Raw genomic sequence first — 56967 nt, forward strand, 5'->3', positions numbered from 1 at the left:
GAGACTTAGGCCCCATCGGTGCATCGGCCGTCGTGGTCCGCTCGCGCCATTTGGCCACCGTCTTCGAGTTCAGGCCGTAGCGGGCGGCAAGGGACCGGGTACTTTCTTGCGACGCTTGGAGTTCGGCTCGAAGACGCGGCGTCGTGCGGGCGCTGCCGTGAAGAATACTTCCCATAATGCATCCTCTTCCTGACGACTCAGGTTCAATGATGCACCATCACACTCAGGGACTACACACCTAGCGCCAGAACTCCGGAATAGTCTCGGCAAGCCGGGGACCGAGACGCAGCGGAGCGATCTTTTCAGCCAGGCCGGTCGCATCGGAGATCTCAACGCCGACACCGCAGATGGTGGCAGGGCCGGTCGCTGCTTCCATGCGGCCCTTCGGCATCTTGGAGATGAACCGGTTCAGCGGCTCCTCCTTATCCATGCCGAGCGAGGAGTCGTAGTCGCCGCACATGCCGGCATCCGACATGTAGGCGGTACCACCGTTCAGGATCTGGTGGTCGGCGGTCGGCACATGTGTGTGGGTGCCGACGACGAAGCTGGCGCGGCCGTCGACGAAATGACCGAAGCACTGCTTCTCGCTTGTCGCTTCGGCATGGAAGTCGAAGATGATCGCATCGGCCTGTTCCTTGAGCGGGCAGGCATCGAGGATCGCTTCTGCAGACTTGAAGGGATCGTCGAGTTCGGGATGCATGAAGACGCGACCCATGACATTTGCGACCAGCACGCGTGCACCGTTGCGGGCGTAGAACAGCCCCGAGCCGCGGCCTGGCGTGCCCTGCGGATAGTTGGCCGGTCGCAGGAACTGGTCGTGACGCCCGGCAAATGCGACCGCTTCCTTCTGATCCCAGACGTGGTTGCCCGTCGTGACGACATCGGCGCCGGCGTTTATCGTCTCGAGGAAGATATCCTCGGTGATGCCAAAACCGCCGGCGGCGTTCTCGCCGTTGACGACGACGAAATCGAGCTTCAGGTCAGAAATGAGGCCGGGGAGGCGGTTCCAGACGGCGGTGCGTCCGGTCTTACCCACCATGTCACCCAGAAAAAGCAGTCGCATTGCTATCCAATCCAAGAGGCAAAAAAGCGCAGCCCGCTTTCCGTCAGAAGGGCGTCCAGGCTGACATCGTGCGGCTCGTCGGGCACATGTGCCACTTCCTGGCAGTCGAATGCAATGCCGATCAGCTTGGGATGCAGGCCTTTTTGCCGCAAACGGTCGATGGCGCGGTCATAATAGCCGGCACCGTAACCGATGCGGTGGCCGCGATTGTCGAAAGCGGAGAGGGGAACCAGCATGATTTCGGGATCGAGCACGGCGGCGTCCGCCGGCGGTCCCGAGGTGCCGAAGCCTGTGGTGACCAAAGGGACACCGCGCACGAGTTCGCGAAACACGATTGTCTGCTTGTCGAGGATGGCGGGCACGCAAAGCCGTGCTCCGCGCGCCTGGAACCGCGCCAGAAGCGGCCGGATGTCGGCCTCCGAGCGGATCGGCAGGAAGCCGGAAACAACGGTGCCGGGATCGAACGCGACGGCCTCGCCGGCATGCTCGGCCATGGCCAGGCTCATCTCGATGCGGGTGGCTTCCGGGATGGCGTCGCGCAGAGCGAGCCGGCCGGCACGCATTTCGGCTTTCAGTTCTTTCGGGGTCATACGGTCCATCGCGCTGTTTTCAGCAGACGATAAAGGTCTTGCTGATCATTTCAACGGGACAATGCGACCTTTGACCACCCACCGGAGCCAACCAGGTCAAATCGTGATGCTGGCCGGTACGGTTGAGGCGTCGGCCTGTGCCTCAAACGCATAGGCGTTCGCGCCTGGTGCCTGCTGACCAGTCCTTGCGCGCAGTTCGCGCATGGCCTTGTCCATCAACTGCCGGACCTCCTGCAGGACGGCCTTGAACTCTTCCATCGTCTTGCGATCCTCGGCGGAGATGCCTACGGACGCCTGCTGTCCGTCTTCGACGATGCTCTTGTAGGCGTTGCGCGCAGCCGTTGCGCCGTCGGGTTCGTCTGCCTCGGTTGCGCTCGTGTCGGTGCTATCCGAAGACGTCGTTGCATCTGCGGCGGATGCGTGAGCTGTGGCGTCTGCCGAGGCTGCTCCGGTATCTTCAGTTGCGACAGAGGCATCGGCTGTGGAAGCAATGTTTGTGGCGCTGGCCGCAACAGCCGAGGCAAATTCCGCAGCAGCGGCGCTGATCTTGTGAGCGAGTTCGGCAGCAAGCCGGGCGACGACCTCCGGCGGGTAGCCGCCGCTCTTCAGCATTTCGAGTTGCTGCTTGGCTTCCTCAAGCTTGCGCGCCGCTCTGGCCTTCGCCGCTTCGGCCGAGGTGGCCATGCTCTCGCGCAGGCTTTCCTGTGCCTTTGCCGCATTCTGCAATATCTTCAGGCGCGCGCTGGTGCTGTCGGCCGATATATTGAGATTGTCGGCGGAATAGGTGTTGCGCAGGATGTTGAGCGCTGATGCGGAACCGACTTGCATACTATCCTCCGGATTGCACTATCCGGTGCAGTCTGCAACTTCAGGCTTGAGTGGGCCTGTGCCACCTATGCAAGCGTAGCGAGCGCATGGATCGTTTCATTGAACAGCGGCATGCCGCCCGGCGACCAACCGAGAGCACGGATCTTCGCCGTGTCCATCGGCGTAAGCTGCGCCTTGTCGGCGGGAAGCGGGAGCCTGTTCACGCAATCGCGCTCCCAGCGAATGTGTTCCAGGATGTCCCAGGTATCCAGCGTGACATCGGAGACGTTGAAGGTCTCGCCGGAGATACGCGCGGCGTCCGCTTCCAGCATGAGCCGTACGGCCTTGCCGACGTCTCTTCCGTGGACCTCGGTTCCGGCGCGTGATGGCAGGTGGCGGCCGGCTAGGTAATCTTCGATCAGTCTGTCCCATTTGTTCGGTCGGAGGTCGCCATAGACGCCGGTCAATCGGAGGCTGGCCGTTGTGAAGACGGGCGCCGCGAGGTGTGCGAGACTGCGCTCGGCATCAAGCTTGACCTGGCCGTAGAGGGTCTCGGGCTTGTCGGGCATGCCCTCTTTCAGTGTGGTTCCCGGTGCGTGCTCGCCGTAGGCGGCGCGGCTGGAAATGAAAACGCAGCGGCGCGTGCCGGCGCGTTTGGCTGCTTCGAAAAGCCGGACGCTGCCGTCGAGGTTGAAGCGCTTGAACGTCTCCGGGTCGTCGCCCTCGCCGCCGCGGTATTTGCCGGGCAGGTGGTGGAAGGCGGCGTGCACGAAGAAATAGGCGTCCTCGAAGGCTTCGATATGATCGTGCGCCGGATCGAGCGAGAGCGGGGCGAACTCGACCGGTCTCGAAAAGAAGCGGGGCAGGGGAGCGTGGCGGCCGCCGATGATCACGGTATAGCCGGCGGCGAGCAGTTCTTCGACGATATAGCGCCCGACGAGACCTGTTCCCCCCGATACCAATACCTTCATGCTGCCTCTTCCGGGTTCGCCATGGTCGATAGATCCGGCAGGTCATCGCCGGCATAGAATGCATGCCAAAGGTCGATCAGCGGCCGCAGTTTATCGACCTTCGGATGATTCGTCTCCCACGGCTTCTCATACTGGTAGTGCAGGACGGAAATGCTGTGCCAATCCCAAAGCTGGGGCATGGTAAACCAGACATATTGGAGCATGTTGAAATAGATCGGCAGGCCGTGCCAATCCGGGAAAAATTCCTGCAGGAAGGTCTGGTCCGTCCGCTTCCAGAACACTCCCGGCTGATCCAGTCGCTCCAGCATGCGTTGGAATGTGTCTTCAGACGGTTGCGCGACGAAGACGCCGGAGTTCAGCCGCTGGAAGTCCTCGAGGGATTCATAGACGTTCGGGGCGGCCGAAAACTCGGGATAGCGGAAGAGCTTGTCGATGTTGTGCAACACGATCGCATCGGCATCGATGAAGACGCAACTGGTGTATTCGGTCAGCTGCCAGAGGCGCAGCTTGCAGAAATTGTCGAGCGGCGAGTGAAACGCCGGCTTGCGTCCTTTCTTGAAGGGAGCCGCGGCGTGCAGATTGGATCGAGCATGACGCTCATTGAACTCGGCTGACAGCGGCAGATGCTCGACCGGCACCAGGCGGCAGTCGAGCTTTAGGAGTGGGTCGAGGCTGGCTTGGTCAACGCCCGCGGTATGGAGGACGACGATGACCGCTGGGGTAGCGGTTCGGCGCAAGGATGTTGCAAGCGCCTTGGCACCCTTGGCGTAATCGTCGTTGGTGACGAGAGTGACATAGGCGTGCCGGGGCTCACTCATGAAACGGACTTCAGCCTCTTGCCTTCCGGATCATGGTTAATCGTGGCGGCAATGTCCTTCGTCCAAGCGGAAACGGCAGGCACGCGCGACCGGTCAACGCGATAGGCAAATTTCTTGGCGACATCGACGATCTCGCTCAGAAGACCTGCCTGGAGGGTGATCGGATCGAGGCCGAGATGGCGAAATTTCTCGTTCTTGACGATGAGTTCGTTTTCCGGTGCTTCCTTGCGCGGGTTCGGTAGCCAGGCAATTTCGGCGCCGCTCATCTTTGCGATCATTTCCGCGAGATCGCGCACGCGATGCGTTTCGGTCATCTGGTTGAAGATTTCGACACGGGCTCCGCGGGCAGGCGGGTTGTTCAAGGCAAGCTCGATGCAGCGTACCGAGTCCTGGATATGGATGAAGGCGCGGGTTTGGCCACCGGTGCCATGGACGGTCAGGGGATAGCCGATCGCCGCCTGGATGAGGAAGCGGTTCAGCACGGTGCCGTAGTCGCCGTCATAGTCGAAGCGATTGACGAGTTGAGGGTGCCGGCGTGTCTGCTCGGCATGCGTTCCCCAAACGATTCCCTGGTGCAGGTCGGTTATGCGCAGGCGGTCGTTCTTGGCGTAGAAATGGAAAAGCAACTGATCCAGGCATTTGGTCATGTGATAGATCGAGCCGGGATTGGACGGATAGAGGATTTCCTGGCAGACGGTCTCGCCGCTCGCCGTCTCGATGCCAACGGGCAGATACCCCTCGGGGATCGCCGCCCCGACCGTCGAATAGCCGTAGACGCCCATCGTGCCGAGGTGGATGAGATGTGCGTCGAGCTGGAGTTCGACAAGCGCATTCAGGAGGTTATGGGTGGCGTTAACGTTGTTGTTGACGGTGTAGTTCTTGTGGCGGTCGCTCTTCATCGAGTAGGGGGCGGCACGCTGCTCGGCAAAGTGAATGACGGCATCCGGACGGTTCTCGGCGAGCCACTTCTTCAGGAGCTCGTAGTCCTTGGCGAGGTCGATCAGGTTGAAATGAATGCGCCGGCCAGTTTCGGCGTGCCAGATGCGCGTGCGCTCCTGGATCGAGTCCATCGGGGTCAGCGACTGGACCCCGAGTTCGGTGTCGATCCACCGCCGCGAAAGATTGTCGAGGATATGGATCTCATGCCCCGCGTCCGAAAGATGCAATGATGTCGGCCAGCCGATGAATCCGTCCCCGCCCATCACTGCAATCTTCATCGCGGTGTCTCCTGCTTGAATGTCTCTGTCAAAAATTACTTAGGAAGCGTGACAATTGTTCAATGCTTGCAAGGCGGAAAGTCTTCCGCCAAAGAGGGCGCGTGGCTTTGGAGAAAATTATGGCGGACAACGGTTTTTCGATTTCGGGTGAACTCACGGAAACGGGTCACCGGCTCCTGCAGCGGGTTTATTACGAGGACACGGATTTTTCCGGCCTCGTCTACCATGCCCGCTACCTGCACTTCCTCGAGCGCGGCCGCACAGATTACCTCCGGTGCCTCGGCGTCGAGCAACGAGAGCTTATCAATGCGGACGAGGAGGGGCTTGTCTTCGTCGTCCATCGCATGGAGATCGACTTCAAGCAGCCGGCACGGATGGATGACATCCTGACGGTGATGACCCACACCGAAAGAGCAGGCGGCGCCAAGATGGTCCTCAATCAGGAAATCCGGCGCGGCGAAACGCTGCTGATCGCCGCCAAGGTGATCATCGCCGTCATTAACGCCAATGCGAGGCCCCGAAGACTGCCGGAGACACTTGCCGAGAAGTTTCTCGAAGGCAGCAAGCCGCTCCGCGGGCCGTGAGCCGTTGCCGCGCGCAGTGCGATCAACATCCTTTGCGTGCAGCGATTCGCCCGGGTTGATCGCGAACGCTGAAAAGACACGGGATTCCGGCCTTGCATAAACATGAGTTTTGTGTGAAGGAATTCGCGCGCTGGAAGATATGCGCTGTTGTGGTCATCGAGCTAGATCTGACCAAGTAATCCAAGGGATAAATCTTTCGCCGATAGTTTCGCTGTCATGATCCGGCGCTAACGAACTGTTAACCATAATAGTGTCTTACTCGGATTGTCAGAGTTTGTGCGGTGCACGCCTTCCTTTGACCAAATTTGACGGCAAGGAAGGCGGATAAGAGCTTGGAAGCTTGACCAGGGCTTTGGGCGGCGGCCGCCAGACACTTCTTGCGAGATCACTTTGTGCCGCCCGGTCAAGTGCCGGGCGTTTGGATTCGGGGATTTTGGATCAATGGAACAAGTAGGATTGGCAGCAGCAACGGCCGACGTCAGCCTCTGGTCGCTGTTTATGCAGGCAGGTCTCGTCGTAAAGCTGGTCATGCTCGGGCTCATCGCAGCCTCGGTCTGGACCTGGGCGATCGTCATCGACAAGTATCTGGCGTATGGTCGCGCACGGCGCCAGTTCGAGAAGTTCGAGCAGGTGTTCTGGTCGGGCCAGTCGCTGGAAGAGCTCTATCGCACGCTATCGGAGCGCAACAACACCGGCCTTGCCGCGATCTTCGTTGCGGCGATGCGCGAATGGAAGAAGTCGTTTGAGCGCGGTGCGCGCTCCCCGATCGGTCTGCAGATGCGTATCGACCGCGCCATGGACGTTACGCTGGCGCGTGAATCCGAATTTCTCTCCGCCCGTCTCGGCTCGCTGGCAACGATCGGTTCGGCCGGCCCGTTCATCGGCCTCTTCGGTACGGTCGTCGGTATCATGACCTCGTTCCAGGCAATCGCCGGCTCGAAGTCGACGAACCTCGCGGTCGTTGCTCCCGGTATCGCCGAAGCGCTGCTTGCAACCGCAATTGGCCTTGTTGCCGCTATCCCGGCCGTTATCGCCTACAACAAGTTCACTGCCGACGCCGGCAAGCTTTCGGGCCGTATGGAAGGCTTCGCGGATGAATTCTCCGCCATCCTTTCGCGCCAGATCGACGAAAAACTGCAGCCGCGCCAGGCCGCGCAGTAATCGACGGGAACGGAGTCAACGATATGGGTATGGGTGCTCCAAGCGGTGGCGGTAGCGGCGGTGGTCGCGGTGGTCGTCGTCGCGGTGGCCACAGAGGTGGTGCCATCTCCGAAATCAACGTGACGCCGCTCGTCGACGTCATGCTGGTGCTTTTGATCATCTTCATGGTGGCAGCACCGATGATGACGGTCGGCGTGCCCGTCGACTTGCCGGAAACACAGGCCAAGGCGCTGAATTCCGAAACGCAGCCGATCACGATCTCGGTGAAGAACGACGGCCAGGTGTTCCTGCAGGAAACACCGATCCCGGTCGAAGAGATTGCCGCGAAGCTCGAGGCGATCGCAACGACGGGCTACAATGAACGCATCTTCGTTCGCGGCGACGCGACCGCGCCCTATGGCGTGATCGCCGACGTCATGGCTCGCATCCAGGGTGCTGGCTACAAGAACATCGGCCTCGTGACGCAGCAGAAGAAGGACCAATAGCGAACGCTATGAAGGCCAGTATCGTCACATCTGCGGCTCTGCACTGTGCACTGCTTGCCTGGGCGCTGATCTCGATCGGCTCCCCGGAGCAGTTCAAGGTCGAGGATTTCGAGGCGATGCCCGTCGACCTCGTGCCCGTCGAAGAAATGACGCAGATGCAGCAGGGCGACAAGACGGCCAAGCCGAGTGAAAAGCCGGCGCCGAAGCCGACGGCCAAGCCGACCAATGTCGAAAACGCCGAGAACATGGGCGAGAACAAGGTCGACCTCAAGGCGCCGCCGGTCCCGAACGCCAAGCCCAGCAATAACGAGAGCGCTGCTGCCCCTAAGGCCGTCGAAAAGCCTCTTCCTCAGAATGATCCCGTCCCCAACGAGGTGAAGGAGATAATGAAGGAGGAGACGGACGTCGAGCCGAAGCAGGTCGCGTCCATTACGCCGCCGAAGCCGGAAATCACCCCGCCGACGCCGCCAAAGCCAGAGGAAACGCCACAGGAACAGCCGGAGCCACCGAAGCCGGACGCCGAGGCGCTGCCGGACAAGGTTCCGACTCCGGTCGTGAAGCCGCAAGCCAAGCCGCCGGAACAGAAGCCGGCCGAAAAGCCCCCGGAGAAAAAGACCGAGGATCAGGCGAAGGCGGACGAAAAGCCGACGGACAAGAAGAAGGCCGACAAGAAGCAGGAGAAAGCGAAGTCCGCCTCCTCTAAGCAGAGCGACTTCAACGCCGACGATATCGCGGCGCTGCTGAACAAGCAGGACCCGTCGAATGGCGGAGCCAAAAGTTCGACCGAGGTTGCTTCGCTCGGTGCCAAGAAGGCCACCGGTGGCTCCAAGCTCTCGATGAGCGAGATGGATGCGCTGCGTAGTGCGATCGCCGGCAACTGGTCGGTTATCCCGGGGATGGAAGGTGCTAGCGACGTTCGCATCAAGGTCCACATGAAGCTGGACCCTGACGGTAACATCATCGGCTCACCCGAGGTCGAAGCGGTTGGCGGCACCAACGAGGCGACGCGCATGGCGTTGGCAAGCGGTGCCAAGCGTGCCGTGATGAAGTCGTCGCCCTTCACCAATCTCCCGAAAGACAAATATGACGCCTGGGGCGAAGTTATCGTCAACTTCGATCCCAGCGATCTAGCACTTTAAAATGCTGAAAGGCTTGTCCTCCATGACCAAGTGTTCCCTCATTCGCGCCTTGATGGTCGCCGTCGGCATGATAACCACTGCGGTTGTCGCCACGCCGGCCAACGCGCTTGTCGAAATCAACATCAACAAGGGCAATGTCGAGCCACTGCCGATCGCGATCACCGATTTCCTGCAAGGCGACATGGGCGCCCAGGTGTCGCAAGTGGTTGCCGCCGACCTTCAGCGCTCCGGCCTCTTTGCGCCGATCAACAAGAACGCCTTCATCGAGAAGATCTCCAACCCGGATGCCGCTCCGCGCTTCGAAGATTGGAAGGTCATCAATGCGCAGGCCCTCGTTACCGGTCGCGTGACGCAGGAAAGCGACGGGCGCCTGCGCGCCGAGTTCCGCCTTTGGGATACATTTGCCGGCACGCAGATGACGGGCCAGCAGTTCTACACCCAGCCTGAGAACTGGCGTCGCGTTGCCCATATTATCGCCGATGCGATCTACAAGCAGATCACCGGCGAAGAGGGCTACTTCGATACGCGCGTCGTCTTCGTATCCGAGTCCGGCACGAAGCAGGAGCGCAAGCGCCAGCTCGCCATCATGGACCAGGACGGCTACAACGTGCGCATGCTGACGAACGGCAGCGATCTCGTGCTGACGCCGCGCTTCTCGCCGAACCGCCAGGAAGTCACCTACATGTCCTTCGCCAACCAGCAGCCGCGGGTTTACCTGCTGCAACTGGAAACTGGACAGCGCGAAGTGGTCGGCAACTTTCCGGGCATGACCTTCTCGCCGCGCTTCTCGCCTGACGGACAGAAAGTCGTCATGAGCCTTCAGCAGGAAGGCAACGCAAACATCTACACGATGGACCTGCGTTCGCGCACCACGACGCGCCTGACGTCCACTGCTGCGATCGATACCTCGCCGTCCTATTCGCCTGATGGCAACCGCATCGTCTTCGAAAGCGACCGTGGCGGCCACCAGCAGATCTACGTGATGAATGCCGATGGCTCCGGCCAAACCCGTATCTCCTTCGGAGACGGCAACTACTCGACGCCGGTCTGGTCTCCGCGCGGCGATCTGATCGCCTTCACCAAGCAGTCGGGCGGCAAGTTCTCGATCGGCGTCATGAAGCCTGATGGTTCGGGTGAACGCATCCTGACGACGGGCTTCCACAACGAGGGCCCGACCTGGGCGCCGAACGGCCGCGTTATCATGTTCTTCCGCCAGGCAGCTGGTGCCGGCGGTCCGCAGCTCTACTCGATCGATCTGACGGGCTACAACGAGCAGCTCATCAAGACGCCGAACTTCGCTTCGGACCCGGCCTGGTCGCCGCTTCTCGAGTAGGAAAGCCTGTGGATGTGCCTTTTTGTCGCCGCAAAAATCCCTGATTGGGGCGACTGAGGGACAAATCAACCATCTGTTAACCATAATTCTTGAATGCCGATTAACCCAACGAGGTTACAGTCCGGCAACCTTAATCAAGTCGCAAGGAGACCGGCCATGAGCCGAATTCACACCCCGGCAATGAGCCGCATGCAGAATTTCGCCCGTAACCCCGTCATGATCGCGCTTGTCGCCGGTCTTGCCTTGGCCGGTTGCGCCAACAAGAAGAACATGGCGAACAGCGCTGGTGACCTGGGCCTCGGTGCCGGCGCCGCAACGCCCGGTTCTGCACAGGACTTCACCGTCAACGTCGGCGATCGTATCTTCTTCGACACCGACTCCACCTCGATCCGCGCGGACGCTTCCCAGACCCTCGACCGCCAGGCTCAGTGGCTTGCCCGCTATCCGAAGTACGCGATCACCATCGAAGGCCACGCCGACGAACGCGGCACGCGCGAATACAACCTTGCTCTCGGCGCTCGCCGTGCAGCGGCCACCAAGGATTACCTTGCTTCGCGCGGCGTTCCGGCACAGCGCATGAAGACGATCTCCTACGGCAAGGAACGCCCGGTTGCCGTCTGCGACGATATTTCCTGCTGGTCGCAGAACCGCCGGGCCGTTACAGTTCTCGGTGGCGCCGGCATGTAATTGCTGGGAAATATTACAATTTCGAAAGGCGGCTCCAACGCGGGCCGCCTTTTCTTTTTGAACACACTTTGGCCAGTTTCCGTTGCTTTTTGAAAGCAATTGGAAAAATCTCCTGTTCGTGCCAATGGGTGCGAAGAATCACAGGGACAGGACAAACCATATGAAGAAATTTGTCGTTGCGGGCATGCTGTGCCTCGCGGCCGTGGCCGGGGCGGGCCAATCGGCGAATGCGACGTCGCTTTTCGGGTGGCAGATCGGCGGCAAGGCTGCCAATCGGCAACCGCAGGCACCGGTTGTAAACGTGCAGGCGGGCGGCCCTGAGGTTCGCATCCAGCAGCTGGAAGAACAGCTGCGCCAGCTGAACGGCCGCATCGAAGAGATGAGCTTCCAGCTCCTGCAGATGCAGGAAACGATCCGCAAGGCGCAGGAAGACAACGAATTCCGCTTCCAGGAGCTGGAAAAGGGCGGCGGCAGTAGTGCCGGCAGCAGCTCCAAGACGATGAAAAAGAGCGAAGCCGATGTGCCTCCTCCGGCGCAGGGCCGGAGCGGTGGTGACGATGTCGCCCGCGTAATCCAAGCACCGCAGGGAGCCGAAACGGCTCCCTCGACCGACGTTCCGGCAAATGATGGTCTCGGCCAGCCGCCGAAGCAGCTCGGTTCGATGCAGTTCGACCAGAGCGGCAATCCGGTCGGAGGCTCGGTCAACGAGAATGCCACGGTCGGATCCGGCCCGGTTCCTGGCGTCGATTCCGGCCGTTCGTCGCAGACGGCCTCGCTCGGCAGCGAAGCCGACCAGTACAAGGCCGCCTACGGCCACGTGCTTTCCGGGGACTATTCGACGGCCGAGCAGGAGTTCACCCAGTACATCGCTCAATACCCGAGCAGCGCACGCGCGGCGGATGCCAATTTCTGGCTTGGCGAAGCGCTCTACTCGCAGGGCAAGTACAATGAGGCCGCCAAGACGTTCCTCGATGCTCACAAGAAGTATGGCAGCTCCGAAAAGGCGCCGGAAATGCTTCTCAAGCTGGGCATGTCGCTTGCGGCGCTCGACAATACGGAAACCGCATGCGCCACGCTGCGGGAAGTCTCGAAGCGTTACCCCAAGGCTTCGCGTGCCGTGATAACCAAGGTTGCCAGCGAGCAAAAGCGTCTCGCCTGCTAGGGCCTTCCGGTTTTGCGCCCGGATGGCCCCCTTCTACCTGAGACGGCAGCGCGCCGTTTCCTTGACTCGCTGATCGGGCCCTCGCGCATCCTTGTTGCGACTTCGGGCGGAAGCGATTCAACAGGCCTGCTTTTGGCTCTTGTCGAAGCGAGCAAGGCTGTACCCAACTCGAAAATCTCTCTTTGCGCTGTTACAGTGGATCATGCACTGCGGACAGAATCGGCCGAAGAGGCGCGCCAGGTTGCTGCCCTCTGCGGGTCGCTCGATATCCCGCACGTCGTTAAAGTCTGGCAGGGCGAAAAGCCCAAGGCCGGCCTCATGGCGGCTGCGCGCGACGCCCGCTACGCGCTGCTTGCCGAAGCCGCCGAGAACTTCAACGCCGACATCGTTGTAACCGCGCATACGGCAGACGATCAGCGCGAGACGCTCGCCATGCGGTGGGAGCGCTCAGAACAGCCAAGCACCGGCATCGCCGATCTCGTGCTCTTTGATCGCCGTATTTGGGTTGCCCGACCGCTGCTTAGCTGTCGGCGAGAGGCGATCCGCGAATATCTTCGCACAAGACATGTCGGCTGGATCGACGACCCAAGCAATGATGACCCGAACTATGAACGTGTGCGGATGCGATCCCGCCTCGCCGAAGAGGCGGATGCCGTCCCGGATGCGGGCGAGGCCGGTGACTTGCGCACGAGCGTCGCCGCTTCGGCGGCTAGATGGCTGGATCAGCATTTCGTTCTGCATTCTCCCTTGGTCGGCCAGGTACTCCCGGCCGGACTCACCGCGGAGAGGGGCATTCTTGATTATGCCATTGCGCGCCTTGCTGCGGTTTTCGGCGGGCAGGCGTTCCCGCTCGGACGCAAGCAGACGGACGATGTTCTGGCGCTTATCAAAAGCGATCAGCCAAATCGGATGACCGCGGGCAGGGTAGTGTTTGACCTTCGGCGCGACGGGCTTTTTCTCGTTCGTGAAAACCGTGGGATCCTGCCGTTGACGCTTGCGCCGGGCGCGCGCGGCGTCTGGGACAGGCGGTTCCTCGTTGAAAATGCAGCCCCGACGGATATCGGCGTCGTTGCCGGCGGAGCTGAGATGCAGAGCGACCGGCTACCGAGGGGCGTGCTCAGGCAGGCCCGGTCAGCGGCGCCATGCGTCGTCGACGCTGCTGGGTCCGAAGTTCCCTCTCGTGTTGCCGAGAAAGTCAGGATCAGTCCCTATTTCTCGCCGTTCGACCGTTTTTTGACACGATTTGACTTCATCTTTGCCGACAGGCTTGCGGCTGCCTTTGGAACGCGCCCCTATCCAAAACCGCCATTAGGTCTTATTGACGGAAAATCTATCTAACAGTCCAGTTTTCCTTGGCATTCACCCAAGGCAATCCTATGTTAGAGACCAAATAAGACGGTCGCCATGAGGTGGCTGTTCCAGTGCTGGGGAGTTCGATGAACCCTAACTTACGTAATTTCGCCTTGTGGGCAATCATTGCGCTTCTGCTGATTGCCCTGTTCAGCATGTTCCAGACGTCGCCGGCGCAGACCAGCTCCCGCGAGATCCCTTACTCGCAGTTCCTGCGGGAAGTGGATGCGGGCCGCGTCAAGGAAGTCGTCGTCACGGGCAACCGCGTCACCGGCACCTATGTTGAAAACGGCACCACCTTCCAGACCTATACGCCTGTTGTTGACGGCAGCCTGCTCGATCGCCTCCAGCAGAAGAACGTCCTCGTTTCGGCGCGCCCGGAGACCGATGGCTCTTCGGGCTTCCTGAGCTATATCGGTACGCTGTTGCCGATGCTGTTGATACTGGGCGTCTGGCTCTTCTTCATGCGGCAGATGCAGGGGGGCTCACGCGGTGCGATGGGCTTCGGCAAATCCAAGGCAAAGCTTCTGACCGAAGCGCATGGCCGGGTGACCTTCGATGACGTCGCAGGCGTCGACGAGGCCAAGCAAGACCTTGAGGAAATTGTCGAATTCCTGCGTGATCCGCAGAAATTCCAGCGCCTCGGCGGCAAGATTCCGCGTGGCGTTCTGTTGGTTGGCCCTCCGGGCACCGGCAAGACGCTGCTCGCCCGCTCTGTTGCAGGCGAGGCCAATGTGCCGTTCTTCACGATCTCGGGCTCCGACTTCGTCGAAATGTTCGTCGGCGTCGGCGCAAGCCGTGTCCGCGACATGTTCGAACAGGCCAAGAAGAATGCGCCCTGCATCATCTTCATCGACGAAATCGACGCTGTCGGTCGCCATCGCGGCGCCGGTCTCGGCGGCGGTAACGATGAACGTGAGCAGACGCTGAACCAGTTGCTGGTCGAGATGGATGGCTTCGAAGCAAACGAGGGCATCATCCTGATCGCGGCGACGAACCGCCCTGATGTTCTCGATCCCGCACTTCTGCGTCCGGGCCGCTTCGACCGCCAAGTGGTCGTGCCGAACCCCGACATCGTCGGTCGCGAGCGTATCCTGAAGGTTCATGCCCGCAACGTTCCGCTGGCACCGAACGTCGATCTCAAGGTTCTGGCTCGCGGTACGCCCGGCTTCTCCGGCGCGGATCTGATGAACCTCGTTAACGAAGCTGCCTTGATGGCTGCGCGCCGCAACAAGCGCGTCGTGACCATGCAGGAATTCGAGGACGCCAAGGACAAGATCATGATGGGCGCCGAGCGCCGCTCTTCGGCGATGACCGAGGCTGAAAAGAAGCTCACGGCCTATCACGAAGCCGGTCATGCGATCACCGCACTCAATGTGGCGGTCGCCGATCCGCTGCACAAGGCAACCATCATCCCCCGCGGCCGTGCGCTTGGCATGGTCATGCAGCTCCCCGAGGGCGACCGCTACTCGATGAGCTACAAGTGGATGGTCTCGCGCCTCTGCATCATGATGGGCGGCCGCGTTGCTGAGGAACTGACTTTCGGCAAGGAGAACATCACATCGGGTGCATCCTCAGACATCGAGCAAGCCACCAAGCTTGCTCGTGCGATGGTCACCCAATGGGGCTTCTCCGACGAGCTCGGCCAGGTGGCCTACGGCGAGAACCAGCAGGAGGTCTTCCTCGGCCACTCTGTTTCGCAGTCGAAGAACGTCTCCGAGGCCACCGCCCAGAAGATCGACAACGAAGTTCGCCGCCTGATCGACGAGGCCTATACCCAGGCCCGCGATATCCTCACCGACAAGCATGACGAGTTCGTCGCGCTGGCCGAAGGATTGCTCGAATACGAGACGTTGACGGGCGAGGAAATCAAGGCGCTGATTCGCGGCGAAAAGCCTTCGCGCGATCTCGGCGACGACGCGCCGCCCAGCCGCGGCTCGGCCGTTCCGAAGACCGGTAGCCGACCGGTGGCTAAGGGTGACGAGCCTGAAGCCGGCCTAGAGCCGCAGCCGCATTGATTTATCTTGAGAATGCCTGAAAGGCCGGGGTCCAGTCTGGACTCCGGCCTTTCGCGTCGGTAACGCGATGTAATGGGTTTTCTCGCGAATTTACGTGATGGTGACAGCGATTTATGTCATGCCGGTGACATAGGGAGGCTTCACTCGAAGCTCTTGTAACGACATTCGCCCGTGGCGACGTGATTTTTGCAAGTAATAATGCGCAGCCAGAAGGCGCGCTAAGGCACAGGGGTGCATATGAAAAGACGCTATTTCGGTACAGACGGTATTCGCGGTCAATCCAATGTGTTCCCAATGACACCCGACCTTGCGATGCGGGTCGGGATTGCAGTCGGAACGATCTTTCGCCGAGGCAACCACCGTCATCGCGTTGTCATAGGCAAGGACACCCGCCTTTCTGGTTATATGCTCGAAAACGCGATGGTCGCAGGCTTCACTGCTGCGGGCGTCGATGCCTTTGTTCTCGGTCCTATCCCGACGCCAGCCGTGGCGATGCTGACGCGGTCCTTGCGCGCCGACATCGGCGTCATGATCTCGGCGTCCCACAATCCCTACCAGGACAACGGCATCAAGCTATTCGGGCCAGATGGCTATAAGCTGTCGGACGATCTGGAATCGCAGATCGAGGATCTGCTTGAAAAGGATCTCTCGACGCAGCTTGCCAAAGCCGACGACATCGGCCGCGCCAAGCGTGTTGACGGCGTGCACGACCGCTATATCGAGCATGCCAAGCGCACGCTGCCGCGTGACGTCACGCTACAAGGCTTAAGGATCGCGATCGACTGCGCAAACGGAGCCGCCTACAAGGTGGCGCCCGCTGTTCTCTGGGAACTCGGCGCCGACGTCGTGACCATCGGCAACGAGCCGAACGGCACGAACATCAATCTCAATTGCGGCTCGACCAGCCCGGTTGCTCTGCAGAAGAAGGTCGATGAAGTCCGTGCCGATATCGGCATTGCGCTCGACGGCGACGCCGATCGCGTGATCATCATCGATGAGAACGGCGCTGTTGTCGACGGCGACCAGCTGATGGCTGTCATTGCCGAGAGCTTTGCCGAAAGCCAGCAGCTTCGCGGCGGCGGTATCGTTGCGACGGTGATGTCGAATCTCGGGCTGGAGCGCTTCCTCGAGGATAAGGGCCTCGGCCTCGTACGCACGATGGTCGGTGACCGCTATGTCGTCGAGCACATGCGCCAGCACAGCTACAACGTCGGTGGCGAGCAGTCCGGTCACATCGTGCTGTCGGACTACGGTACGACGGGCGACGGTCTAGTGGCCGCATTGCAGATCCTTGCTGCGGTCAAGCGGACCGGCAAGACGGTGAGCGAAGTTTGCCGCCGCTTCGAGCCAGTGCCGCAGCTCCTTCGCAATGTGCGCATTTCCGGCGGCAAGCCGCTTGAAGACGCCCGTGTGCGGAAGGCAATCGCCGATGCAGAAGCCGAGCTCGGTCATAGCGGCCGCCTTGTTATCCGCCCGTCCGGCACCGAACCGCTGATCCGGGTCATGGCTGAAGGCGATGACCGCGGCCAGATCGAACGCATCGTCAATGATCTGGTTGGTATAATCGGTGGTGCGCGCGACGCCGCGTGACGTCCGTATTTGTGAACATGGCGGGCATTGTTTCGGCGTCCGGCCATGTGCGCAAGATCATGCTAAAGATTTTCTGAATTTAATCTGACATTAACTCTAATTTGTAAGACTCTGGGATGAATAAAAGCCGGGCGTGGTCGAATGACGCACGCCCGGGCATCGATTGTTTCTGGAGCATACTATGAAGAGATTTTTGATTGCCCTGGCTGCGGCGTTGACGGCAGGTGGCCCGGTTCTCGCTGCCGATCTTTATGTCGATCCGGCTCCTCCGCCCCCTCCCGCCTTCGGCGGATGGTACCTGCGCGGGGACTTGGGCATGACTAACCAGCGTCTTGGCAGTATGCAGCACGAATTGTTTGACGACGTGGAACTCCACGAATTTCCGGATGAGGGCTCATTTGACAGTGGCCTGCTCGGTGGGTTGGGCGTCGGTTATCAATTTAACCAGTGGCTCCGCGGCGATGCGATCGTTCAGTATCGCGGCAAGACCGATTTTTCCGCGCTCGATCGTTACGGTCATACCGATGCGACGGGACCCGTCTGGGATGGTACGAATGACTACGATGCTGCCAAATCGGAATGGCTGTTGATGGCGAATGCCTATGTCGACATCGGCACATGGGAAGGCATTACGCCTTATGTCGGCGCCGGCATCGGTGCCTCACGCAACACGATCTCTCGGTTCAGGGATGTCAACGTCCCGACCCAAGGCGTTGCTTATGGTGACAGTGAATCCACTTGGAACTTTGCTTGGGCGCTCCATGCCGGCATCGGCTATCAAGTGACAGATCGCCTCACCGTCGATTTTGGCTATAGCTACGTCGATCTTGGCGACGCAAAAACCGGCCCGCTCCGTTCCTACGACAACACGGTGAACACCGGCCCGATGCACTTCGACAACATTACCTCGCACGATTTCAAACTCGGCCTGCGCTATTCGCTGCAATAGCCGACACCCCATTGTTGCGAGCGCTTCGACTTCAAGGCCGCCGTCAGGGCCGCCTTTTTCGTTTCTCCCCGTCCCCGATCGAAGTTAACAAGCATAGTTAACCGCGCGTTAGCATCTGGTTGGAATAATGCCCGGATGGTCAGTCATGCGGGCATTTCTCTGCCCGGTCGGGAATTGCAATGAAATCGTCCACCATCATCCGCGCCACGGCGGCAAGCTTCGCTCTGTTCGGCGGTCCGGCGATGGCGGAGGAACCCCCGATTACGCAGGCACCCGAGGTCACCATTGCCGGCGATGCATCGGCAAGGGGCTGGTATCTTCGCGGTGATCTTGGCTATGCGCCGTGGACAGGAAACGAAGCGCCGGCCTACCGCTTTACTGACGCCGGGGGCGCCACTGCTGGCGGCGAATTCGATCCGGCACGTTTTTCCAGGCCGATCTCAGGCGGTGCCGGTATCGGCTATCAATTCACCGACATCTGGCGCGCCGACTTCACGGGCGACTTTTTCAAAAGCAAGTTCACCGGCACAGCCGGCACCGATTTGCCTTGTGCTGCATCCGCAGCCGTCGGAACCGGCTGCGCCTTCGGTGCGCGCGGCGATCTTCGGGCCTATGGCGTGATGGCGAACGGCTATGCCGACCTCGCGACGATTGCCGGTTTCACCCCTTATGTCGGTGCCGGGATCGGGGCGACCAACGTAAAATGGGGGAACGTGCATGCGCAACCCGCGTGCACGGATGGTGCTTCGACCTGCTCGGGAGCGGCGTTCTCCCAGCAAGAACTCAATGGCGAAAGCAGCTGGCGCTTCACTTATGCGCTGATGGCCGGCCTCAGCTATGAGGTCACGGATACCATCAAGATCGATGTCGGCTACCGCTTCTCCGACATTGCCGGCGGCAGCATGTTTACGGGTCCTTCGGGATCAAGCGGTCGCGACGACGGACTGACGCGATACGAAATCCGTGTCGGCTTGCGGATCGCTGGCTGGTAAGTCCGCGGCGCAATGACGCGCATACGCTAAAAATCTCTCTCCTAGCGACAGCGGCTGCTTGACTTCGATCCCACCGCCCTATAACGACGGCGGCGGGACACTCCTCCCCAACGAGGAGCTATCTATCTGGAAGGATAGCACATGGCGAAGACCGCAAAGCCGGACGTACGTCCGAACAATACTCATTTTTCCTCTGGCCCTTGCTCGAAGCGCCCCGGTTGGTCGCTCGAAGCCCTTTCCGATGCGGCTCTTGGCCGTTCGCACCGCGCGAAGATCGGAAAGACGAAGCTCAAGCAGGCCATTGATCTCACCCGTGACGTTCTGGAAGTGCCGGCGGATTATCGCATCGGTATCGTTCCTGCTTCCGACACTGGCGCCGTCGAAATGGCCCTCTGGTCGTTGCTCGGTGAGCGCGGCGTCGACATGGTCGCCTGGGAAAGCTTCGGCGCTGGTTGGGTTACCGACGTCGTCAAGCAGCTGAAGCTGAAAGACGTCCGCAAGATCGAAGCTGGCTACGGCGAGCTGCCGGATCTTTCCACCATCGATTTCGACCGCGACGTGGTCTTCACCTGGAACGGCACCACCTCCGGTGTTCGCGTTCCGAACGCCGATTTCATTCCGGCTGATCGCAAGGGTCTGACGATCTGCGACGCCACCTCGGCCGCTTTCGCACAGAATCTCGACTTCGCCAAGCTCGATGTAGTCACCTTCTCCTGGCAGAAGGTTCTGGGCGGTGAGGGCGCACATGGCGTCATCATCCTGTCTCCGCGCGCTGTCGAGCGTCTGCTCACCTACGCGCCGGCCTGGCCACTGCCGAAGATCTTCCGCATGACTTCGGGTGGCAAGCTGATCGAAGGCATCTTCAGCGGCGAGACCATCAACACGCCGTCCATGCTCTGCGTCGAGGACTATATCGATGCACTGCTCTGGTCGAAGGAAGTCGGCGGTCTCAAGGCCCTGATGGCCCGCGCCGATGCCAACGCCAAGGTAATCGCGGACTTCGTTGCTGCCAACGACTGGATCGCCAACCTGGCGGTGAAGCCGGAGACGGCATCCAACACGTCCGTCTGCCTGAAGATCGTCGACAAGGACGTTCTGGCGCTCGACGCCGATGGTCAGGCGAACTTCGCCAAGGGCGTCGTCAGCCTGCTCGACAAGGAAGGTGTCGCCTATGACATCGGCCACTATCGCGATGCACCGTCGGGCCTGCGCATCTGGGCAGGTGCCACGATCGAGACTGCCGACATGCAGAAGCTGATGCCGTGGCTCTCCTGGGCGTTCGCGACCCAGAAGGCGACGCTTTCCCAGGCTGCTGCCTGAGCTGATAGCATCCGGCTCCGCCGAACGGGCGGAGCCTCGTATCCCTGATTTCATCCATCGCTGAACTTTTTGAAGGAAGCCCCGCAATGGCACCTCGCGTTCTCGTATCCGACGAACTGTCGGAAACCGCTGTCCAGATCTTCCGTGATCGTGGCGTCGAAGTCGATTTCCAGCCGCAGCTCGGCAAGGACAAGGACAAGCTCGCCGAAATCATCGGCAACTACGATGGTCTCGCCATCCGCTCCGCCACCAAGGCGACGGAAAAGCTGATCGCCGCTGCGACCAATCTCAAGGTCATCGGTCGCGCCGGCATCGGCGTCGATAACGTCGATATCCCGGCCGCCTCCAAGCGAGGCATCATCGTCATGAACACGCCGTTCGGCAACTCGATCACCACGGCCGAGCATGCCATTGCGCTGATGTTCGCCGTTGCCCGCCAACTGCCCCAGGCCGATGCCTCGACGCAGGCCGGCAAGTGGGAAAAGTCGAAGTTCATGGGTGTCGAAATCACCGGCAAGATGCTCGGCGTCATCGGCGCCGGAAACATCGGCGGCATCGTCTGCAAGAAGGCTATCGGCCTCGGCATGCATGTTCTGGCCTACGATCCCTTCCTGTCGGCCGAGCGCGCGCAGGAAATGGGCGTCACCAAGGTTGAGCTCGACGAGCTGCTGGCCAAGGCCGACTTCATCACGCTGCACGTTCCGATGACCGACAAGACCCGCGGTATCCTCGGCAAGGAAAACCTCGCCAAGACGAAGCCCGGCGTTCGCATCATCAACTGCGCCCGTGGTGGCCTGGTTGACGAAGCAGCGCTCGCAGAAGCCATCAAGTCCGGCCACGTCGCCGGCGCCGGCTTCGACGTCTTCGAGGTCGAGCCCGCCAAGGAGAGCCCGCTGTTCGGCCTGCCGAACGTCGTCTGCACGCCGCACCTGGGTGCGTCGACCACGGAAGCACAGGAAAACGTCGCCCTTCAGGTCGCCGAGCAGATGTCGGATTACCTCGTCAAGGGTGCGGTCTCCAACGCCATCAACATGCCGTCGATCACTGCTGAAGAAGCACCGATCCTGAAGCCGTTTATCCGGCTTGCCGACGTTCTCGGTGCTTTTGTCGGCCAGGTGTCGGAAGATCCGATCAAGGAAATCGAGATCCTGTACGATGGCGCGACGGCCACGATGAACACCAAGGCGCTGACCTCGGCTTTGCTCGCCGGCCTCATTCGCAACCAGGTCGCCGACGTCAACATGGTTTCGGCGCCGATCATGATCAAGGAAAAGGGCATCGTGCTCTCCGAGGTCAAGCGTGACAAAACCGGCGTCTACGACGGCTACATCAAGCTTACCGTCAAGACCGACACGATGACACGTTCGATCGCCGGCACGGTCTTCTCTGACGGCAAGCCGCGCTTCATCCAGATCAAGGGCATCAACCTTGATGCCGATGTCGGTTCGCACATGGTCTACATCGCCAACACCGACGTACCCGGCATGATCGGCTTCATCGGTACGACGCTAGGCGCCGCTGGCGTCAACATTGCGAACTTCCAGCTCGGCCGCGACAAGCAGGGGGGCGATGCTATCGCGCTGCTTTACGTCGATGGTCCGATTGGCGATGAGGTTCTGGCCAAGCTGACAGCACACTCTGCGATCCGCCAGGCAAAGCCGCTGGTGTTCTCAGTCGATTGAGTTTTGCTCCCAAGGCAATGAGAAAACCCGGCGTGGGAACCTGCGCCGGGTTTTCTCGTTTTGTCTTTCGGTCGACCACGTTGATCACTGCCAGGGCGACCATCGGTCTCTTTCTACGGTTGTTGAACAACCAATTTGGGAGCTTTCATGACAAAGTCAGTCGTCGCTATCGGCCTTGCGCTCGCATCACTCATCAGCCTGTCAGCTTGCGCAAACACGGCGAACGGTCTTGCCAAGGACGGCAGGGAAGCGGGCAATGCGCTGGATGTCAGCACGCATCGCATCCTCAAGGCCGGCGCGAACTAAGTCGAGCGGCCGGCCTTGCAGGTTAAACCCGCCTGAGCAAGGGGTCTCGCGACTACTGCGGGTTCGCTGGAGCCGGAGCGGCTGGCGCCGGGGCGGCTGGCGCCGGGGCGGCCGGAGTCTCGGTAGCCGGGGCAGCAGGAGCTGGAGCGGCAGGAGTCTCAGCTGCTGGCGGTGTCGCGGGTGCAGTCGATGCAGGTGGCGGTGACGCCGGCTCGGAAGTGGTCGGAGCCGGTGCGTTCGGTGCCGTCGCGGTCGAACCGGTTTGTGTTCTCGGCCAATAAGTGGCTGCTAATGCTACGATAACGACAATGGCTGCCAAAACAATCCATAGCGTCCTGCTCTTGGACGCCGAGGTATTCGTTGGGTTTGGTCTGTTGAAGTCATTCGTCATGTTACTCCTCCTCTCAACGTTAACGCCCCAGCGAGCGAAATGTTCCCACTGCGTGCAAATTGCGCAGCGAGACTAACGCAGAGGTTTTGTACCTGACCCGGTGCCTTTGATAATCGTAGGCGTATGAAGGGCGGCGAAGCGCAAATTTTACCGTAACGTACTTCTAATTTGCGTTCTTTCGTGGCTCGCTTCGGACCGCTGCCCAGGCCGTTGCCCAGGACTAGGCAGCCTTGGCGCGCGGTTCTTTTCGGAGTTGGAGGCTGGTGAGAACGGGTATCGTGGCAGTCTCCGTTGCAGCGTTTGCGACTGGCATACGTGGGTGGGTGCGCACTGCGGGCCGCCATATCCGGGGCGCGCTTATCGCTTTTTCGGCCTTCAGTGGAACTGCAGTCGGCTGCGCCTATGTCTATGGGCAGGTTCCGCAGCAGACCGACAGGCAAGATTTCCCTCAGCGCGAACTTGTTATCGGCACCAAGCAGGCACCGCCATTTGCGATGAAGGATGCCGATGGCAATTGGAGCGGCATTTCCATTGAGCTCTGGCGCGAGGTCGCGCAGAAGCTAGGGCTGCAGTTTCGCCTCGCCGAAGAGCCCGATGTTCAAAAACTCATCGAAGCAACATCGCGGGGCGACTACGATGTTTCCGTCGCAGCGATCACCATCACGGCCGACCGCGAACGCCGCGTGGATTTCAGTCAGCCCTTCTACGATACCGGCCTGGGGATCGCTGTGTCGGTCAACAGCGTGTCGGTGTGGCGCGAAATCACCCGGACAATGATCTCAGCGGGATTCCTGCAGGCGGCGGGAGCGCTGATCGGTATCTCCCTGCTGGTCGGCGCACTGGTGTGGCTGTTCGAGCGGCGCCACAACGACGACTTCGGCGGACCGGTCGGACGCGGTTTGGGAGCGAGCATTTGGTGGTCCGCGGAGGCCATGACGCAGGCAAGCACCGGGCATCGCGGGCCGATCACCGTTGCGGGGAGGGCGCTTGCGATCATCTGGATGGTGGTATCGATCATCACGATCGCCGTGTTCACCGCCAGCGTCACTTCCGCACTGACGACGAGGCAGATGCGCGGGCTGGTCAATGGCGTGGAGGATCTGCCGGGCGTGCGCGTTGGCACGCTTGCCAATTCGGCGACCATCGGCTTCCTGGACGGCGAGCGCATCAAGCACCGCACATTTGCCCAGGTTGCCGACGGGCTGAAGGCGCTCGAAACAGGATCGATCGATGCCTTCGTCTACGACAAGCCGCTTTTAGCGTGGACTGTGGAGCAGCATTTCTCCAGCAGCGTGCAAGTCCTAGATGTCGATTTCGAGCCCCAAAGCTACGGGCTCGCCATGCCGCTCGGCAGACCGTATCGAAAGGCAATCGACGTAGCCGTCCTTCAGGCGATTCACGATCCGCGTTGGAAACGAACGATCTTTCAGTACCTCGGAGAAAAACGATGAGCGAAAGAGCGGTGCCTGCTTAACCCCTTACCTGGCCGGCTTCAGCAGTCTCAGCGCATTGATGGTGACCAGCACCGTTGCGCCGGTATCGGCCAGGATCGCCGGCCAGAGGCCAGTGATGCCTGCGATGGTGGTCACGAGAAATGCCGCCTTCAGGCCGAGCGCGATGGTGATGTTTTGGACGATGTTGCGCATGGTGCGCTTGGAGAGCGCGATCATCGCCGCAACGTCGCTGACGCGACCATGCAGGATCGCGGCATCGGCAGTTTCGAGCGCCACATCGGTGCCGCCGCCCATGGCGATACCGACATCGGCGGTCGCAAGGGCAGGGGCGTCGTTGATGCCGTCGCCAACCTTGGCAACGATCAGGCCGCCGCGCTTCAGCTCGGTCACGATGCGTTGCTTGTCCTCCGGCATCAGTTCGGCGCGTACCTCGATGCCGAGCTGTGTGCCAATTGCTTTTGCGGTACGGTGATTGTCACCCGTTAGCATGACAGTCTTGATGCCTGCCTCGGTTAATCTCTCAAGGCCGGGCTCGGCGTCATCGCGCGGTTCGTCACGCATGGCGATGGCTCCTGCCAGCGTGTCGCCGACGATTAGTACCGAAACTGTTTTTCCATCGTCGTTGAGCGCCGTGATGCGCGCGACCTGATCCGATGAAAGAGGGATTTGTTCGCTGGCGGCTTTGGGAGACCCGAAGAATACGGGTTGGCCCTCGACGGTCCCGGTGATGCCTTTTCCTCCCAGAGCCTTGGCGTTGCTTGCTGCGGGGAGGGTGATCTCGGCGGCGGTTGCTCGCGCCAGAATTGCAAGCGCCAGCGGATGGCTGGATCCTGTCTCAAGGGCAGCGGCATATTTCAGGACTTCGCCTTCGTCCTTTCCAAACGCGATCACATCGGTCACCTGCGGCTTGCCTTCCGTCAGCGTGCCTGTTTTGTCGAATGCTACGGCAGTGACTTTGCCGAGGGTCTCGAGAACCGCGCCGCCTTTCAGCAGCAGACCGCGGCGCGCTCCAGAAGAAAGCGAGGCGGCAATCGCGGCCGGGGTCGAGATCACGAGGGCACAGGGGCAGCCGATCAGCAATATGGCGAGGCCCTTGTAGATCCATTCGTTCCAGGCGCTGCCGCCAAGAAGCGGCGGCAGGATCGCGACAAGGGCGGCAACCACGACGACGCCGGGCGTATAGTAACGAGAGAAACGGTCGATGAAGCGCTCCGTCGGCGCCTTTGATTCCTGCGCCGCTTCGACCAGCCGGACGACACGCGCAATCGTGTTGTCCGCCGCCGCTGCCGTCACCTTGACCCGAAGAGCCGCGTCGCCGTTGACGGTACCTGCAAAAACGGTGTCGCCCACGCCTTTTTGCACGGGCGTACTTTCGCCGGTGACCGGCGCTTCGTCGATTGCACTTTCGCCGGACAGGATGGTGCCATCCGCTGCGATGCGGTCGCCCGGACGAACCAGAATCGTCGAACCGACGGCGAGGCTCTCGGCGGGCACTTCCCGGGTCTTGCCATCCTCTTCGAGGAAGGCGCGTTTCGGGACCAGGGTCGCCAGCGACTGGATGCTTGCGCGTGCCTTGCCGGCGGCGATGCCTTCCAGCAGTTCGCCAACCAGAAACAGGAAGACCACGGCGGCGGCTTCCTCGCTGGCCTGGATGATCACCGCGCCAACCGCCGCGATCGTCATCAGCATCTCGATCGAAAAGGGCGTGCCAGCGAAGGCAGCGACGATTGCGCGTCGGGCGATTGGAACAAGGCCGACGAGCACTGCCATGATGAACGCGTAGGGCGCAATTGCCGGCACGAGGTGGCCGATGACGTAAGCTATAACGAGGGCTGCGCCGGCAAAGATTGTCAGCCGGCCCTTCTTGCTGTGCCACCAAGGTCCGGCCATAGGGGCCTCGTGACCGTGGAGCCCTTCCAGCGCGTCAGGCACTCTTTCCGCTACATGCTCATGACCTGCGTGATTATGCCCCGCGTGGTCGTGATTACTGTGGTCATGGTCATGGTGGGAATGGTCTGCCGGCTGTGTATCCACTGGCATCCTTCCGGTCACCTGCGAGACGGAATAGCCAAGGCTCGTCACTTTCTTTTCGATGGCGACAAGATCGCTGCTGCCGTCGTGGCGTACAGTCATCGTCCCCGCAGTCACGGAGATAGAAACGTCTTCGACACCTGGGATGCGTCGGACGGCGGTGTCAATCTTGGCTGCGCAGCTGGCGCAATCCATGCCGCCAACCCTGTAACGTTTCTCGACCGTTTCACCCATGATCCGCTTCCTTGTCAGACAGAAGCATCCTCCCTACATCCTCTAGCGACTAGAGGTGCAAGAGGAAAATCATGAAAACGATCACGATCGGCGAAGCCTCCCGGAAAAGCGGCGTCAAAGTGCCGACGATCCGCTACTACGAGAGCATCGGCCTCCTGCCGGAGCCGAACCGGAGCGAAGGCAACCAACGTTCCTACGAGCCGGCGGATCTGCGCAGGCTCGCCTTCATCCGTCATGCCCGCGAGCTTGGCTTCGAAGTGGAGGCGATCCGCACCCTCCTGACCCTGCAGGACGACCCGCACCAGTCATGCGCCTCTGCAGACGCGATCGCCAAGGCCCGCCTAATCGAAGTCGAGCAGAGGATCCGAAGCCTGATGGCGCTGAAAGCGGAGCTGGAGCTGATGGTGGAAGGCTGCGGTCACGGCCGTGTCGATCAGTGCCGTGTCATCGAGGTGCTGGCGGATCACGGCCAGTGCAGCCATGCCCATCACTGATGGGGAGGGGAGGCAGAAATACCGCAATGCACAATCCAAAGGCGTTGCGCCTAAAGTTTGTGCGAATTATGATTCTGTTTTTGTTTAGCTTTTCGACCTATAACCCGTCGATCCGCTGCCATTACTTCTTGTGATCTAGTATGACCGGTTTCCAGAAAGCATTTGCTCCGATCGATGCGCCGAACGATGATTTTCAGTCGCTGTTTGCAACCCATCCGTCGCCGATGTGGGTCTACGAACCCGGCAGCCTTCGCTTCCTGATCGTCAACAATGCTGCCGTCGATCTCTACGGCTATTCGCGCCAGGACTACGCGCGCATGACGGTCCTCGACATCAGGCCGGAGCAAGAGCGCAAGCGAATGCGCGATGCCGTGCAGGCCCGTACGGATATGGAGCGTGCGGAGCGCTGGACGCATTTGAAGGCCAATGGCGAAACCCTGGAAGTGCTCACCTACGGACGGGCGGTTCGCTTCGACGGACGGGATGCGATCCTCGCGATCGTGCAGGACCGGACCGAGGTCAACGCAGCCCAAAGGCAGGTGAGCGATACACGCTCAATGCTGGACAGTATCGTCGACAACCTGCCCGTAGGCGTCTTCGTGAAGGACATGGAAGAAGACGGACGCTACATCCTTTTCAACGAAGCGTGTGGGGTCATCGTCGGCCACGATCCAGAAGGTATCATCGGTCAGAGCGACTCCATCATTTTCGAGGAGAAGCAAACGGCGATCTTTCGCGAGCAGGATTCCCGAGCTCTCGGGGCAGGTACAACCATCAGCTTCGAAGAGACGATGCAGCGCGCCGATGGGACGCCGCGGATTCTGCGGACGATCAAGCGGGCTCTGCCCGCACCGGACGGCGGCGTGCCGCGCTATGTCCTGGGCATTTCCCAGGACGTGACCGAGGAGCGATCGGTCGAGGCTCGTCTCGCTTACATGGCAATGCACGATGCGCTGACGGGCCTGCCGAACCGCGCCTCTTTCGCCGATCATATCCAGCGGGAGGCACCGGTCGCCACGACGGAAAACCCGCTGGCGCTGCTTTACCTCGATGTCGACCACTTCAAGCATATCAATGACAGCAAAGGGCATGCCGCGGGCGATGCGCTGCTATGCCAGGTCGCAGGGCGCCTGATGCAGCTTGTCGCCGATGGCGACCTCGTCGCGCGTCTCGGCGGCGACGAGTTTGCGCTGCTGCTCCGACTGGAGCGACGTGAGAACATTGAACGCTTTGCCGAACGGCTGCTCCGATCGTTATCGGCCCCATTTGATCTTGATGGCGTCGACGAGCACGTCACCTGCAGCATCGGCATTGCGCTTGCGCCGGAGCACGCCGAGGACGACGATGTCCTGATGCGAAACGCGGACCTTGCGCTCTACGCAGCGAAGGAAAGTGGTCGCTCGACCTATCGCTTTTATCTTCCTGAAATGCGCCTCGAAGCCGAGCGCAGGCACATGCTCACGGCCGAGCTTCACGAGGCGCTGCTAAAGGGCCAGTTTGAACTGCACTACCAGCCAATCGTGCAACTTGACGACGATGGTCTGGCGGGCTTCGAGGCCTTGATCCGCTGGCGCCATCCCGTACGAGGGCTGGTCCCGCCGATGGAATTCATACCCCTCGCCGAGGAGACGGGCCTTATCATTCAGGTCGGCGAGTGGGTGCTGCGCGAAGCCTGTCGGGCGGCGGCGGCCTGGCCCGATCACCTCAAGATCGCCGTCAATCTCTCCGTGTGCCAGTTTCGCCACAACAGCCTGCTTGCGACCGTTGTTGCGGTACTGGATGAGACCGGTCTCCGTCCTGAACGCCTTGAGATCGAGATCACCGAGTCAGTCTTCCTCGCCGACGTTGAGCAGAGCCTGCCGCTCTTGCGGGCGTTGAAGGAACTCGGCATCCGCATCGCCATTGACGATTTCGGCACCGGTTATTCCTCCTTCAGTTATCTGCGCGCCTTTGCCTTCGACAAGATCAAGCTCGACCGCAGCTTTGTCTCCGGCATCGAAACGGATCCGGGTAACTTGGCGATCGTGCGGGCGGTCGTCGGCATCGGCTCTGGTTTCAACGCGACAACGCTTGCGGAAGGGATCGAGACCGAAGAGCAGTTACGGAAATTGCGCGCCGAAGGCTTCAGCGAAGTACAAGGCTTCCTGCTTGGCACGCCTATGCAACAGGCCGAGGCGGAGGCCCTGATTTACGGCGGAGCCTCTCCCTTGCTTGCCGCGACCGGCTCCTGAAATCATTACCTCGAAGGTGTCAGCTTTGCTGCGTGGATCGCTGACGGGGCAAGCTCCTGATTTATAAAGCAGTTCTAAGCCGCCTTTTCAACGGAAGCAGCGAAAGGCCGGCGAGCGAGGCAAAGGCTGCGCCGGCGAGAAAGGTTATCTGGTGTCCGCCCCAATCCCAGAGGGCGCCGGCGAGCACGCTCGCGGCGAGAAGAGCGACACCCGCAATCAGGTTGAAGATGCCGAAGGCGGTTCCGCGCAGTTCGGCGGGTGCGGCATCCGCAACAAGGGTCGCCAGCAGGCCCTGTGTAAAGCCCATGTGGAACCCCCACAGCAGTACTCCAATCCCGAGGCCTGCCAGCCCGGGAAGAAACGCAAGGCTGAGGTCGGCGAGAACGAGAAGCGCCAGCCCGACCATCAGCAGGGTTATCCTGTCGACACGATCCGCCATGACGCCTACCGGATAAGCCGAGATTCCATAGGCAATGTTCATGACGATCAGGACGATCGGAACGAACATGACGGGAAGTCCCATCTGTTGAGCATCAAGGATGAGGAAGGCCTCGCTGAACCGTGCAAGGGTGAAGACAGCAGAGACGGCAACGACCAGCCAGTAGATCACAGGCAGTCGAACGAGTTCCGAGGCTCGGAGCGGCACCCGAGCGCGCCCTTGGTCGGCATGCGGCGGTTCCTTGACGACAAAGAGGATGATCGCGACCGAGCAGAACGCCGGTATGACGGCGATCCAGAAGACCGTCGCATAGTGGTCGGCGGTCCACCACATCAGACCCAAGGCCAGTGCCGGCCCAAGGAAGGCGCCGACCGTGTCCAGCGACTGACGCAGACCGAAACTTGCGCCGCGGATTTCCTTCGGGCTGATGTCGGCTATCAAGGCGTCGCGCGGTGCGCCCCTGATGCCCTTTCCAACGCGGTCCACGAAACGCGCGGTCACGAGCCAGCCCAGCGACGGTGCCAGGGGAAACACTGGCTTTGTCAGCGCGGCCATTCCGTAGCCCAGGGCCACGAGCAGCTTTCGCTTGCCAAGCCAATCGCTGAGCGCTCCGGAAAACACTTTGGTGATGGCGGCGGTCGCCTCGGCAATGCCTTCGATCACGCCGACTGCAAATGCCGAAGTGCCGAGGATGGCAACCATGTAGACCGGAAGCAGCGCGTGGATCATCTCGGAGGAGATGTCCATGAACAGCGAAACGAAGCCGAGAGCCCAGACGCCTTTCGGGATCGCCCGCAGGGCTGCGGGTCGCGAGCCGGCAACGTCGACCATATCGAACTACCTTTCACAAACGAACCCGCCAGGGTCTTCTGCTTTTGAAATCTGACGGCGACCTGAAAAAGCGTCCGAAGCCTAGCGTGATATCGTCCTCCTCGTGCGCTCGGACACTTCAGTCTAGCCGCCGCTGCGGGATCAATCGTTACATCTCAATTGTTTGCCGGCAGCGCAAGCAGGCGGAAAATGTTGACATAGCCGATTCACGCGTGGATCATATGGTCCATGGGGTCGCGATCACCCCACGAGGCGCCAGCCGAAGAGTCGCGTCCAACGAAGCCGCTAAAACGGAGGACGCGCGATGCCGTCATTCACCGAAATCTCAGCCGACAAACTGAACCGCCTCATCGGCACGCCGGGTGCGCCTGTCTTGATCGATGTGCGCAATGACGAGGACTTTTCCGCAGATTCTCGTCTCATTCCCGGATCGATCCGCAAGCCATTCAAGGATGTGGAGGAGTGGGGTGCCGAAATCCACGGTCCGGCCGTCATTGTCTGCCACCACGGCGCCAAGCTTAGCCACGGCGTTGCCGCGCATCTTCGCGTCATGGGTACGCAGGCCGAAACACTGGAAGGCGGGTTCGAGGCATGGCTCAAGGCAGGCGGTCTCGCCGTGCCGGACGATAAGCTGCCGCCGCGGGACGCGAAGGGGCGGACGGTTTGGGTCACGCGCGCGCGCCCGAAGATCGACCGTATCGCCTGCCCCTGGTTGATCCGCCGCTTCGTCGATCCATCGGCTGTCTTCCTGTTCGTTCCCACCGCTGAAGTGCTGATGGTCGCCGACCGGTTCGGCGCAACACCGTTCGACATCGAGGATGTCTTCTGGAGCCATCGTGGCGAGCGTTGCTCCTTCGATATCATGCTGGAGGAGTTCACCCTTCAATCCCAGCCGCTCCTCAGGCTTGCGACGATCGTCCGGGCTGCCGACACCGCAAGGCTCGATCTCGCACCCGAAGCAGCGGGATTGCTGGCGGCTTCGCTCGGGCTCTCGCGGATGTTTGCCGATGACCTCGAGCAATTGCAGGCCGGCATGACCCTTTACGATGCCTTCTACCGATGGTGCCGCGACGCGACCGACGAAACGCACAACTGGCCCTCGGCGAAGAAGGGAAGTTAGATGACCAATCTTGCCACGAACAGGCCCGCCGACGACACGACGGGCGGGACGGGTCACGGTGTCTCCTTCGGCGAGGCCCTTCGCGTCTGGTTGCGCGTGGCGGCGTTGAGTTTCGGCGGCCCGGCCGGGCAGATCGCCGTCATGCACAGGATCGTCGTCGACGAAAAGAAGTGGATCGGCGAACACCGTTTTCTGCACGCCCTCAACTACTGCATGCTGTTACCCGGGCCAGAGGCGCAACAGCTCGCCATCTATATCGGCTGGCTCATGCACAGGACGGCAGGAGGCCTTGTGGCCGGCATCCTTTTCGTCTTGCCCGGCTTCCTCTCCATCCTGGCCTTAAGCTACGTCTACGTGATATTTGGCAACGTCGAGGCCGTCGAAGGCATGTTCTTCGGCCTCAAGGCCGCCGTGCTTGCGGTCGTCGTGCAAGCGGTCATTCGGATCGGGGGCAGGGCGCTCAAAAATCCCGCGATGGTCGTTATCGCGCTAGTGGCATTCTTCGCGATATTTGTGCTCCACGTCCCATTCCCGCTCATCATTCTGGCGGCGGCGATAACAGGCTTCCTCGGTTCCAAATCCAGTTCAAGGCTCTTCCAGGTGGGTAATGGCCACAAAACTGCGGCGGGTCACATCCTTGCCGATGCCGACTCCGCGCTTGGTGAGGAAACGCCGGTTCATGCGCGGCCAAACCTGGTGTGGTCGCTTAAGATCTCGGCTGTGTTGCTGGCACTCTGGCTCGGGCCGCTTCTGCTGCTCTACGTCTTCCGTGGCGGAGATGATGTGTTCACGCAGATCGGCATCTTCTTTAGCAAAATGGCCGTGGTGACTTTTGGCGGCGCATACGCCGTCCTCGCCTATGTCGCGCAGGAGGCGGTGCAGCACTATGGCTGGCTGCGGCCGACGGAGATGCTAGATGGACTCGGCATGGCCGAGACGACGCCGGGGCCGCTGATCATGGTTCTACAGTTCGTCGGGTTCATGGGCGCCTATCGCGACCCGGCTGGCCTCGATCCGATGACCGCAGCCACGCTGGCGGCGATGCTGACGACCTGGGTCACGTTCGTGCCGTGCTTCCTCTGGATTTTTCTCGGTGCGCCTTTCATTGAAAAGCTCAGGGGAAATGCGGCGCTCGCAAGTGCAATGTCGGCGATCACCGCTGCCGTGGTGGGTGTGATACTGAACCTCGCCATCTGGTTCGGTCTGCACTTTCTATTTGTCGAGGCTCGCGTCCATCAGTTCGGTCCACTATGGGTCGAACTGCCGGTCTGGTCGTCGCTCGCCCTGCCGTCGCTGGCTCTCAGCCTTGCCGCAGCGGTTGCGATCTTCCGGTTCAGGATGTCGGTGATCCCCACACTGCTTGGATGTGCTGCTGCCGGAATGGCGTGGAGGCTGATCGCGTCGTCCTGATCGAGCCGCGCTGCGAACCAGGGCGGCGCGAGTGATGAAACTTGCTTCCTCTTGCGCCGGACCCCAATCCTTTCTATATCCTCGCCACGAAAGTCCGGCGGCCGATCCCGCTCGGACGCAGGAAATCCGCCGGCTCAGATGGGCGGACCGCAACAAGCTTAGAATTGGCAGCCACCCGTGAATACACTGGATTTTGACAAGAGGCCGGAAGATACCCGCGTTGTCGTCGCCATGTCCGGCGGCGTTGATAGCTCCGTGGTGGCAGGCATTCTCAAGCGCCAGGGCTATGACGTGCTCGGCATTACGCTGCAGCTTTACGACCACGGCGCGGCCGTTCACCGTGCCGGTTCCTGCTGCGCCGGCCAGGATATCGACGATGCGCGTCGCGTTTGCGAAACGCTCGGTATTCCTCACTATGTCCTGGATTACGAAAAGCGCTTCCGGGATACGGTGATCAACCCCTTCATGGAAAGCTATGTGGCCGGCGAGACGCCGATCCCCTGCGTCTCGTGCAACCAGACGGTCAAGTTCGCGGATCTCCTGGCAACGGCAAAGGAGCTTGGCGCCGACGCGCTGGCGACTGGCCACTACATTCGCTCCCGCGCCAATCCGGCCCCCGGCAATCCCGGTCGCCGCGCCCTTTATCGCCCTGCTGATGCCGATCGCGACCAAAGCTACTTCCTCTTCGCGACGACGCAGGAACAGATCGATTACCTGCGCTTTCCGCTCGGCGGTCTGCCCAAGGCAGAAACCCGCAAGCTTGCCGAAGAGATGGGGCTTGTCGTCGCCAAGAAGGCCGACAGCCAGGACATCTGTTTCGTGCCGCAGGGCAAATATTCCGACATCATCAACAAGCTGAAGCCGAATGCGGCACTCGCAGGCGAGATCGTCCATCTCGACGGCCGCGTGCTGGGCCAGCATGAAGGCATCCTGCACTACACGATCGGCCAGCGCCGCGGCATCGGCGTCGCCACCGGCGAGCCGCTCTATGTCGTCTATCTCGATGCCCGCTCGCGCCGGGTCATTGTCGGGCCGAAGGAGGCGCTGGAGACGCACCGCGTCTATTTGCGGGATGTCAACTGGCTGGGTGACGAGCCGCTTGTCGAGGCGGCTTCGGGCGAGGGCTTCGTGTGCTTTGCCAAGGTTCGCTCGACGCGCGCGCCGACGCCTGCCGTCTTGCATGCCGATGCGACCGGCATCTATGTCGACCTCGCGGTTGGCGAGGCTGGCGTTGCGCCGGGCCAGGCCTGTGCGCTCTATTCGGCACCCGGCGACGACGCCCGCGTGTATGGCGGTGGTTTCATCGAACGCTCCGAGCGCGAACCGGCGGCGGAAGCTTCGCTGAAGGCGCTGTTGGCCAGCCCGGTCGCGGCCTGAAAAAGCCTGTGGTATTTTCTCGATCATGCGCTTGACACAAAGCCGAAGCGCACCTTATAAGCCGCTCATCCCACGGGCCGAGCGCATCGCGAACGGCACCGTTGACCAGTGGCGGAGTAGCTCAGTAGGTCAGAGCAGAGGAATCATAATCCTTGTGTCGGGGGTTCAAATCCCTCCTCCGCTACCAGTCAAATGACGCATTTTCTTCTGTGGACTTTCCCATAAACCTTGGCTGCGGGCCTTTCTCCGTTGCTTACCCCTGTGCACCATGGGTCTGCGCTGTTGTCATCATTGTCGCTTAGACTGCTCGGCGAAAATCACGGATCGGATTTGAGAATGGCGAAGAAGCCGAAACTGGAACATTCCGAGCTTGCCGGTGAGTTTACCGATGATGGCGTGACCGTGCTCGTCGACATCTTCCGTCCGGCGGGTACGAATGGCGACTGGAAAATGGAAGTGGTGACCCAGCACGAGGATCTCATCGAATGGGAAGAGCCCTTCGCGACCGATCGCGAGGCCTTTGACGAGTTCCTGGCGACGATCGCACGCGAGGGGATCCGAACATTTCTGGAGGAAGAGGACCCGTCCGTCCACTAGCCCTTGCATCGTCGCGAAGGCTCGCGGCCGGCCGGCAAGCGGAGAATTGCTCGCAGCGCTCTACGTTCCGGAATATTGGTCCGCTCTCGGGCCGGCCAGCGTTACTTGCCAGGCGCTTCTGTCGTTGAAGTTCTGGCTTGCCAGAAAAGTATATCCCGTGCTTGCCTAGGGTTTTACTTTGCCTGCAAGATTGTCGAGAACATAATCGCCGGATCTCAGTCGGGCCAGCAGGACGACATGGTTGTTGCCGCGGCGATCGATGACAACCGAAAGCGCCAGTTTGTTCGACGCAAAGCCGGCGCCCAGCAAGGTTTTCAGCTTCAGTAGGGCATAGTCTTCGCAGTCGCCTTTGTTGTTGATGGGAAGCGACCAGTATTCGGATTTCCCCGATGTCTGTGCGTCCGTCGCCAGCGTTGACCTGCCCGTTCACCTTTTGAAGCAAAGGCATAGCCTTCTCGTCGGTCATCTCGTGGCCGCCGTTGCCATGGCAAAGCCAAGTATAGCGCGTGCAAGCCGAGGGGAAGCCTATCGGCGCTCCAATGGCGCCTGATGCGCGCAGGGCGGATCCTGCATAGCTCTCACCAGAAAACGCTGTGAAAACAAGCGTGAACGCTGCGAAAGCTGCCAAGGTCCGCGTCGAAAACATCCTATCGGCTGAGTGCTGCGCAACCAAGGTGGCGGTAACGAAGGCGGCGGTAACCAGGGTGGCGGTAACGAAGGTGGTGGCAACCAAGGCGGTGGCAACCAGGGTGGTGGCCACCAGGGTGGCGGCAACCAGGGTGGTGGAAACCAGGGTGGTGGAAACCACCACTAAGGCTTATCTTACACGGCGACCAGCCTCAGTTCAGAGAAGCAAAGCCCGGGCGTATGTCCGGGCTTGGTCATTTCATCGTTGAGCAGTCTCAAAATCTGAAGCCAACGCCGACGGTAACAACCTTCTGATTGAAAACGGTGTCTATGCCCAAAAGGACTTTGCTGCCGTAGTCGTTGTAACGACATTCCACGCGCCCGAAGATGTTGTACGTGAAGGCGTAGTCGAGACCGGCTCCGGCGGTCCACCCTGAGAACTGGCATCGAAGCCGTTCCAGGTGAAAACTGGGGCTGCTGGTACAACCGCGGCCGCCCCCTCATAAGATCGGGGGGCGACGCCACCCCTGCAAGACCAATGAAGGCCGCCGAGGCGGCAGCGATACGAAAATGCGCGATAAATCCCTCTCCTATGACAAGGGTCCACTCACTTTGCGCACCGATCGGGCTAGGTCCGATCGGTGATCGCGGTCCATGCTGCGTGAGCGAACGTGGCCCTGTCTGAACGGGTCCATTACGAAGTTCTGATGTAGAGGACTACTGGAGAGGAGTGCGGAGCGCTTATCCGTTGGCCAATGTCTCGTGACGGTCAAGGGCGAACGAGCGCGTTTCTTCGGCGGGCATCGCCTTGCCGAAGAGATAGCCCTGTCCGACATCGCAGCCGAGTTGAAGCAGGTGGCCGAGTTGGCGATGCTCTTCGATGCCCTCGGCGGTGGTCTGTATGTTGAGGCTGCGCCCGAGCCCAAGCATGGCGCGGATGATTTTTTCCTGACGCTCATCATCGCGGTACGTTGCGATGAAGCTCTTGTCGATCTTGATCTTGTCGAAGCGATAGCGGGCGAGCTGGGCGAGGCTGGAGTAGCCGGTGCCGAAATCGTCAAGCGCGATCTGAACGCCTGCATCGTGGAGTTCATCCAGGATGATTGCGGCAACCGCCGGATCCTGGATCAGGGCATTTTCGGTGATCTCGATCTCCAGACGACTTGGCGGAAGACCATTTGCCGACAACACCTTGAAGATGCGCGAGGCCAGCAGCTTGTCCTCCATTTGCACCGGAGAGACATTGAAGGAGAGGGTAACGTGGTCGTCCCAGGCCAGGGCGTCTCCGCAGGCCTGCGCCAGAAGGTCTTCGAAAAGCTCGGTGATCAGTCCGGTCTCTTCGGCAATGCCGATGAACTCCGGCGGCGGAATGGCGACGCCTTCTTCGTCCGTCCAGCGAGCGAGCGCTTCGAAGCCGCAGACCGTGCCTCTCTTGAGATCGATCAACGGTTGATAGAAGGGGCGGATGGCCTTTTGCTGAATTGCGACGCGCAGCTTGGATTCCAGCGTCGCGCGCTTTGCCACCTTGTCCTGCATCGAGGCTTCGAACACCATGTGGTGGTTGGGGCCGCGTGACTTCGCCTCGTACATGGCGAGGTCGGCTCGGTGGGCCGCGTCCTCGAGCGGCTCTTGACCCTGCTCCCAGCGATCGTGGCCGACGCTGGCGCCGACTTCGACCGCGAACCCGTTGATGTGAATGGGCCGTGTTACGGCTTGAATGAGCAAACGCGCGAAGCGTTCTTCATGGCGGGAGGAGAGGCCAAGCGCAACGACGACGAACTCGTCGCCGCCGAAGCGATAGACGCAGTCCGCGTTTCCGATTGCGCAGATCCGTTTTGCCACCTCGATCAGAAGGGCGTCGCCGCCATTGTGGCCGACAAGGTCATTGACCTTCTTGAAGCCATCGAGGTCTATCGAGAAGATTGTCACGTTCTGCTCCCACTCGTCACCTTCGACGTCGGTCTTCGTCCTTCGCGGCAGGACTTTCCGTTCGAACGCATAGCGGTTGGGAAGTTTGGTGAGGTGGTCGTGGGTTGCTGTCCAGTCGGCCTTGGCCTGAGCGGTGGCCCGCAGCTCCATCTCCTTGCGCAAATCGACAATGCGCAGGATCGAATAGACGAAGCTCATCGCCCCGCCGATGCCAAGGGCGAGGACGAGCTTGTCTGCACCATAGCTTTCGTAGGCGCCGACGAAGGCGACCACACAGTTATCCAGTTCCAGGATTGCACCGACGAGCCATAGCGTTACCCCCAACGCCATGACCAACAAGCATTGCCTCCCGGCCCTGCTCTGGAAGAATACCGGCATGCTTTACTCCATCTCCACCCGGGCGCTGATGTATCATGGAAGTCTGAAGCGTTTGTTGAAATCAAAGGGCGATTTCTTGTTATCGAATCGCTATCACGGCGTGTGAACTGGCTCGAAAGCCGCGGTGAAAAACGAGGCGAGCGCTTGTCGCTCGCCTGTTGTTCTCAAAGTCTGGTTAGAAGGGTGACGCTGACGACGAGCAGGAGAAGCATCCCGGCGCCAGTCATACGTAGCAGACGCGTGCGTCGCATCCGCGCGCCGCTCCAATCATAGGGCATGCAAAGTCCTCCTTGGGGCAAGGATTGACAGCCCGACGGTGTCGGGTCGAAAAACTATCGCATCGATTGCTTGCGTAAGGCTGGACTAAATTATCGCCCTGAAAATTAGGTGGTTTGTCCTTCGAAGCGCAGGGACCAGCGGCTTCCGTTGCTGGTCATGTGAGCGACGGCGAGCGGTTCGATATCGGTAATCCAGAATGATGACAGGGGGGCATTCAGCGTGCCGATGATGGCTGCTCGGATGACCGCCGCATGGGTAATGGCGATGATGTTACCGCCGGACTGCAAGTGCTCGCGCATCCAGCCGTTTACACGCATGCACACGGCAGCGATCGCCTCGCCACCATGCGGTGCTTCGTCCGGTTGCGCCATCCAGGCGGCAAGGTTCTCGGGTTCCGCTTGCTGGATCTCGGCGATCGAACGGCCCGCCCAGCGGCCAAAATCGCAATCGGCGAGCGCCTCGGAAACTTCCGGCTGCAAGCCAAGCGCGCCGGCCGTCTGCCGCGCGCGCAGCGTCGGGCTGGCGAAGACGCTGTCGGCGTGCCGCAGGCGTGGGGTGATTGCCCGTGTGGCAATGATTGCCTTTTCATTCAGCGGTTCGTCCTGCGGGAAGCGCGCCTCGCGGTTGGCGGCCGTCGGGCCGTGGCAGATCCAGGTAAGGCGCGTCATCACGTTCGTTGTCTCCGGATATCGGGGAGCGTGGCCCGCCGCTGCATGAAGTTTCGTTGACAGGTTCGAAACGGCAGATATAACGGTGATGTTGTGGGTTTGGAAACCGGTGAAATTCCGGTGCGGTCGCGCCACTGTGATCAGGATGAGGATACCTCGGACTGGAAGTCAGACCCTGCCACGCAACGATTCTCGACTGAACGCGTCATTCCAGGAGGAATACATGTCTGACACTACTTTTGCGCCCGTCGCCGCACCGGCTCCGATTCCGGTTGGCGAGCTTTTGCCTTGGGCCATCTTCGGCGGTCTACTGATGCTCATCGCCATCTATTTCGTCGGTACCGAAGAGGGCGCGATGGCGCTTTTCAACGGTATGTACGTGCACGAGTTCGTGCATGACGGCCGGCATCTCCTCGGCTTTCCCTGCCACTAAGGGAGTTCCGGACATGGTTGGAAATCTTTTGCTTCGCGGCATGCTCGCGGGGGTGGTCGCTGGCGTCCTCGTTTTCGCCTTTGCGCATACTTTCGGCGAGCCGCTTGTCGACCAGGCGATCGCGTTCGAGGAGGCGGCCGCCCAGGCGGCGGGTGAAACTGCTGAGCCTGAAATCGTCAGCCGCGCCACGCAGGCGGGCCTTGGCCTCTTAACCGGTGTAATGGCCTACAGCATTGCTGTCGGCGGCCTGTTTGCCCTCGTATTCGCCTTTATCCAGGGGCGGTTCAGCAATCTGAGCGCCCGCGGGACCTGTGCCGTCATCGCCGCTGCGGCGTTTGTCGCTATCGTGATCGTACCCAACATAAAATATCCGGCCAATCCGCCGGCAGTCGGCAATCCCGACACCATTGGCGTCAGGACCGAGCTGTTTTTCCTGATGATCGTCGTTTCGATCGCTGCGCTTGTAGCGGCAATTGCGCTTGCACGCCGCCTCACGCCGCGGTTCGGTATGTGGAATGCGGCAATCGCGGCAGGTCTGGCCTATGTCGGTTTCATCGGCCTCGTGCAGTATCTGCTGCCGCCGATCAACGAGGTTCCGGAGAACTATTCGGCTATGGTTCTCTGGCGTTTCCGTACGACCACGATCGGGATGCACGCCATCCTATGGGGCGTTCTTGGCCTGGCCTTTGGTGCTCTGGCCGAGCGCAAGCTCGGTGCCGCACCCAGGCTCAGCGCTCGCGCGTCGGTCTTCCATTGATCGGAGAAGGCTCCGGAGCAATCCGGAGCCTGTCCTCAGAGATGACCAGTCGGCGTCCCATTTTTCTTGTAGCCATGATTGCTGTCCTGCAGCTTTGGTCCGTCGCGGCCGACGCGCACCAGCGGAGCAGCAGCGGTTCCCAAAGCGGCATCGCGATCGCCGAGATCTCACATGGCGAAATGGTCATGATGGCGGAGTATCGCGATCGGATCATTGATCTCGCGGCGCGTGCCACGGACACGAACGAGCCGTTCCGACGCGTGCTGAACTATGCGCAGATCCAGCATGCCTATTGTCTCTGGGGCAAGATGCCGGGCGGGGTGACCGACGAGGCCAGTCCATTCAATGAATGCTCGCACGCCTACCTCGCGGCAACGAAGGCCGTGCTCCTGTCGATGCGCAACATGGGCGCGGAGGCGGACGAGGCGGAGGCCATCGTCTCTGCGATCGACGCCGGCATGGTGTTGCGCGGTCTGGCGCTGATCACCTGCGAGTTCAGCGGTGAGGCGTTCAACACTGCGGATGTCGTTCGCCCGGTGTGGAGGAATGTTCCCTTGCATCCCGGCAGCATGGTGACGGTTACCGGCTTCGCGGCGGTGTTGCTGGCTGCGGCATATTGTGGACGGCGGCTGCTTCGGTGGATCGCGCCCTGACGAAACCTGCTCCGGCAGACCGTCCTTAATTTAACCCTGAATGGCTCTAGCTCTTCTCGATATCGCGGTCGAGGTGCGTCGCAATCAGCATGGCCGCGAGATGGACAGTGTTCTTCGCTCCGTAGCGCTCCTTCATGCGCTCCAGGCGGTGCTCGACCGTGCGGTGTGAAATGCCGAGGTCAGCGGCGATCTCCTTGGCCGTCGCGCCTTCCGTCAGGAGCTGCATCACGGCTTCATCGGTCGCATCCATGCGTGCTCGCTGCTGCGGCGGGTTGAACATGAAGCGGCCGTTCGAGACCGCCAGAAGCCAGGCTGGATGTTGCGCCGTTGTCTTTTGCGGAAGGATCAGCCGTTCGTATCCGATGTTGACGCCAAGCACCCGTGTCTTGACCAGTTCCATCGACGGCTTCTGCGTGGCAATCACCTCGCGATAACGCGGGATGACGGCCGTCTCCATGTAGCCCCGATCCTTGAATTCGCCGATGCGCTGATCGGCAAAGAGCTTGTTGATGTTCAGGATACGCGAACTGACGGTAGAAGAGCGCACGACCTTCAGATGCCATTGCAACGGATCGTCGCCGTTGAGAACGACGAGCGTCATCCTCATCCGGATCGTCAGGAGCTCGAGGACGTCGCGATAGATGTCCTCTGGAGCGGCCGGCAGTTGCGGCGTGGTATGCAACCATGCGTCCAGCAGTTTCTGCGTGACAGTATGAAATGAAGTGTCCTTGTTCATCAATCCATGCGCGATATCTGGAATCGTTGCACTACGACAACCCAAAATGGGTACAGCTTTCAACAGCCGACCACGGCTGAATCGTCGTAAGGCATTAATATGAAAAATATATCGCTCGCTGCATCTATTTTGAAGCGAATTTCTCGGTGTGCGTTCTGCACGTTAAGCGGGTTCAGGCTGGAGGCGCCCGCGGCGTCCGGTTTCAATCATCCGAGTAGCGTTGTTCGCGCCAGGGGTCGCCGTACATGTGATAGCCGTTTTTTTCCCAGAAGCCTGATGCATCGGCCGGCAGCAGCTCGATACGGCGCAGCCACTTGGCGCTCTTCCAGAAATAGAGATGCGGAACGACGAGCCGCATGGGGCCGCCGTGATCGCGCGTCAGCGGCACACCTTCCCAGGAGGTTGCGAGGATGGCATCTTCTGCGGCGAAGTCGGAGAGCGGCAAGTTTGTCGTATAGCCATCATAGCTTGTCAGCATGACGTAGTGAGCTTCCGGATTCGGCATTGCCTGATCGAGCAGGTCGCGCGTCGAAACACCCTTCCACTTGTTGTCGTAGCGTGACCACGTCGTCACGCAATGAATGTCGGTGACCTTAGTGCTCTGCTCGAGCGCCTGGAAGGCGGTCCAGGTAAGATCAAGCGGGGTTTCGACCAGTCCACGGACTTCCAGGCTCCATGTGTCGGGCGCGATGATCGGGTGCTGGCCGAGATCAAGGATCGGCCAATCCTTGACGAGGTGCTGACCCGGCGGCAGGCGCTCGGTTTCCGGGCGACTGATGCGGCCGGTGAGGAATTTTCCTTCCTCGGCCCAGCGGCGCTTCGATCTCGTGAGCTTGCTGTCGGTCGGGGTTTGATCGTCGCTCATCGCTGGCCCTTTCGCGTTGCCGCAATAGGGCATCCAGGCTTCGAGACTGTCAAGCGTGCGTCACGACAGATTCTTGAGGTACAGCGAGAGGAGCTGTGTTTGCGACGATATGCCGAGCTTGCGGTAGACGTTGCGCCGATGAACCTTCACGGTCCCTGTCGAGATGTTGAGCTTCAGGCCGATCGACTCGGAGGAGTGCCCCTGAAGGACAAGATCGACGATCGCGGTCTCGCGGCTGGTGAGATTGAGATCACGCCACACCGCTTCGGCGGGCTGCAGGGCGCTTTCACTGGCGTTGCGTTTGCGGTTGCCGCGGGGTCTCGAATGCTGTTGCGCATCAAAGCGAGTTCCGAGCCCGGCCCAGTAGTGCCGAACCATGTTTGCGATCAATGGTTCGGCTTTCTTCAGCAAGGCAAATTCCGCAGGCGGGAAGGGCCCGGTCTTTTCCTTGCGCATAAGCGAAAGAACGATCGTGATATCGTCATCGGCCGTGACGAAGAAACCGATCTCCTCTGCAAGGCCTGTCTGGACGTAATAAGTCCGGTAGTACTCGCTGGAGAAGAACCGGTCTGGCGCCAGTTCCCGCATGCGAAACACGCCGGCGCGACGTTCATGGGCCGTGTGGTAGAACGGGTCGAGGAGGTAGGGGCCAGCCTGGTAGAGGGTCACGAAAATGATGTGCTCCTTCGGGTCGAAGGTGCTGTAGAGATCGATCGGCCGCTCCTTGCCGCGATAGGCGAAGACAACGACGTAGTCGAAGCTTACGAGCGCCGCCATCATCTCCCGGAAGGTCTCGCCGAATTCTGCATCGCCCATCGCCTGCCGGCCAATGGTGGCATTGAAGGCCCGAAATAGCGCCTCCAGGTCAGTGCTCATTTCCCGGAACCTCCTGATCGCCCCGCGCGGAAATCCGCTCCCCGTGTATATACCTTCCATGAAGGCTTTGCGGCTAGAATACCCCTCTCGGGGTATATACCGTGAGGGAAGGGCGCGCTTAGTCTTTCCACAACGACGGTGGCAAAAGGCAGCGCTAGACTGCCCAATCCAGACCAACCGCAGGGAACAGACGTGGCATCTGCTTCGACGAACGATATCGAATTCCGTTCGGTCACCAAGAATTATGGCCCGGTGATCGCCGTAACGGACATCAACCTCAATGTGCCGAAGGGTGCATTCCTCGCGTTGCTCGGCCCGTCGGGCTGCGGCAAGACCACTTGCCTGCGCATGATCGGCGGTTTCGAGCAGCCAAGCCAAGGTACTGTGCTGATCGACGGGCGCGAGATGAACGGTGTGCCGGCCTATCGGCGCCCGGTGAACATGGTCTTTCAGCATTATGCGTTGTTTCCGCATTTCGACGTCCGGCAGAACGTTGCTTATGGTCTGAAGCAGGTGCGGCCCAAGTTTGCGGCGGCCGAAATCGACCGGCGTGTCACTGAGGCGCTTGAAATGGTTCGGCTCGGCGGCTTCGCCAAGCGCCGCATCCACGAAATGTCTGGTGGACAGCAGCAGCGCGTGGCGCTCGCTCGCGCGATCGTCAACCGTCCGTCGGTGCTGCTCCTGGACGAACCGCTGGCTGCGCTCGACAAGAAGCTACGCTCCGCCATGCAGATCGAATTGCAGACATTGCAACGCGAACTTGGCATCACCTTTGTTCTGGTCACCCATGATCAGGAAGAAGCGCTCTCTATGGCGGATATCGTCTGCGTGATGAGCGCGGGGCGGATTCGCCAGCTGGGCTCGCCGCAGGAGGTCTATGACCGCCCGGCCGATTTGTTCGTAGCCGATTTCGTTGGCAAGACCAACCGGGTGAAGGCGACGATGGAGGCGGATGGCGCGACGCTGCGTCTTGCGGACGGTTCCGCAATCGCCGCGGGGATCCGGGCGGGTGTTTCAACGGGCGAGGCAATCGTCGCGATCCGGCCGGAATCGATCCGCCTGACACGCATGCAGGCGCCCGATATCGCAAGCTTCAAAGGCACGGTGACCCACCGCATCTTCCTGGGGTCATCGGCGGAATATGCCGTCACGGTGCCGGGGCTCGGTGACTTTCTGGTGACCGCCGACCGCCGCAGCATGAACGAAAGCGATCTGGTCGAGCCCGGCGAGGCCGTCTACCTCGGCTTTGATCCCGGCGCGGCCCATGTCTTCTCAGCATCAAGTGCAGCCTAAAATCAAAACAAGGGAACAGCATCATGAGCAAAGACTATAAGGATAACCTTCCCATTTCAGCCAACGGCTTCATGGACGAGTTCATGCGGCTCAAGCGTGGCTCTGTCAGCCGCCGCCACTTCCTCGGCATCACCGGCCTCGGTCTTGCGACCGCCGTGATGTCGCGCTTCCCAGGTGCCTTGTCGACGCCAGCCTATGCCGGCGAAGACCTCGGCACGCAAATGTCGATCGCGACCTGGCCGAACTACCATGATCCGGCGACATTCGAGAACTTCAAGGCGGCAACCGGCGTGGCCGTCGAAGTCAACGTGTTCGGTTCGAACGAGGAAATGCTGGCGAAGCTGCAGGCGGGCGCTTCCGGCTGGTCGCTTTTCGTGCCGACCAACTACACGATTTCCACCTACCACAAGCTCGGCCTGATTGACGAACTCGACCTCTCGAAGATTGTCAATTTCAGCCAGTCGACGGAGAGCCCGCGTTTTACCAAGGAAGGCCAGATCGACGGCAAGACCTACGCTCTACCGAAGAACTGGGGCACGACCGGATTCTCGGTCAACACCTCCAAGATCAAGGCGAAGCCCACGAGCTGGAAGGATTTCTTCGAGGTCGCGCAGACAGAAGCTGATGGCCGCGCCATGGTGCATGACTACCAGCTGACGACGATCGGCAGCGCGCTGGTGTCGCTGGGCTATGGTTTCAACTCGATCAAGCCGGAGGAGCTTGCGAAGGCCGAGGAGCTGCTGATCAAGGTGAAACCGCATCTCTTCGCCATCAACTCCGACTATCAGCCGGCCATGCGCGCCACGGACGCCTGGATGACGATGTGCTGGACGAACGACGGTGCGCAGCTTAATCGCGACATGCCTGAGCTTGCCTACATCCTCGGAACGGACGGTGGTGAAATCTGGACCGACTACTATGCGATCCCGAAGGACGCTCCGAACAAGGCGGCAGGCTATGCTCTTCTCAACTACCTGATGGATCCCGCGAACGCGGTGAAGGAGCATATCGCCAACGGCGCGCCGACCACCGATAGCCGCGTCATTTCGTTGCTGCCGAAGGAGATCACCTCAAACAAGATCGTCTATCCGGATGAAGCATCGCTGACGCCTCTGGAGTTCGGCGCCGCTATAACCCTGACGGATCCGGGTCGCGCCGAGTTGATGGCGCGGTTCAAGTCGGCGTGACCAGCCTGCCGTCATGCAATGCCTCTTCCCGGGTTCGGGAGGAGGCAAGCCTCCTCGTGGTCACCAACCAGCGAACCTCCAGAATGGCTCTGTCACCGGACACCAGAAAACGCCTGATCACCGCGGCCCTCGTTGCGCCGGCGAGCGCGTGGCTGTTCGTCTTTTTGGTCCTGCCGTTCATTGCCATCGTTGTGTTCTCCTTCGGCGAGCGGGCGCCGGAAGGCGGTTACCAAGCGGCATTTACGTTTGCCCAATTTGCCAATCTCGGATCCCGTGCGGCCGCCTTCAAGAACACGCTGGTGCTTGCGCCGATTGGGTCCTTCGTCTGCCTGTTGGTGGCCTATCCGGTCGCCTACTACCTGGCGGTGAAGGTAAGCCCGCAGTATCGGTTGTTGCTGGTGTCACTCGTCGTAGTGCCTTTCTGGACCAGTCTTCTCGTTCGCACCTATGCGTGGATGTATATCCTCGGCGCGCGGGGCATCCCGCATCTCCTGGAATTTGTCGGCATCGAGAATGTACGGCTTCTGAACACGCCGGGGGCTGTCCTTCTCGGCATCGTCTATGGCTACCTGCCGCTGATGATCATGCCGATCTACGTCAGCCTGGAAAAGCTGGACCGCCGGTTGCTGGAAGCTTCAGCGGACCTCGGAGCAAGACCGCTGTCGACTTTCTTCGGCATAACGCTGCCGCTGTCGTTGCCGGGCGTGATGACCGGCGTGGCGCTGGTCACCATCCTGTTGCTCGGTGAGTACCTGATCCCGCAGCTGCTGGGCGGCGGCAAGGTGTTCTTTATCGGGAACGCGCTGGTCGACCTCTTCCTGCAGTCGCGCAACTGGCCGTTCGGCTCCGCGATCGCCGTCACCCTCGTTGTCGTCGTCGTCATCGTGCTTCTCGTCGCCATGCGCATCGCCTGGCGCGTTGCGGGTACCCGCCAGGTGGATCTTGTCTGATGCGTGGGCTTGTTACGGCAGTCTATCTGTTTCTCTACACACCGATCGCGCTGGTGGTGTTGTTCTCGTTCAATGCGGGCCGCAACGCTTCCGATTTCACGGGCTTTTCCACGCAATGGTACGGTAAGGCGCTCTCGAACACCTTCCTCATGGAGGCTCTGCAAAACAGCCTCATCATAGCCCTGACCAGCGCTGCACTAGCGGCGATCTTCGGCACCATGGCCGCGCTCGGCATGGAGCGGCTTGGCGCCAAGACACGGGCCGTGTTCGATGGCCTGTTTGCCGCAGCTATCGTCGTTCCGGGGGTTGTGATCGGCATCGCGACGCTGGTTGCCCTGGTTGAAGTCTTCGGTTTCATCAATCCGGCATTGGCAGCGATTTGGCCCGGCAATCAACCGCCAAAGCTGACGCTCGGCTACGGTTCGATCATCGCCGCACACGGGCTTTTTACCATGGCCCTGGTGACGATGATCGTGAAGGCGCGCATCGCCAGCCTCGGGCGCGATATCGTCGAAGCGTCGAGTGATCTCTACGCGACGCCGCTGACGACCTTTCGCCAGATCGTGCTGCCGCAGATCCTGCCGTCGATCCTGGCCGGTTTCCTGCTCGCTTTCACCTTCTCCTTCGATGACTTCATCATCGCGTTCTTCGTCGCCGGGTCGAACACGACGCTGCCGATCTACGTCTTTGCCTCGATCCGTCGCGGCGTGACGCCCGAGATCAACGCAATCGCCACGATGGTGCTCATCGCATCGCTTGCCCTCATTCTCATCGCGCGTTTCCTTATGCGCGAAAGGACAACAACAACCTAATTGGGAAACACCATGATCCTCAAGAACCGTGTTGCAATCGTCACCGGTGCCGGGTCCGGCATCGGTCAGGCCGGCGCGCTCGTCATGGCGAAACAGGGCGCCCATGTCGTCGTCGCCGACATCGACTTCATGAATGCCGAGGAGACCGTCAGCCGGATCCGTAGGTGTGGCGGCAGCGCCGAAAGCATGGTGCTTGATGTCACCGACGACAAGGCGCTGGAAGCAGGCATTGCCGCGATTGCCGAACATCATGGCCGCATCGACATCCTTCACAACCATGCCGGTGCGCAGGTCGCCGGCGATCTGGAGCAGGTCGCGATCGACGGTTTTGACAAGTCCTGGAGCTTGAATGTCCGCGCACATTTCATGGCCGCGCGCTTCGTCATGCCTGTCATGAAGAAGACGGGCAAAGGCGTCATTCTCAACACCTCATCCTCATCGGGCGTGCTCTACGATCGCGAGATGATCGCCTATACGACGACAAAGCACGCCGTCATCGCCATGACGCGGCAGATGGCGGGCGACTATGCCAGGTTCGGCATCCGCGTGAATGCGCTTTGCCCCGGCTGGGTGGATACGCCCTTCAACGAACCCTTCATTGCCCAGATGGGCGGGCGTGAGGCGATCGAAGCCTATATCGCTGAGAAGGTGCCACTTGGACGCTGGGCCGACGTGTCGGAGATCGCAGAGCCGATCCTCTTCCTCGTGTCGGACCGCTCCTCTTACATGACTGGGCAGATCCTCGTGGTCGACGGCGGGGAGACCGTCGTTTGAGCCGGTTGAGAAGGTTGAATTCCTAGGGCAATTGTTAAATAACGGATGGACTGTGACGGGCGCTGTTCTGGCGCCCGCTTGTATTTACAGGACATCCAAGGCCCATGCCCATTCCCGCCCGGATCGAGACCGATCTGCCCTTCCTGACTGGACTGCGTCGCGACCTGCATGCCCATCCAGAGCTTGGCTTCGAGGAGGAGCGCACGAGCGACATCGTCGCGCAGTTACTCGAAGACGCAGGCATCAAGGTGCATCGCGGCCTCGGCGGCACCGGCGTTGTCGGTACACTGCCGGTCGGCAATGGCACGCGGACAATCGGGTTGCGGGCGGATATGGATGCGCTTGCGATGCCGGAGATGGCGGATCGTCCGTATAAGTCAAAATTTACTGGCAAGATGCATGCCTGCGGACATGACGGGCACACAACAATGCTGCTCGGCGCGGCACGATATCTGGCGGCAACGCGTGACTTCTCCGGAACCGTGCATTTCATCTTCCAGCCGGCCGAGGAGGGGAGGGGCGGCGCGCGCAGGATGGTCGAGGAGGGTCTGTTCGAACTGTTCCCCTGCGATGCCGTCTACGGGCTTCACAATATGCCGGGCCTTGCCGTCGATGAGATCGCTGTAGTCGAAGGCCCTCAATTGGCATCGTCAGACAGTTGGCGCGTGACCTTACGGGGCACCGGGACGCACGGCGCCAAGCCGCATCTCGGCAAGGATCCGATCACCGCTGCCGGCACCTTCCTGACCTCATTGCAGACGATTGTCGGGCGCGTCGTCGATCCGCTGCAGCCGGCCGTCATTAGCGCCTGCTCGCTGCAGGCCGGCGACCCCAAGGCGTTGAACGTCATACCTGATATCGTCGAGATCGGCGGCACCGCCCGGGCCTATTCGCCTGAAGTTCGCGATCAACTCGAGGAAGAGATCGGCCGGCTTGCGAATGGCACGGCGGCGATGTTCGGCATTGCGGTCGACTACCAGTTCGAACGACGTATTCCGCCCGTGGTCAACGACAGCGACGCGACCGCGCGTGCGCTCGGCGCCGCTAAGGCGGTCTTCGAGGGGAAGGTGCGCACGAGTTTCCCGCCCTCGACGGCAGGCGATGATTTCGCGTTCTTCGGCCAGAATGCGCCGGGATGTTACGTCTGGCTCGGGAACGGTCCTGCCGTCGATGGCGCCCTACATCACAACACCGCTTATGACTTCAATGATCATGCGATTGGCTACGGCGCGGCCTTTTGGACAACGCTGGTCGAGCGCGAGCTGAAGGCCGCACTTTAATCGGTGGTTCGCGGACCTCGATGACTTAGCCGACCGCAGCTGGGGCACAAGCCCAGCTGCTGCTACCCCTCGTGCTCGGGGGTCTCGATCACTGGGCTTTCGAGCACTTGGCCTGTAAGGACGTCGGCGATCCCCCGATCGGTCTGATGCGGGCCGACGTTGCAGGCAAGCGTTGCGCCGAAGCAGGCCTTGAAGACGAGATAGGGCGGCTTCCAGTCGACGATCTTTTCCATCGCCTTTCGGATCGCCCGGAAGGACGCGGCCGTTTCTTCCAATGGCGCGTTGGTGACCAAGCCGGACACCGGCAAGGGTAGAAGCGCTTCAATCTGGCCATCTCTGGCGACAGCCATGCCGCCGCCCGCTGATATCACCGCGTTGGCGGCGACCGCCATGTCGCGTGCATTGCCGCCGAAGACCGTGAGGTTGTGGCTGTCGTGGGACACCGTCGTGCAGAAGGCTCCGCGCCATTCTCCCCAACCTGTCAGGAAGCCGACGCGCGGCCGACCGTCGACCTTGCCGTGCCGATGCGCGACCGCGATCATGGTGCTCCCGACCGGCGGCACGATGAAGCCGCCGTCGACGCCGGTTTCCGCCTCGCCCCACTGTGTGAAACGGGGGCGGTCAATCGTGGCGACACGAACGCGCTTGCCGGTGGCGGGAACCCTGAAGTCATCTTCCGCCAGGGCGGTCAGCTTGATCGAATTTTGTAGCGCGACGGTATCGAACGAGCGCAACTGGGCGTTCATTTCGCCCGATGTCGAGACGATTGCGCCATTGGCGATGACGGCTTTCGTGGCGAAACCAACGAGGTCTTCGAAGAGCACGATATCGGCGCGTCTGCCGGCGGCAATCAAGCCAAGATCCGAACGCTTCAATCGCTGCGCTGCATTGAAGGTGGCGGCCCGCAGCGCCCATTCCGGTTTCATGCCATAGCGGACGAGCCGTCGGATGACATCGTCAAGACCTCCGCCGTCCTTCAGTTCGTCGGGGAAGACGTCGTCCGTGCAGAGCGTGACCGTCGATGGCAGATGGCCGATTCCGTTGAGCGCGGTTACGAACTCCTGCAGCAGATAGTCATGCGAGCCGCGAAGCTCGATGGTCAGTCCGGCGGCCAGCTTCTGCAGCAGGTCCGCGCTCGAGGTCAATTCGTGATCGGAGCTGACACCGGCAGCCATGAAGGCGTTCAGGTCAGCGCATTCAAGTCCGCGCGCATGGCCGCAAATGAGTTTTTCCGAAGCGAGGCCGGCATTCACAATATCAGTCATGCGGGGATCGCCGTCGATCACGCCGCGCATATTCATGACCTCGGCTACACCGCCGATGCCAGGCCACCGCAGCATTTCGGCGATGACCGATGCGTCGAAATCGGCGCCGGCGACTTCAAGCCCCGGAGCGGAAGGAACGCAGGAAGGCGCGAGAACAATGGTACGGAGCGGCAGGCACCGGGACGCTTCGATTGCCCAGCGCACGCCGTCCAGGCCATGCACGTTGCCAAATTCGTGCGGATCCCAGACGACAGTCGTCACGCCGCGCGGAACGACGGCTGCCGCATAGGCGGCGGGCGTCACCATCGAGCTTTCGATATGCATGTGCGTATCGATGAGGCCTGGCGAAACGATGCTGCCTGTTGCGTCGACGGTCTTGGCAGCGTCGGTGCGGCTGCCCGGTGCGTGGACGCTTGCGATGAGCGGTCCAACGACGCCGATGTCGGCGTCGCGGGTCAGGCCGGTGACGACATCGAGCAGGCGTCCGCCCGAGATCAGCAGGTCGAAAGGCGCACCACCGCGCGCGGCGGCGACGGCACGGGCGCGAAGTGCGGGATCGTTGAGATCCTTCGTTTCGGCGGCGCTCATCGGCCGGCCTCATCGATCAGTGCGCCGAGGATCAGGGCGCGGGCCTTTTCAGTGTCGATATCGACGGCGTATTTGGCGTTGAAAGTTGCATGCGTCGCCCGGGTCTCCACCACGGTGCGGCCACGCGAATGTTGACCCTGCAATTCGGCGTCGATGCGCGCCGGGCGGAAAGTAACGATGTCGGGTGCGACGAAGGCGACTGCGGCTGATGGGTCGTAGATCGCCATTCCCGGTCTGCCGCGGCTGGTTCCGATGCCGATGTAGCCGTCGAGCATATCGGCGATAAGGGGCGCGTTGGCGCCACCGGCGTCTCGCACCGGGCCGACGTCGTCAGGAGTCGCGATAACCTTGCGGCAAAGATCGAGATCGACCATGCGCAGCGGCAGATTATGGGCGAGAACGATGGCGAGGGCTTCCGGGTCGGCCAGCGCGTTGAACTCGGCCGATGCCGTGTGATTTCCTGCGGTGACGCCGCCACCCATCCAGGTGAGTTCGGTGATACGGGCTGCGAGGTCCGGGCATGCCAGTGCGAGGGCGGCGAGATTGGTCAACGGGCCGAGAGCCAGGATCCGGTGCGGGCCATTGGTCTCTAGCCAGCGGCAGAGCGCAGCGAATGCATCGCCTTCCGGCAAGGCCGGCGCGGCGGGCAGACCTTGGCCCGATGTCGGAATACCTGTTTCGCCGAGGATCGCCTGGGCGGTTTCGAGCGAGCCGAGAACTGGCATGGCACGGCCGGTGTGGATCGGGAAAGTCCAGCCGAAGGCCTTGGCAGCACCTGATGCGTTGACGCGCACCTGCGCCAGCGGCGTGTTGCCGAAGACAAGCGAGACGCCTGCGATGTCGAGCTTCGCGTGTGTCACCACGAGGATCGCGGCGATATCGTCAAAGCCCATGTCGGTGTCGATCCAGACGCCCATGATGTTACCTGTAGCGTGAGAGCGGCGCTGCTGCGGCAAGCGGCAGGTCGAATGGAAGTGTCGAGCCGATCGCATGCGTCGGCAGTTCGGCATCGACCTCGGCCTTGATGGGGCCAAGCGGCGTGTCGAGCAGATATTCGCGGGTGTTGCCGGCAAACGAGGTGCCGCGCACGGTGCCCTGGTAAGGACCTGAACCAAGGTTCACCATGCGCGGACGCCAGGCCAGGCCCTTTGCGGCCTGTGGCGCTGGACCGGAAAGCTCGACCGATGTGGTGGATGTCGCGAGCTTGCCGTTTTCCAGCGCAAAGACGTTTTCGAAGCCCACGAAATCGGCGACGAAGGCCGAGACGGGCTTATTGTAGATTTCCTCCGGTGTACCGACCTGCTCGATGCCGCCGTTCAGCATCACCACGATCCGGTCGGCGAGAGCGAGCGCCTCGATCTGATCGTGGGTGACGAAGATCATCGTGACGCCGGTTTCCTTCTGGACGCGCTGCAGCTCGGCGCGCATTTCGAGGCGCAGGCGGGCGTCGAGATTGGAAAGGGGCTCATCGAGCAAGAGAACTTTCGGCTCCATGACCATGGAACGGGCAAGGGCCACACGCTGCTGCTGGCCGCCGGAGAGTTCGGCGGGTTTGCGATCGGCAAACTTGGCAAGGCCGACTGATTTGATGCCGGCGCTGACCTTGCCATCGAGATCCTTGCCGCCGATGCCCTTCAGGCGCAAGCCGAAGGCGACGTTCTCGTAGACCGTCAGATGCGGGAAGAGGGCGTAGGACTGGAAGACGAGCCCGACATTGCGCTTGTTGGCGGAAACGCGGGTGATGTCCGACCCGTCGAGGGTGATGCGGCCGGAACTCGGGTTCAGCAGGCCGGCGATGGAGCGCATCGTCGTGGTCTTGCCGCAGCCGGAGGGGCCGAGGAGGGCGACGAGTTCACCTTTCCTGATCGTAAGATCCAGATCCTTCACCGCGACCGTATCGCCGTAGGCAAGCGTCAGCTTGTCGAGTTTGAGATAGGCGTCAGACATAACGAGAGAATCCCAGGAAGCGTTCGGCAAGGAAGACGATGCCGATGGAAAGGAAGGCAAGCAGCGAGGAGAGAGCCGCGATCGACGGATCGTACGTGGTCTCCATGTAGCCCAGCATGTCGATCGGCAGGGTGCGGACGCCCGGACCGGAGAGGAAGAGCGAGACCGGAACCTGATTGAAGCTCGTCACGAAGCCAAGGATGAAGGCCGCCAGGATGCCGCCGCGGATATTTGGCATGACGACGCGGAAGAAGGCGCCAACGCGTGAGGAACCGAGCAGGACGGCAGCTTCTTCCATATCCGAGCGCAGGTTGTTGAGGCTGGCTGACACGACGCGCACGGCGTAGGGCAGCACGAGCGCCGTGTGCGCCATGAACAGGGCCAGCGTGATGTTGAAGCCGAAGGGCACGACGAGATAGCGCAGCAGGGCCAGACCGACGATGATGCCGGGTACGATGATCGGCAGCGAGACGATGGTGCGCACCGTTTCGCCGAAGGGCAACTTGTAGCGCGACAGTGCGTAGGCGGCGGGAATGCCGAGCACGAGCGCTGTCAGCGTGCCGAAGACGGCAAGGAACATCGACATGGCGAAGCTCTCGCGGAAGCTGTCGATGGTGAAGACCTTGGCGACCCATTTCAGGGAAAGACCCTGCGGCGGGAAGGCGAGTGTGTCGCCAGCCGAGAGCGATGCGGCGATGATGATCAGGAACGGGCCGATCAGGAAGATCAGCAAAAGGCCGAGAACCAGCGGAGAGAGAATACGGGCGGTCATCGCTTGTTCCTCGCCGTGGCAAGGCGCTTGAGCAGGATGTTGGCGGCAAAGCTCATGACGATCAGCATGAAGGCGATGACGCTTGCCGAGACGAAGTTGTTGGCCACCGACACCTGCTGATAGAGCAGCGTTTCCAGCATCAGCACCTTCGAGCCGCCAAGCACGGCAGGCGTAATGTAGGCGGTAAGCGATCCAGTGAAGACGAGCGTGCCGCCGACGACGAGGCCTTCGCGGGTGACCGGCAGGATCACCTTCCAGAACACCTGGAACCAGTTGGCACCGAGCACGCGGGCGGCGGGAATGGCGTCCTTCGGCATGTTCTCGAGGGCGCTGATCAGCGACAGAATCATCAGCGGCAGGAAGAGCTGCAGCAGACCGATGAAGACCGCGGTTTCGGTGAAGAGCAGGCGCAGCGGGCCGTCGCTGAGGCCGAGGCCCTGGATGGCCTGATTGACGATGCCGGTGCGGCCGAGGATGACGATCCAGGCATAGGTGCGGGCAACCGGCGAGATCATCAGCGGCAAGGTGACGAGGCCGATCACCCGGCCCTTGCCCTTCGGCGGCAGGTTGACGATTGCGAAGGCGGCGGCATAGCCGATGACAGCCGAAACCGCTGTCACCTCAAGCCCTAAGCGGAAGGTCCGCAAAAAGACAGTACGGTTCAGCGACTCGGAAAAGAAGCCGGTATAGGCGCTGAGCGTCCAGCTGCCGTCGATGCGGAAGCCTTCGGAGAGGAGGACGACAACGGGCAGCAGGAAGACCAGCGCGGCAAAGACTGCTGCGGGCAGGGCAAGCGCCAGGGCTTCTGCGCGGTTCTGAAACATGAAGCGACTTTCGACGGATGGAAGGGCTGGCTCCCGCAAGCCTGGGAGCCAGCTTGGAAATTACTGACCGACCTTCTCGTTCCATTCCTTCAGCCAGGCGGCGCGGTTGTCGAGCGCGGCTGCTGACGGGATGAGCTTCAGGCTCTTGGCGGTTTCTTCGCCGTAGGTCAGGTTGTTGGCGGCTTCTTCGGAGAGCTTGACCTCCTTGTTCGCCGGGCTGTCGACGAGCTTTTCAGCAAGCTTCGTCTGGATTTCGGTGGAGAGCCAGAAGTCCATGAACTGCAGGGCGAGATCACGGTTCTGCGAGCCCTTGGTGACGACCATCACGTTCATGCCGCCAGTCTGGCCTTCCTTGGGCGTTGCCCATGCGACGGGAACGTCGAGCTTGGTGAAGCCTGCCCAGGAAAAACGGCCGATCGGGGCGGCCCAGATTTCCTCCTGCTGCATCAGCTGCACGAGCTGCGAGGACTTCTCATAGAAAGTGACGATCTCGTCCTTCTTCTCGCCGAGCGCCTCGATCGGCGCCTTCAGGTCCGGGTGGTCGCTGCCGAGCGCCTGGCCGAGCATGAAGAGCGCCGGAGGGCCCTGGTTGGTGGTGACGTTCGGGAAGGCGACATGGCCAACATATTCAGGCTTCAGCAAGTCTGCCCAGGACTCGATCTTCATCTTGTCGGAGCGGTAGGCGATCGACGTGGCATAGAAGGTATAGCCGACGCTCATGCCGTCGCCATTCGGATCCTTGGCGAGGTCATAGAGCTTCCCGAAATTGGAGAGCTTCGAAGTATCAATCTTGTCGATCAGGTCCTTGCGCGAGGCTGAAAGGGCATCGGCCATGGAGACGACAGCCATGTCGATGACGGGGCTCGCCTTGTTGGCCTCCATCTTGGCAAGTCGCTCGACGCTGTTGCCGGTCTCGACCACGAGCTTGCAGCCGCACTTCGCCTCGAAGGGGTCGTAGACGATGGTCTTGAAGTCATCCTGAGCGAAGGCATAGACGGAAATCGTCAGCGTCTTCTCCTCTGCCTTTGCGGCGAGGGGCGACAGCGCCAATAGCGCGGCCGAAGCGATGAGGGCATTCTTCATGTCAGCTGTTCTCCGTCTGTCAGGATATTCGTGTTGGGTCCGCCGGCCCGGAGGACTGGCGAACGATCAGTTGCATTGGAACTCGGTCGGCCTCGGACGTGACAAGTACGCCCTCGCGGCTGCCTCGCGTCTGTATGGTCTGCAGTAGCGATGAAATCGCGATCTCCGCGATCGTGTGCATGTCCATCGCCACCGTCGTCAGGGATGGCGTGATGACCGGCGACCAGATGAGATCGTCGAAACCGGTAACGCTCGCCATGCTGGGCACATCGATGCCGTCACGCTGCAACTCTGTGAGGGCTCGCAGCGCCTGCAGGTCTGACAGTGCGGCGAATGCCGTGTAGCCCTCACGCACTTTCTCAGCGAGGCCGAGGCTGCAGCCGCCGCCGTTTTGCCGTTCCAGCGTCTCGATCCAGAGGGTTGCCGAACTCATCCCGGGACGGAGACCTGAACGGATTCCTCCCACGCGATCGTTCTGGACGTTTGAGACGGGATTGTTGCCGATGATAAGGACACGCCGATGCCCAAGCTCGGCTAGATGATTGGCGATCGCCCAGCCGCCTTGCATGTGATCGGCGGCAACGGTGTTGCCCGGCGTGGACGCTGTATCAATGACCGCGACGGGACAGGCCGCGGCGGAAATTCGAGTGGCCCGGCGCGGTATTATCACCATGCCCTCGACGCCACGCTCGATCAGTCGGTTGATTGCCTCGGTCTGCGTTGCAACGTCGCCTCGGGAGTCGGCGATCAGCACGCCGTAGCCCGCCGCGCTGGCCGCGAATTCGATGGCCTGCGCAAGCTTGGGGAAAAGCGGGTTGGCGATATCAGGTAGAACCAGGCCAAGGACGCCGCTGCGGCCGGTACGCAATGCACGCCCTGCCTGGCTAGGGACATAGCCGAGTTCGGCCGCATGTTCCTTGATTTTCTCAGCCAGTTGTTCGGAAACACGACCCTTGCCCGAGAGCGCATTGGAGACTGTCGCGACGGAGACGCCAAGCGACGTTGCAATCCTGCTCAGATTCGGTCCAGGTCGCGTGGGAGGCATGGTTTTCTGTAGATTAATCGTTTAATCATTCGTACATCACGCCATTGGCCTTGTCGATTCCAAAATTGCCGCCGCGGTCAGTATTGATGCGGTGACAGTAATAAATAAGCAAC

At 61.0% G+C, this 56967-nt stretch carries 52 protein-coding genes, 1 tRNA gene and 3 pseudogenes; 33 read left to right on the forward strand and 23 right to left on the reverse strand.

Going from position 1 to position 56967, the window contains the following annotated elements; genetic code table 11:
* The 7 genes and pseudogenes from C934_RS34045 to C934_RS0124500 form a co-directional block, all read right to left on the reverse strand.
* Positions 1-175, reverse strand: a pseudogene (locus C934_RS34045) (IS481 family transposase); the annotation flags it as partial.
* 63 nt (positions 176-238) lie between these two features.
* The gene (locus tag C934_RS0124475; RefSeq protein ID WP_016557201.1) at positions 239-1063 is read right to left on the reverse strand and encodes a TIGR00282 family metallophosphoesterase; all 825 of its coding nucleotides are present in this window, start codon (positions 1061-1063) and stop codon (positions 239-241) included.
* A gap of 2 nt (positions 1064-1065) precedes the next feature.
* Positions 1066-1653 carry a 5-formyltetrahydrofolate cyclo-ligase gene (locus C934_RS0124480; protein ID WP_026372051.1) on the reverse strand — a complete coding sequence of 196 codons (588 nt, stop codon included), beginning with the start codon at positions 1651-1653 and terminating at the stop codon, positions 1066-1068.
* Positions 1654-1749: 96 nt separating this feature from the next.
* Positions 1750-2481: a hypothetical protein gene (locus tag C934_RS0124485; protein WP_018859203.1), complete on the reverse strand. Its 732-nt coding sequence runs from the start codon at positions 2479-2481 to the stop codon at positions 1750-1752.
* Between the two features lie 65 nt (positions 2482-2546).
* A complete protein-coding gene (locus C934_RS0124490; RefSeq protein ID WP_018859204.1) occupies positions 2547-3431 on the reverse strand; it encodes an NAD-dependent epimerase/dehydratase family protein in 885 nt (294 codons plus the stop codon).
* Positions 3428-4249: a glycosyltransferase gene (locus C934_RS0124495; RefSeq protein ID WP_018859205.1), complete on the reverse strand. Its 822-nt coding sequence runs from the start codon at positions 4247-4249 to the stop codon at positions 3428-3430. Before C934_RS0124495 ends, C934_RS0124490 begins: the two co-directional genes overlap by 4 nt.
* Positions 4246-5466, reverse strand: a complete 1221-nt coding sequence (locus C934_RS0124500) for an NAD-dependent epimerase/dehydratase family protein (RefSeq protein WP_018859206.1) — start codon at positions 5464-5466, stop codon at positions 4246-4248. Before C934_RS0124500 ends, C934_RS0124495 begins: the two co-directional genes overlap by 4 nt.
* A 119-nt stretch (positions 5467-5585) precedes the next feature.
* Between C934_RS0124500 and ybgC the strand changes: the two genes are divergently transcribed.
* The 16 genes from ybgC (at position 5586) to C934_RS0124590 (ending at position 24066) form a co-directional block, all read left to right on the forward strand.
* The gene (ybgC, locus tag C934_RS0124505; protein WP_018859207.1) at positions 5586-6050 is read left to right on the forward strand and encodes a tol-pal system-associated acyl-CoA thioesterase; all 465 of its coding nucleotides are present in this window, start codon (positions 5586-5588) and stop codon (positions 6048-6050) included.
* Between the two features lie 441 nt (positions 6051-6491).
* Positions 6492-7211, forward strand: coding sequence for a protein TolQ (gene tolQ, locus C934_RS0124510; protein WP_016557208.1), 720 nt, complete (start codon positions 6492-6494; stop codon positions 7209-7211).
* Positions 7212-7240: 29 nt separating this feature from the next.
* Entirely contained in the window at positions 7241-7696 is a 456-nt protein-coding gene (gene tolR / locus C934_RS0124515; RefSeq protein WP_025660914.1) for a protein TolR, read from the forward strand.
* A gap of 8 nt (positions 7697-7704) precedes the next feature.
* Entirely contained in the window at positions 7705-8835 is a 1131-nt protein-coding gene (locus C934_RS0124520) for a cell envelope integrity protein TolA (RefSeq protein WP_018859209.1), read from the forward strand.
* A 22-nt stretch (positions 8836-8857) separates the two neighbouring features.
* On the forward strand, positions 8858-10168 hold the full coding sequence (gene tolB / locus C934_RS0124525) for a Tol-Pal system beta propeller repeat protein TolB (protein ID WP_018859210.1): 1311 nt from the start codon (positions 8858-8860) through the stop codon (positions 10166-10168).
* A gap of 156 nt (positions 10169-10324) precedes the next feature.
* Positions 10325-10855: a peptidoglycan-associated lipoprotein Pal gene (gene pal / locus C934_RS0124530; RefSeq protein WP_007802639.1), complete on the forward strand. Its 531-nt coding sequence runs from the start codon at positions 10325-10327 to the stop codon at positions 10853-10855.
* A 160-nt stretch (positions 10856-11015) separates the two neighbouring features.
* On the forward strand, positions 11016-12017 hold the full coding sequence (ybgF, locus tag C934_RS0124535) for a tol-pal system protein YbgF (protein WP_026372052.1): 1002 nt from the start codon (positions 11016-11018) through the stop codon (positions 12015-12017).
* Positions 12018-12029: 12 nt separating this feature from the next.
* Complete coding sequence (gene tilS, locus C934_RS0124540; protein ID WP_018859213.1) at positions 12030-13355, forward strand: tRNA lysidine(34) synthetase TilS; 1326 nt, start codon at positions 12030-12032, stop codon at positions 13353-13355.
* Between the two features lie 98 nt (positions 13356-13453).
* Positions 13454-15385, forward strand: coding sequence for an ATP-dependent zinc metalloprotease FtsH (gene ftsH / locus C934_RS0124545; RefSeq protein WP_025660918.1), 1932 nt, complete (start codon positions 13454-13456; stop codon positions 15383-15385).
* 237 nt (positions 15386-15622) lie between these two features.
* The gene (gene glmM, locus C934_RS0124550; RefSeq protein ID WP_018859215.1) at positions 15623-16975 is read left to right on the forward strand and encodes a phosphoglucosamine mutase; all 1353 of its coding nucleotides are present in this window, start codon (positions 15623-15625) and stop codon (positions 16973-16975) included.
* 181 nt (positions 16976-17156) lie between these two features.
* Positions 17157-17924, forward strand: coding sequence for an outer membrane protein (locus tag C934_RS0124555; protein ID WP_018859216.1), 768 nt, complete (start codon positions 17157-17159; stop codon positions 17922-17924).
* 179 nt (positions 17925-18103) lie between these two features.
* Entirely contained in the window at positions 18104-18916 is an 813-nt protein-coding gene (locus C934_RS0124560) for an outer membrane protein (protein WP_018859217.1), read from the forward strand.
* Positions 18917-19057: 141 nt separating this feature from the next.
* Positions 19058-20236, forward strand: a complete 1179-nt coding sequence (locus C934_RS0124565; protein WP_018859218.1) for a phosphoserine transaminase — start codon at positions 19058-19060, stop codon at positions 20234-20236.
* Between the two features lie 86 nt (positions 20237-20322).
* Positions 20323-21918, forward strand: a complete 1596-nt coding sequence (serA, locus tag C934_RS0124570) for a phosphoglycerate dehydrogenase (RefSeq protein WP_018859219.1) — start codon at positions 20323-20325, stop codon at positions 21916-21918.
* Positions 21919-22065: 147 nt separating this feature from the next.
* Positions 22066-22224: a hypothetical protein gene (locus C934_RS0124575; protein ID WP_018859220.1), complete on the forward strand. Its 159-nt coding sequence runs from the start codon at positions 22066-22068 to the stop codon at positions 22222-22224.
* A gap of 654 nt (positions 22225-22878) precedes the next feature.
* Positions 22879-24066: a transporter substrate-binding domain-containing protein gene (locus C934_RS0124590; RefSeq protein ID WP_245268003.1), complete on the forward strand. Its 1188-nt coding sequence runs from the start codon at positions 22879-22881 to the stop codon at positions 24064-24066.
* 27 nt (positions 24067-24093) lie between these two features.
* Here the strand turns inward: C934_RS0124590 and C934_RS0124595 are convergent, their stop codons facing one another.
* Entirely contained in the window at positions 24094-26334 is a 2241-nt protein-coding gene (locus C934_RS0124595) for a heavy metal translocating P-type ATPase (protein WP_018859224.1), read from the reverse strand.
* A 71-nt stretch (positions 26335-26405) separates the two neighbouring features.
* On the opposite strand from C934_RS0124595, the gene C934_RS0124600 reads away from it, so the two are divergent.
* Both C934_RS0124600 and C934_RS0124605 read left to right on the forward strand, forming a co-directional pair.
* Positions 26406-26828, forward strand: coding sequence for a MerR family transcriptional regulator (locus C934_RS0124600; RefSeq protein ID WP_018859225.1), 423 nt, complete (start codon positions 26406-26408; stop codon positions 26826-26828).
* A 140-nt stretch (positions 26829-26968) separates the two neighbouring features.
* Positions 26969-29059 (forward strand): putative bifunctional diguanylate cyclase/phosphodiesterase, encoded by a 2091-nt coding sequence (locus tag C934_RS0124605; protein WP_018859226.1) that lies wholly within the window; start codon positions 26969-26971, stop codon positions 29057-29059.
* A gap of 61 nt (positions 29060-29120) precedes the next feature.
* Here C934_RS0124605 and C934_RS0124610 read toward each other — a convergent pair whose 3' ends face one another.
* Positions 29121-30329: an MFS transporter gene (locus tag C934_RS0124610; RefSeq protein WP_018859227.1), complete on the reverse strand. Its 1209-nt coding sequence runs from the start codon at positions 30327-30329 to the stop codon at positions 29121-29123.
* Positions 30330-30633: 304 nt separating this feature from the next.
* On the opposite strand from C934_RS0124610, the gene C934_RS0124615 reads away from it, so the two are divergent.
* The 5 genes from C934_RS0124615 (at position 30634) to C934_RS0124635 (ending at position 34833) form a co-directional block, all read left to right on the forward strand.
* The gene (locus tag C934_RS0124615; protein WP_018859228.1) at positions 30634-31449 is read left to right on the forward strand and encodes a chromate resistance protein ChrB domain-containing protein; all 816 of its coding nucleotides are present in this window, start codon (positions 30634-30636) and stop codon (positions 31447-31449) included.
* Positions 31450-32859 (forward strand): chromate efflux transporter, encoded by a 1410-nt coding sequence (gene chrA / locus C934_RS0124620; RefSeq protein WP_018859229.1) that lies wholly within the window; start codon positions 31450-31452, stop codon positions 32857-32859.
* Positions 32860-33036: 177 nt separating this feature from the next.
* Positions 33037-34236 (forward strand): tRNA 2-thiouridine(34) synthase MnmA, encoded by a 1200-nt coding sequence (mnmA, locus tag C934_RS0124625; protein WP_018859230.1) that lies wholly within the window; start codon positions 33037-33039, stop codon positions 34234-34236.
* 110 nt (positions 34237-34346) lie between these two features.
* Positions 34347-34423, forward strand: a tRNA-Met gene (locus C934_RS0124630).
* A 149-nt stretch (positions 34424-34572) separates the two neighbouring features.
* Complete coding sequence (locus C934_RS0124635) at positions 34573-34833, forward strand: hypothetical protein (RefSeq protein WP_018117109.1); 261 nt, start codon at positions 34573-34575, stop codon at positions 34831-34833.
* Positions 34834-34893: 60 nt separating this feature from the next.
* On the opposite strand, the pseudogene C934_RS32515 reads toward C934_RS0124635, so the two are convergent.
* Positions 34894-35479 (reverse strand): annotated as a pseudogene (locus tag C934_RS32515) (transglutaminase-like cysteine peptidase).
* Positions 35480-35491: 12 nt separating this feature from the next.
* On the opposite strand from C934_RS32515, the gene C934_RS34050 reads away from it, so the two are divergent.
* On the forward strand, positions 35492-35647 hold the full coding sequence (locus C934_RS34050; protein WP_192306232.1) for a hypothetical protein: 156 nt from the start codon (positions 35492-35494) through the stop codon (positions 35645-35647).
* An 88-nt stretch (positions 35648-35735) separates the two neighbouring features.
* On the opposite strand, the pseudogene C934_RS34815 reads toward C934_RS34050, so the two are convergent.
* The 3 genes and pseudogenes from C934_RS34815 to C934_RS0124660 all read right to left on the reverse strand — a co-directional run.
* A pseudogene (locus tag C934_RS34815) lies at positions 35736-35900 on the reverse strand (outer membrane protein); the annotation flags it as partial.
* Positions 35901-36201: 301 nt separating this feature from the next.
* Positions 36202-37767 carry a putative bifunctional diguanylate cyclase/phosphodiesterase gene (locus C934_RS0124650; RefSeq protein WP_026372054.1) on the reverse strand — a complete coding sequence of 522 codons (1566 nt, stop codon included), beginning with the start codon at positions 37765-37767 and terminating at the stop codon, positions 36202-36204.
* A gap of 383 nt (positions 37768-38150) precedes the next feature.
* A complete protein-coding gene (locus C934_RS0124660) occupies positions 38151-38714 on the reverse strand; it encodes a histidine phosphatase family protein (protein ID WP_018859235.1) in 564 nt (187 codons plus the stop codon).
* 223 nt (positions 38715-38937) lie between these two features.
* On the opposite strand from C934_RS0124660, the gene C934_RS0124665 reads away from it, so the two are divergent.
* Genes C934_RS0124665 through C934_RS0124675 form a run of 3 tightly spaced genes read left to right on the forward strand, consistent with a single transcriptional unit; the run spans position 38938 to position 40557 of the window.
* A complete protein-coding gene (locus C934_RS0124665) occupies positions 38938-39147 on the forward strand; it encodes a CbtB domain-containing protein (protein ID WP_018859236.1) in 210 nt (69 codons plus the stop codon).
* A 13-nt stretch (positions 39148-39160) separates the two neighbouring features.
* Positions 39161-39904 (forward strand): CbtA family protein, encoded by a 744-nt coding sequence (locus C934_RS0124670; protein WP_018859237.1) that lies wholly within the window; start codon positions 39161-39163, stop codon positions 39902-39904.
* Between the two features lie 41 nt (positions 39905-39945).
* Positions 39946-40557 (forward strand): hypothetical protein, encoded by a 612-nt coding sequence (locus tag C934_RS0124675; protein WP_018859238.1) that lies wholly within the window; start codon positions 39946-39948, stop codon positions 40555-40557.
* Between the two features lie 46 nt (positions 40558-40603).
* Here the strand turns inward: C934_RS0124675 and C934_RS0124680 are convergent, their stop codons facing one another.
* The 3 genes from C934_RS0124680 to C934_RS0124690 all read right to left on the reverse strand — a co-directional run bounded on the left by C934_RS0124680 (position 40604) and on the right by C934_RS0124690 (position 43034).
* The gene (locus C934_RS0124680) at positions 40604-41293 is read right to left on the reverse strand and encodes a response regulator transcription factor (RefSeq protein ID WP_018859239.1); all 690 of its coding nucleotides are present in this window, start codon (positions 41291-41293) and stop codon (positions 40604-40606) included.
* A 202-nt stretch (positions 41294-41495) separates the two neighbouring features.
* Entirely contained in the window at positions 41496-42158 is a 663-nt protein-coding gene (locus tag C934_RS0124685; RefSeq protein ID WP_026372056.1) for a sulfite oxidase-like oxidoreductase, read from the reverse strand.
* A gap of 60 nt (positions 42159-42218) precedes the next feature.
* A complete protein-coding gene (locus tag C934_RS0124690; RefSeq protein ID WP_018859240.1) occupies positions 42219-43034 on the reverse strand; it encodes a helix-turn-helix domain-containing protein in 816 nt (271 codons plus the stop codon).
* Between the two features lie 192 nt (positions 43035-43226).
* Between C934_RS0124690 and C934_RS0124695 the strand changes: the two genes are divergently transcribed.
* From C934_RS0124695 to C934_RS0124720, 6 genes are all read left to right on the forward strand, one after another.
* Positions 43227-44327 carry an ABC transporter ATP-binding protein gene (locus C934_RS0124695; RefSeq protein WP_018859241.1) on the forward strand — a complete coding sequence of 367 codons (1101 nt, stop codon included), beginning with the start codon at positions 43227-43229 and terminating at the stop codon, positions 44325-44327.
* A 23-nt stretch (positions 44328-44350) separates the two neighbouring features.
* Positions 44351-45514: a polyamine ABC transporter substrate-binding protein gene (locus tag C934_RS0124700; RefSeq protein ID WP_018859242.1), complete on the forward strand. Its 1164-nt coding sequence runs from the start codon at positions 44351-44353 to the stop codon at positions 45512-45514.
* Positions 45515-45597: 83 nt separating this feature from the next.
* Entirely contained in the window at positions 45598-46464 is an 867-nt protein-coding gene (locus tag C934_RS0124705) for an ABC transporter permease (RefSeq protein WP_018859243.1), read from the forward strand.
* Positions 46464-47276 (forward strand): ABC transporter permease, encoded by an 813-nt coding sequence (locus tag C934_RS0124710; protein ID WP_018859244.1) that lies wholly within the window; start codon positions 46464-46466, stop codon positions 47274-47276. The genes C934_RS0124705 and C934_RS0124710 overlap by 1 nt, the downstream gene beginning before the upstream one ends.
* 12 nt (positions 47277-47288) lie before the next feature.
* A complete protein-coding gene (locus tag C934_RS0124715; RefSeq protein ID WP_018117122.1) occupies positions 47289-48050 on the forward strand; it encodes an SDR family NAD(P)-dependent oxidoreductase in 762 nt (253 codons plus the stop codon).
* 104 nt (positions 48051-48154) lie between these two features.
* Complete coding sequence (locus tag C934_RS0124720; protein ID WP_018859245.1) at positions 48155-49330, forward strand: M20 aminoacylase family protein; 1176 nt, start codon at positions 48155-48157, stop codon at positions 49328-49330.
* Between the two features lie 62 nt (positions 49331-49392).
* On the opposite strand, the gene C934_RS0124725 is transcribed toward C934_RS0124720, so the two are convergent.
* The 7 genes from C934_RS0124725 to C934_RS0124755 are packed head-to-tail and all read right to left on the reverse strand — an operon-like array spanning position 49393 to position 56854.
* Positions 49393-51183: an adenine deaminase gene (locus C934_RS0124725; RefSeq protein WP_018859246.1), complete on the reverse strand. Its 1791-nt coding sequence runs from the start codon at positions 51181-51183 to the stop codon at positions 49393-49395.
* Positions 51180-52100 (reverse strand): nucleoside hydrolase, encoded by a 921-nt coding sequence (locus C934_RS0124730; protein WP_018859247.1) that lies wholly within the window; start codon positions 52098-52100, stop codon positions 51180-51182. Before C934_RS0124730 ends, C934_RS0124725 begins: the two co-directional genes overlap by 4 nt.
* Positions 52101-52104: 4 nt before the next feature.
* Positions 52105-53130, reverse strand: a complete 1026-nt coding sequence (locus C934_RS0124735) for an ABC transporter ATP-binding protein (protein WP_018859248.1) — start codon at positions 53128-53130, stop codon at positions 52105-52107.
* Positions 53123-53902 (reverse strand): ABC transporter permease, encoded by a 780-nt coding sequence (locus tag C934_RS0124740; RefSeq protein WP_018859249.1) that lies wholly within the window; start codon positions 53900-53902, stop codon positions 53123-53125. Before C934_RS0124740 ends, C934_RS0124735 begins: the two co-directional genes overlap by 8 nt.
* Positions 53899-54726, reverse strand: a complete 828-nt coding sequence (locus C934_RS0124745) for an ABC transporter permease (RefSeq protein ID WP_018859250.1) — start codon at positions 54724-54726, stop codon at positions 53899-53901. The genes C934_RS0124740 and C934_RS0124745 overlap by 4 nt, the downstream gene beginning before the upstream one ends.
* Positions 54727-54786: 60 nt before the next feature.
* On the reverse strand, positions 54787-55809 hold the full coding sequence (locus tag C934_RS0124750) for an ABC transporter substrate-binding protein (RefSeq protein WP_018859251.1): 1023 nt from the start codon (positions 55807-55809) through the stop codon (positions 54787-54789).
* Positions 55810-55828: 19 nt separating this feature from the next.
* The gene (locus C934_RS0124755; protein WP_018859252.1) at positions 55829-56854 is read right to left on the reverse strand and encodes a LacI family DNA-binding transcriptional regulator; all 1026 of its coding nucleotides are present in this window, start codon (positions 56852-56854) and stop codon (positions 55829-55831) included.
* Positions 56855-56967 lie beyond the last annotated feature (113 nt).

The sequence above is a fragment of the Rhizobium sp. 42MFCr.1 genome (assembly GCF_000377185.1).
GTDB lineage: Bacteria > Pseudomonadota > Alphaproteobacteria > Rhizobiales > Rhizobiaceae > Rhizobium > Rhizobium altiplani.

Coding starts and splice junctions, on each gene's coding strand:
- tolQ (WP_016557208.1), top strand. CDS start 6,492: ATGGAACAAGTAGGATTGGCAGCAGCAACGGCCGACGTCAGCCTCTGG.
- ftsH (WP_025660918.1), top strand. CDS start 13,454: ATGAACCCTAACTTACGTAATTTCGCCTTGTGGGCAATCATTGCGCTT.
- C934_RS0124615 (WP_018859228.1), top strand. CDS start 30,634: ATGCCGTCATTCACCGAAATCTCAGCCGACAAACTGAACCGCCTCATC.
- C934_RS0124480 (WP_026372051.1), bottom strand. CDS start 1,653: ATGACCCCGAAAGAACTGAAAGCCGAAATGCGTGCCGGCCGGCTCGCT.
- pal (WP_007802639.1), top strand. CDS start 10,325: ATGAGCCGAATTCACACCCCGGCAATGAGCCGCATGCAGAATTTCGCC.
- C934_RS0124735 (WP_018859248.1), bottom strand. CDS start 53,130: ATGTCTGACGCCTATCTCAAACTCGACAAGCTGACGCTTGCCTACGGC.
- C934_RS0124705 (WP_018859243.1), top strand. CDS start 45,598: ATGGCTCTGTCACCGGACACCAGAAAACGCCTGATCACCGCGGCCCTC.
- C934_RS0124750 (WP_018859251.1), bottom strand. CDS start 55,809: ATGAAGAATGCCCTCATCGCTTCGGCCGCGCTATTGGCGCTGTCGCCC.
- C934_RS0124610 (WP_018859227.1), bottom strand. CDS start 30,329: ATGGTCGACGTTGCCGGCTCGCGACCCGCAGCCCTGCGGGCGATCCCG.
- tolR (WP_025660914.1), top strand. CDS start 7,241: ATGGGTGCTCCAAGCGGTGGCGGTAGCGGCGGTGGTCGCGGTGGTCGT.
- C934_RS0124725 (WP_018859246.1), bottom strand. CDS start 51,183: ATGAGCGCCGCCGAAACGAAGGATCTCAACGATCCCGCACTTCGCGCC.
- C934_RS0124520 (WP_018859209.1), top strand. CDS start 7,705: ATGAAGGCCAGTATCGTCACATCTGCGGCTCTGCACTGTGCACTGCTT.
- C934_RS0124600 (WP_018859225.1), top strand. CDS start 26,406: ATGAAAACGATCACGATCGGCGAAGCCTCCCGGAAAAGCGGCGTCAAA.
- C934_RS0124575 (WP_018859220.1), top strand. CDS start 22,066: ATGACAAAGTCAGTCGTCGCTATCGGCCTTGCGCTCGCATCACTCATC.
- C934_RS0124500 (WP_018859206.1), bottom strand. CDS start 5,466: ATGAAGATTGCAGTGATGGGCGGGGACGGATTCATCGGCTGGCCGACA.
- C934_RS0124690 (WP_018859240.1), bottom strand. CDS start 43,034: ATGAGCACTGACCTGGAGGCGCTATTTCGGGCCTTCAATGCCACCATT.
- serA (WP_018859219.1), top strand. CDS start 20,323: ATGGCACCTCGCGTTCTCGTATCCGACGAACTGTCGGAAACCGCTGTC.
- C934_RS0124555 (WP_018859216.1), top strand. CDS start 17,157: ATGAAGAGATTTTTGATTGCCCTGGCTGCGGCGTTGACGGCAGGTGGC.
- C934_RS0124730 (WP_018859247.1), bottom strand. CDS start 52,100: ATGGGCGTCTGGATCGACACCGACATGGGCTTTGACGATATCGCCGCG.
- C934_RS0124700 (WP_018859242.1), top strand. CDS start 44,351: ATGAGCAAAGACTATAAGGATAACCTTCCCATTTCAGCCAACGGCTTC.
- C934_RS0124635 (WP_018117109.1), top strand. CDS start 34,573: ATGGCGAAGAAGCCGAAACTGGAACATTCCGAGCTTGCCGGTGAGTTT.
- C934_RS0124490 (WP_018859204.1), bottom strand. CDS start 3,431: ATGAAGGTATTGGTATCGGGGGGAACAGGTCTCGTCGGGCGCTATATC.
- C934_RS0124475 (WP_016557201.1), bottom strand. CDS start 1,063: ATGCGACTGCTTTTTCTGGGTGACATGGTGGGTAAGACCGGACGCACC.
- C934_RS0124670 (WP_018859237.1), top strand. CDS start 39,161: ATGGTTGGAAATCTTTTGCTTCGCGGCATGCTCGCGGGGGTGGTCGCT.
- C934_RS0124650 (WP_026372054.1), bottom strand. CDS start 37,767: ATGCCGGTATTCTTCCAGAGCAGGGCCGGGAGGCAATGCTTGTTGGTC.
- C934_RS0124675 (WP_018859238.1), top strand. CDS start 39,946: ATGACCAGTCGGCGTCCCATTTTTCTTGTAGCCATGATTGCTGTCCTG.
- C934_RS0124565 (WP_018859218.1), top strand. CDS start 19,058: ATGGCGAAGACCGCAAAGCCGGACGTACGTCCGAACAATACTCATTTT.
- C934_RS0124755 (WP_018859252.1), bottom strand. CDS start 56,854: ATGCCTCCCACGCGACCTGGACCGAATCTGAGCAGGATTGCAACGTCG.
- C934_RS0124680 (WP_018859239.1), bottom strand. CDS start 41,293: ATGAACAAGGACACTTCATTTCATACTGTCACGCAGAAACTGCTGGAC.
- tolB (WP_018859210.1), top strand. CDS start 8,858: ATGACCAAGTGTTCCCTCATTCGCGCCTTGATGGTCGCCGTCGGCATG.
- C934_RS0124740 (WP_018859249.1), bottom strand. CDS start 53,902: ATGACCGCCCGTATTCTCTCTCCGCTGGTTCTCGGCCTTTTGCTGATC.
- C934_RS0124715 (WP_018117122.1), top strand. CDS start 47,289: ATGATCCTCAAGAACCGTGTTGCAATCGTCACCGGTGCCGGGTCCGGC.
- ybgC (WP_018859207.1), top strand. CDS start 5,586: ATGGCGGACAACGGTTTTTCGATTTCGGGTGAACTCACGGAAACGGGT.
- C934_RS0124745 (WP_018859250.1), bottom strand. CDS start 54,726: ATGTTTCAGAACCGCGCAGAAGCCCTGGCGCTTGCCCTGCCCGCAGCA.
- C934_RS0124710 (WP_018859244.1), top strand. CDS start 46,464: ATGCGTGGGCTTGTTACGGCAGTCTATCTGTTTCTCTACACACCGATC.
- glmM (WP_018859215.1), top strand. CDS start 15,623: ATGAAAAGACGCTATTTCGGTACAGACGGTATTCGCGGTCAATCCAAT.
- C934_RS0124595 (WP_018859224.1), bottom strand. CDS start 26,334: ATGGGTGAAACGGTCGAGAAACGTTACAGGGTTGGCGGCATGGATTGC.
- C934_RS0124560 (WP_018859217.1), top strand. CDS start 18,104: ATGAAATCGTCCACCATCATCCGCGCCACGGCGGCAAGCTTCGCTCTG.
- C934_RS0124720 (WP_018859245.1), top strand. CDS start 48,155: ATGCCCATTCCCGCCCGGATCGAGACCGATCTGCCCTTCCTGACTGGA.
- chrA (WP_018859229.1), top strand. CDS start 31,450: ATGACCAATCTTGCCACGAACAGGCCCGCCGACGACACGACGGGCGGG.
- C934_RS0124665 (WP_018859236.1), top strand. CDS start 38,938: ATGTCTGACACTACTTTTGCGCCCGTCGCCGCACCGGCTCCGATTCCG.
- ybgF (WP_026372052.1), top strand. CDS start 11,016: ATGAAGAAATTTGTCGTTGCGGGCATGCTGTGCCTCGCGGCCGTGGCC.
- C934_RS0124660 (WP_018859235.1), bottom strand. CDS start 38,714: ATGACGCGCCTTACCTGGATCTGCCACGGCCCGACGGCCGCCAACCGC.
- C934_RS0124605 (WP_018859226.1), top strand. CDS start 26,969: ATGACCGGTTTCCAGAAAGCATTTGCTCCGATCGATGCGCCGAACGAT.
- C934_RS0124495 (WP_018859205.1), bottom strand. CDS start 4,249: ATGAGTGAGCCCCGGCACGCCTATGTCACTCTCGTCACCAACGACGAT.
- C934_RS0124485 (WP_018859203.1), bottom strand. CDS start 2,481: ATGCAAGTCGGTTCCGCATCAGCGCTCAACATCCTGCGCAACACCTAT.
- C934_RS0124685 (WP_026372056.1), bottom strand. CDS start 42,158: ATGAGCGACGATCAAACCCCGACCGACAGCAAGCTCACGAGATCGAAG.